We start from the raw sequence: 55,813 nt of genomic DNA, 5'->3' as shown, positions 1-55,813 counted from the left end.
GGACAAGGGCAAGAAATTCACCGCCGCCGAATTCGACGCGTGGATGAAGAGCCGTGGCGTGCGCGTGGCGACGGGTAAGGCGCCGACCCCGGCGCCGACGGTGGTCCCCGCCGCGGCCGCGGTGCCCGCTGCCGCAGCTGCGGGTGCGACGGGCGTCGTCGCCGAGTAACGCGCCGTCAGTTCGTGGAGCGTCGGCGCTTCGCGAACAGGTAGTGTCCGACGAGCCACTCGTTGCCGTCGCGATAGCCGAACAGCTCCGCACACGCCATCCAGAACATCCGCCAGCGCTGCGCCCAGCGCGCCGCGTCGGCCTCGCCGTAGGCCTGCGCCAGCACGGTGCGCACCTCGTCCGCATTGCGGTCCTGGTTCGCGAGCCAGTGGTTGGATGTCTTTTCGTAATGCGTGCCCGCCAGGCGCCACTGCTCCTGCAGGACCAGATCGTCCTGGAAATGCAGCAGCGTATCGGCCGACGGCATCAATCCGCCGGTGAAGAAGTGCCGGCCCATCCAGTTGTCCTCGCCCTGCGTTTCGAACGGATACATCAGCTCGCGATGGCAGAAGATGTGCACGAAAAGGCGCCCGTCGTCGGCCAGCCAGCCGGCGATGTTGCGCAGCAGGCCGCGGTAGTTGCGCATGTGTTCGAACATCTCGATCGACACGCAGCGGTCGAACGTGCCGTCGAGCTGCAGCGCATTGACGTCGCAGGTGACGATCTCGACGTTGCCCAGCCCGCGCGCCTGTGCCTGCTGCAGGATGTGCTGGCGCTGGCTGTGTGAATTCGATACCCCGGTGATGCGCGCATTGGGAAAGCGCTCGGCCATCCACAGCGTGAGCGAGCCCCAGCCGCAGCCGAGCTCGAGGATGCGCTGGCCGTCGGCGAGCCCGGCGCGCGTTTCGTACAGTGCCAGCATCGCGTCCTCGGCCTGGTCCAGCGTCTCGTCGCCGCGCGGGTAGTACGCGCTCGAGTACTTCAAGCGCCTGCCCAGGCATAGCTCGAAGAAGCGCGCCGGCACCTCGTAGTGCTGGCGGTTCGCCGCCGCCGTCTCGATCGCGAGCGGACTGCGCCGCAAGGTGTCGAGCAGCGTGCGGAAGCGCTCCCAGGCCGCCACCGCGTCGGCCGCGTGCTCCTCGCGCAGGCGCTGCGCGCAGAGCCTGCGGATGCCCAGGCGCAGCAGGGAGTCGGGGATCAGGCCGCGTTCGCTCAGGTCGATCAGTGACATGGGTCCGGGGTTCGCTCAGGTCAGCGGGTGGATGGGATCGGGCGCGCCCTTCTTGGGGAACCACGGGATGAACACCGACGTCTCGCGTTGGTAGCGGCGGTAGTCGTCCCCGCGCGAACGCAGCGACTGGGCCTCGACGAACGGAATGCCGGTGAGCCAGACGAGCGAGAACAGCATCGCGGCAGGACCGAACAGCGACAGCCACCAGTTCGGCGCGCCGATCGCGAGCGCCACGTACGCGAACCAGTGCGTCCACTCGAAAAAGTAGTTCGGATGGCGCGAATAGCGCCACAGGCCGGAGCGACAGGTTCTGCCTCGGTTGGCGGGGTCCGTACGCCAGGCCGCGAGCTGGCGGTCGGCGATGCTCTCGCCGCCCAGGCTCACGAGCCAGATCGCGACGGCCAGCCCGATGTTGAACGCATGCGTCTGAGGATTCGACGCCACCACCGCGAACGGCACCGAGAAAAACATCACCAGCAGCGCCTGCGCCATGAACATGCCGAAGAACTTGCGCTGATCGTCGTTCCAATGCTCGCGCAGATACGCGTAGCGGCCGTCCTCGGGCTCGTGCGATACGCGCCGATACAGGTGCGAGGCCAGGCGCAGGGCCCACAGGCCGGCCAGTGCCGCGAGCGCGATGCGCGGCGCGGTTGCGCCGTGCCCGACCACGGCATAGAACACCGCGGCGCCGCCGACGAGCGAGGCCCACACCACGTCGACGAAGCCGGCGTTGCGCGTCTTCGTCTGGCGCCACCAGGCGATGGTCATCACCGCGACGGCGACGGCGAACAGGATCGTGGCGGCATGCAGGATGGTCATCGAGGTGTCCCGGGAAGAGGTGCCAGCCGTCGCGCGGCGACCAGCAGCAGCGGGGTGACCAGGCTCCAGGCGACGGCCAGCGCGAGCAGGGCCGGTCCGGGGCGCGCGCCCAGGTCGACCGCGTCCCACGCACGCTCCGCGATGGCGTAGGCGAGCGGCCCGCCGCAGGCGCCGAGGAGGGTGCCCAGCAGCAGTCGCGGCTTGAGCGCGGCGAGCGAATGATTGAGCGTGAGCGCGAACCCGGCCCAGAGCGCGACGATCCACAGCGGCGCGAACTGCGTCGACGGAACCGGCGACGCGAACCGCATCAGCCCGGTGCCGGCCCAGATCGAATCGACGACGAAGCCCACCGCCATCGCCCCCACGCACAGCAGCACGTCAGCACGTCGATGCCGGCTCAACGGAAGCTGCCAGGCCGCGAACAGCACGAACGCGACCGGCCCCGCCCACCACCAGCCGCGCGCGGCGCCGCCCACGGCCGCGATCCAGACCAGCTGGTACGAGAGCGCATTGGGCAGCCAGTGCCTCATCCGGCGAGATCCGGAAGGTACGAGGGCCGGCGGCAGCGCGGGCGCGTGAGCAGCATCTGCACGTTGCCGATGGAGCGTTCGCGGAAGCCGCCCTCGCAGTAGCACAGGTAGAACTCCCACATCCGCACGAACCGCTCGGGATAGCCGAGCGCCAGCACCGCATCGCGCTGTGCGAGGAAACGCGTGCGCCAGTGCTGCAGCGTGAGGGCATAGCTCGGGCCGATGTCCTCCAGGTGAAACAGGCGCAGGTCGGTCTTCGCCAGCGCGCCCTGCATCGCGCTCACCGACGGGATGAAGCTGCCGGGGAAGATGTGGCGCTTGATGAAGTCGACCGAATCGCGCGCCTGCACGTAGCGGTGGTCTTCGATGGTGATGGCCTGGATCAGCGCCATGCCGTCGGGTTTGAGCAGGTGCTGGCAGGTGCGGAAATACGTGTCGAGGTATTGGTGGCCGATGGCCTCGATCATCTCGATCGAGACGAGCTTGTCGTACTGGCCCTGCAGATCGCGGTAGTCCTGCAACAGCACCGTGACGCGCTCGGCCAGTCCGGCGGCGGCGACGCGTTCGCGCGCGCGCAGGAACTGCTCCTCCGAAATGGTCGTGGTGGTGACGCGGCAGCCACGCTGTGCGGCGTGCAGCGCAAAGCCGCCCCAGCCGCTCCCGATCTCGATCACGTGGTCGTCCGGCCCGAGCGCGAGCTTGTCGCAGATGCGGTCGAGCTTGCGGCGCGAGGCCGATTCCAGCGTGTCGTCGCTGCGCGCGAAGATCGCGGACGAATACATCATGTTGTCGTCGAGGAACAGCTCGAACAGCGCGTTGCCCAGGTCGTAGTGCGCGGAGATGTTGCGGCGGCTGCCGCGGCGCGTGTTGCGTCCGAGCGCGTGCAGGGCGCGCATCGCGACGCCGCCCAGGCGCGCGAATCCGCTTTCCATCGCGTCGAGCAGATCGCGGTTGCGCACGAGGATACGCACCAGCGCCACCAGGTCGTCGCAGTCCCACAGTCCGTCCATGTAGGCCTCGCCCGCGCCGACGCTGCCGTTGCGTGCCACCGCGCGGTAGAAGCCGGGATCGCGGATGCGCAGGGTGGCGTGCAGCGTGTCGTGCGGGTGCGCGGCCGGCGTCCCGAGCCGCACGTCGCCGAGGGCATCGATCAGGGTCACGTCGCAGTCGCGCAGCGCGCCCAGCTGCGCGATCAGGCGCGCGCGCAGCCAGCGATCGATGGCGCCCGGTTGCGACGGCGCGGTGGCGTCCAGCGGGAACCGGTCGCGGTCGAGCGGCGAGCGGGAGCGTGCAAGGTCGTTCATGGACGGGGTGTGTCCGCAAGGGTGGGATGGTTGTGCACCGGCACGCGCTTGAGCCACAGTCGCAGCGCCTGCCAGTGGATCGCGGCGACCACCTGCAGGGTCATCAGCGGATACCGCAGCAGGCAGCGCGCGAGCTGGGCGCCGGTCAGCGGCCGGCGTTCGAGCACGAGCGTGGCGTCGAACTCGGGCACGCCGGCCGCCAGCACCTCCATGTGCACGCGCAGGTCGCGGCCCGGCGGCTGCAGGCGCCAGCGATAGTCGCGCTGCATCGCCATGAACGGCGAGACATGGAAACGCTTGGCGAACCCCCACTCGAAGGCGCTCGCGTGCGGCACCGCGTCGCGCAGCGGCAGCACGTAACTGTGGCGTTCCTTCCACGGGGTGTTGGTGATTTCGGCCACGATGCTGTCGAGCGTGACGCCGTCGGCGGCGTAGCAGTAGTAGAAGCTCACCGGATTGAAGCAGTGGCCGAAGTAGCGCAGGTGGGTCAGCAGGTGGATGGGGCCGTCGGGGCTGCGGCCGGTGGCCTGCGCGACGCGCGCGCGCACGGCGGTGTCGAGCGGCACGTCGGGGTCGCCGAGATAGTCGCTGCGCCGGAACTGGGCCAGGTTGCGCCGACCGACCGACCAGAACCAGCGGCCGCGGAAGAGCGTGTCGAGTTCGGCCAGATCGATGCAGAGCATGAACAGCTGGTACTCGAACGCGTGCGCGCGCGGCGCGTGGCGCCGGTGCCGGACGCGGCCGGCGTAGATTGCGCTGCGCGGCGTGCCGCGCGCTGGCGGCTGCGTCGTGTCGGCGGCGCGCTGCGCGGTCATTGCCACGTGACGCCAAGTCTGGCGGCGCTGTGCACCGCGCTGCGCAGGCCGTCCTCGTGGAAGCCCCAGCCCCAGTAGGCACCGCAGTACGACACCCCGTTGACCCCGTCGATCTCGTCGCGCCGGCGTTGCGCGCGGACGCTGCGCTGCGTGTAGACCGGGTGCGTGTAGTCCATGCGTGCGATGACGCGGTCCGGATCGATGTCGGCGCTGCGGTTGAGCGTCACCACGAACGCGTCCGGCGCATCGATGGATTGCAGCAGGTTCATGCAGTAGCTCACCGTGCACCGGTCCTCCGCGCGCGCCGGCACGTGTGCGTTCCAGGCCGCCCATGCGCGGCGGTTGCGCGGCAGCAGGCGGGCGTCGGTGTGCAGCACGGTGGCGTTGGACTGGTAGGTCATCGCGCCGAGCACGTCGCGTTCGGCGTCGCTCGCGTCGTCGAGCAGCGCGAGTGCCTGGTCGCTGTGGCACGCGAGCACGACGTGGTCGAAGGTTTCGATGCCGCCGCCGGACCGCAGCGCCACGCCGCGGTCGACGCGCCGCACCGCGTGCACGGCGTCGTCCAGGCGCACCTGCACCCTCCAAGTCGCCGCGAGCGCGCGCACGTAGCTGCTCGATCCGCCGCACACCACGCGCCACTGCGGCCGACCCCCGGTCTGCAGCATGTGGTGGTTGGCCATGAACTGCACCAGATAACGCGCCGGGAACTGCAGGATTGCCGCGGACGGCGACGACCACAGCGCCGATGCCATCGGCACCAGGTGATCGTGCACGAACATCGGCGAGTAGTGGCCGGCTTCCAGATAGTCGCCGAGCGTCGGGCCGTCGTCGTCGGCCTCCAGCAGCGTCGGCGCCTCGCGATAGAAGCGCGTGAGGTCGCGAAGCATCCGCCAGAACGCGGGCGACACGAGGTTGCGCTTCTGGCAGAACAGCCCGCCGAGCGTGCCGGCGTTGTACTCCAGCCCGCTGCGCGCGTTGTGCACCGAAAAGCTCATCGTCGTCGGTTGCGACCGCACGCCCAGTTGCGCGAACAGACGCGTCAGCAGCGGATAGTTCTGCGGGTTGAACACGATGAAGCCCGAATCGACGGCATAGGTTCCGCTCTCGCGCTCCACGCGATGGGTATGGGTGTGGCCGCCGAGTCGCGACTGCGACTCGAACAGCACCACCTCATGCTGGCGCGAGAGCAGCCACGCGGCGCCCAGTCCCGCGATGCCCGATCCGACCACGGCGATGCGCATCCGCGTGCCTCAGCCGGGCCGACGCAGGTTGGCCGGCACCGGCCTGAGGTCCCACACCAGTCCCAGCCACGCCATCGCGCGCAGCAGGTAGTAGGTCGCATCGACCTCCCACCAGCGGAAACCCTGCCTCGCCGACCCGGGAAAATGATGGTGGTTGTTGTGCCAGCCTTCGCCGAGCGTGATCAGCGCCAGCATCCAGTTGTTGCGGCTGTTGTCCGCGGTCGGATACCGGCGCGATCCCCAGCGGTGCGCCAGCGAATTGATCGTCACCGTGGCGTGGAACAGCACGACGGTGGAGACGAAGAAGCCCCACACCAGCAGCTGCGGCCCGCTGGTGCCGAGCTGCGGATGCTCGCGTTCGAGCCAGCCCCCGAGCAGGAACAGCCCGGCGGCAAGCGCGATCGGCACGAAAATATCGAACCGGTCGAGCCAGCGCAGCTCGGGATAGCGGGCCAGATCGCGCACGCGCTCAAGATCCGTGCGGTAGCCGCGTGCGGTGAGGAACCAGCCCATGTGGCTCCAGAAGAAACCGCGCGTGACCGGCGAATGCATGTCCTGCTCGGTGTCGGCGTGGCGATGGTGGTGGCGGTGGTGCGCGGCCCACCACAGCGGCCCGCGCTGCACGCTCATCGCGCCGAGCAGCGCGAACAGCAGCTGCATCGCACGCGAGGTCTTGAACGCCTTGTGCGAGAAATAGCGGTGATAGAAGCCGGTGATCGCGAACATGCGGATCACGTACAGGCCGAACGCCACCGCGAGCGCAACCCAGGATACCCCGACCACGAACACGCCCAGGCATGCCACATGCATCGCGACGAAGGGCAGCACGCGCAGCCAGTCTACCCGGTCGGGTGCGCCGTCCGCGGGCACGTGCGCCGCGTCCGCGGTATCGAACCAGCGCAACAGGGCCAGCGCCGCACGGCGCGCGGCGGAGTCGGTGCGGGGGGCATGGTGCGTGGTCATGGCTGTCATTACGCACGGCGGGAGAGGAATGGATTCAGACGAACTCGACACACGTGGCCTTTCGCGGACCGCTTCGGCATGCTGTGCCGATGCCGGCCCTCCCGCCCCGACCCGTCCGCCACGGCCTCGCCCGCGTGCTGTCCAAGCGCGGGCTGTGCTCGCGGCGCGAGGCCGCGTTGTGGATCGTCGCCGGCCGAGTCCGGGTGGACGGGCGCATGGTATGCGACCCGGAGCATCCCACCGATGCCGCCCACGCCAGCATCCGCATCGACGGCGTCGCCGTCGCTGCGGCGTCCCGCGTCTACCTTGCGCTGAACAAGCCGCGTGGCCTGGTCACCACCGCGCGTGACGAGCAGGGCCGCGACACGGTCTATCGCTGCCTGGACGGTACTCAGTTCGGCTGGCTCGCGCCGGTCGGGCGACTCGACCGCGCGAGCGAAGGGTTGCTGCTGTTCAGCAACGATCCTGCGTGGGCAGCGGCGATCGCGTCGCCGGACACCGGGCCGGACAAGACCTATCACGTGCAGATCGACCGCATTCCGGATGCCACGCTGCTGCGCCGGCTCGAAACCGGCGTGCCCGATCCGGACGGCGGTGCGCCGCTGCGCGCGAAATCCGTCACCTTGCTGCGCGCCGGCGAGAAGAATGCGTGGCTTGCCGTGGTGCTGGACGAGGGCCGCAACCGCCAGATCCGCCGGCTGCTGGCGGCGGTAGACATCGGCGTGTTGCGGCTGATCCGCGTCGCGATCGGTCCGCTGGTGCTCGGCGAGCTTGCGAAAGGCGCGTGGCGCGAGCTGACGGCCGACGAAGCGACCGCGCTCGCGCCGTTGTCGGTCAGCCCTTCAGCACGCCCAGCGCGCGGCCGACCTTGACGAAGGCCGCGATCGCGCGGTCCAGGTGTTCGCGCGTGTGCGCCGCGGACATCTGCGTGCGGATGCGGGCCTGGCCTTTCGGCACCACCGGGAAGAAGAAGCCGATCGCGTAGATGCCTTCGTCGAGCAGCGCGGCGGCGAACTTCTGTGCGAGTTCGGCGTCGTAGAGCATCACGGGGCTGATCGGATGCTCGCCGGGTTTGATGTCGAAACCGGCCGCGGTCATCTGCTCACGGAAGTATTTCGTGTTCTCGACCAGTTGCGCGCGCAGGTCATCGGCGCCGGCGAGCATGTCGAACACTTCGATGCCAGCGGCCACCACGTGCGGCGGCAGCGAGTTGGAGAACAGGTAGGGGCGCGAACGCTGGCGCAGCAGTTCGATCACTTCGCGCTTCGCCGTGGTGAAGCCGCCGAGCGCGCCGCCCAGCGCCTTGCCCAGCGTGCCGGTGAAGATGTCGATGTCCGCCAGCACGCCGCGCGCTTCGGCCGAGCCGCGGCCGGTGGCGCCGAGGAAGCCGGTGGCGTGGCATTCGTCGATGTGCACCAGCGCGTCGTACTGTTTGGCGAGGCGCGTGATCCGGTCGAGCGGCGCGATGAAGCCATCCATCGAGAACGCACCGTCGGTGGTGATGAGGATGGTGCGTGCGCCGTCGGCGCGGGCCTGCTTGAGCTGGGTTTCCAGATCGGCCATGTCGCAGTTGGCGTAGCGGTAGCGCCTGGCCTTGCACAGGCGCACGCCGTCGATGATCGAGGCGTGGTTGAGCGCGTCGGAGATCACCGCGTCCTGCTCGCCGAGCAAGGGTTCGAACAGGCCGCCGTTGGCGTCGAAGCAGGCGGCGTAGAGGATGGTGTCTTCGGTGCCGAAGAAGTCCGCGATTTTCGCTTCGAGTTGTTTGTGCAGGTCCTGCGTGCCGCAGATGAAACGCACCGAGGCCATGCCGAAGCCGTGCGAATCGAGCGCGTCCTTCGCGGCCTGGATGACGCGGGGGTGGTCGGCAAGGCCGAGGTAGTTGTTGGCGCAGAAATTCAGCACGGTGCGGCCGTCGGCGAGTGTGATTTCGGCCGACTGCGGGCTGGTGATGATGCGTTCGGACTTGAACAGGCCCTGGGCGCGGATGGCGTCGAGTTCGTCGGCGTAGCGGGCGAGGGTCGTGGTGGACATGACGGTTCCGGGCGGCGGGAAGACGCGCATTTTAGCGGCAGCCGGGATCGCGAAGCCTCTCTGATCGTCGACCACGTTCCAGCCGCCATCCCGGCAAGCGACATTGGCATGCGGGGAACTCCGGCATTTCCTCAACGTCGTCCCGGCGAACGCCGGGACCCAGTGACGTTTGTTGGTTCTTTGGCAAGGCCGATCAATCGAACAACGCCACTGGGTACCGGCTTTTGCCGGGACGACGGGTCGGAGGTTTTCGCCGGATCGAGTCGACGCGTCGGTCGTGCGTCAGGGCGTCGCTTGCGCCACGCGTGCCGGATCCGCAGGCGAGGGCGCGTAGCCCGGCGCGCCCGGATACGGCAGATGCGGCACGAGACTGAAGCCGCGTTCGGTCAGTTCGTGTTGTGCACGCAGGCTGATCGCCCCGGTGACGAGGGCGGTACGTTTGGCGCCGCGCACGCCGTCGGCGTCGAAGAAGTCCTGTATCTCCTTCGTCCACGCGAGATGATCGACCGGCAGCGGCAGCAGCAATTCGCCGTCCGGCGCGCGGAAGGCGAGCGTGGCGCCGATCGGAACGAGGTCTCCACCGTGGGCGGCATCGCCGAGGTGCTGGTTGAGCAGTGCGATCGCGTTGACGACGAAGCGCGCCTCCTGCTCCGTGCCCGCCATCAGCGCGGTTTCGAGCAGCGCATTGCAGCCGCTGGCCGGCTGCAGATCGCGCATCTGTTCGACCAGCGCGGTCTGCCGCGCGCCACCGAACGGGCCGTGGCGCAGGAAGCGCCGCAGCAGGGTCTCGTCCGTACACCACATCGAGATGCGGCCACGGTTGCGCGCGCGCAGGTCGACCGGATCGAGCTGCCACACCGCGTCGTTCACGCGGCCCGCATCGCCCAGCGCCCCCGTGACCGTGCCGCCGAGCTGTCCCAGCGCGAGCCCACCGATCTGCCCGCCGCCGACCGCACTCCACGCCAGCGCATCGAGTCGCGGCGCGATCAGCGGATTGCTCGTGCCCGGATCGATGCCGAGCGTCCGTGCCCACGCGCGACGGGCGCGGCCGAAGCTCAGTTCACCCCTCGCAAGGCTGCCGAGCTCCTTGCGCGGCTTGTCGTACCACGATTTCCGCGGTGCATCGCCCACCCGCGTCGCGGTCATCGGGCCGTCGGCGTTGCGGTAGGGGTTGCCTTCCTGGCCGATGCGCTGCCAGGCCTTGTCGCCGAGCTTGCTCGCGCGTTCGGCGAGCTGACGCCACTTGCGACCGAAATAGCGCGCCACGCCCTGCGGCAGGCCTTTTGCCGTCGCGACCGGATGCCGCACGACCTGCCACAGCGCGCTGCCGCCGTCCTTCGCGGTGTCGACGGCGGACTGCGCCAGCACACGCGACACCGAGGCATCGTGGATGGCCTCGACCGCCGGCATCTCCGCGACGCGCACCGCGAGCATCTCGACGCTTTCGGCGGGGATCTCGCCGTAGCCCGTGCGAACGACAAAGCGCGCCTGGTAGCCGAGCACCTGCGCCTTCGGTGCGACGGTGTAGCCGGGGCCGCTCAGCAGCGACGGTTGCACGAGTTCGGCGGCGTCGAGTTCGGGTTCGGGTTCGAAGGTGGCTGTGGGGGCGGCGGATGCCGCGGTGTCGGGTGCTGCCTGCGTAGCTGTCACGCACAACTGGGCGAGAAGCGTTGCAGTCATCAGCAGTGCCGCGGGCGGGACGCGGCACGGCTGCGCCCTGCCGCACGATGCCGCGCCGCGCCGCCCAGGCGACAGAACCCCATGCTCGTCATTCCCGCGAACGCGGGAATCCAGTGACCCTTCTTGGTCTTGACGTTGCAACGGGCACAAAAGCAAAGCAAGGTCACTGGATTCCCGCGTTCGCGGGAATGACGGTGACGGAGAACGGATGGCACGTAGCGATCTAACGTTCCGCACGTTCGGAATGAAGAACCGCAGCAACATCAGTTCCAGCTGCAGACGACCTTCCCGCAGATCCCCGCATCCATCAGCTCGAATCCCTTCTGGAAATCGTCGATGTGGATCTGGTGCGTGAGTACCTTCTGCAGCGGGAATCCGGTGAGCACCATCTGCGTCATCTTGTACCAGGTCTCGTACATGCGCCGGCCATAGATGCCGTGCAGCACCAGGCCCTTGAAGATCACCTTGTCCCAGTCGATGCCGGCGCCCTTGGGCATGATGCCGAGCATCGCGATGCGACCGCCGTGGTACATGCAGTCGAGCATGTCGCCGAAGGCGCGCGGGTTGCCGCTCATCTCGAGGCCCACGTCGAAGCCTTCGATGTGCAGGTCCTTCACCACGTCCTTGAGCGACTGCTTGGCCACGTTCACCACGCGTGTGGCGCCCATGTCGGCGGCGAGTTTGAGGCGGTAGTCGTTGACGTCGGTGACGACGACATTGCGCGCGCCGATGTGCTTGCAGATGCCCGCGGCGATGATGCCGATCGGGCCGGCGCCGGTGATCAGCACGTCCTCGCCGATCACGTCGAACTCCAATGCGCAGTGCGCGGCGTTGCCGTACGGGTCGAAGAACGCGGCCAGTTCGCTCGGGATCTGGTCCGGGATCGGCCACAGGTTGCTCGCCGGCATCGAGATGTATTCGGCGAAGGCGCCGTGGCGGTTCACGCCGATGCCGACGGTGTTCGGGCACAGGTGCTGACGCCCGGCGCGGCAGTTGCGGCAGTGGCCGCAGACGATGTGGCCTTCGGCCGAGACGCGGTCGCCGATTTTGTAGCCGGTGACGCCCGGGCCCATCTCGACGATGCGACCGACGAATTCGTGCCCGATGACGAGGCCCGGCTGGATCGTGCGCTGGCTCCACTCGTCCCACTTGTAGATGTGCAGGTCGGTGCCGCAGATCGCGGTCTTTTCCAGCCGGATCAGCACATCGTTGGGGCCGACTTCGGGCATCGGAACCTGTTCCATCCAGATGCCGGGGCCGGCCTCGCGTTTGACCAGTGCCTTCATCGTCTGCTGCTGCGCCATGGCGTGCGTCCGACCCTGAGCGAAAAGAAGCGGAATTATACGCCGTGCACCGTCGCCGCCGCGGCGGGCGGGGCGCGGTGGCCGGGATCGGCGATGCCGCCGTTCGGCGTGCCTTCAGCCGGATGCCAGGCGCGGCACGGCGCGTTAGACTCGACGGTTCCATTCATGTTGTCGCAGGGATCGCCATGCGCCCGATGTTCCGCCACGTGTTTTTCGCAGCGACGCTCGTCGCGGCCCACGCCCAGGCGGGCGAGGGCATGTGGGTCCCGCAGCAGTTGCCGGAGATCGCCGGTCCGCTCAAGGCCGCCGGCCTCAAACTCTCGCCCGAGCAGCTGGCCGACCTCACCGGCGACCCGATGGGCGCCGTGGTCGCGCTCGGCGGCTGCACCGCGAGCTTCGTCTCTCCCGATGGCCTGGTCATCACCAACCACCACTGCGCCTACGGCGCGATCCAGCTCAATTCGACGCCCGACAACAACCTGATGGTCGACGGCTTCAATCCGGCGCAGCGCAGCGACGAACTCAGCGCCGGTCCGAATGCGCGCATCTACGTGCTCGATTCCATCCGTGATGTCACCGACGCCGCCAAAGCCGCGATCGAATCGGCCGGCGACGACGCCCTCGCACGCACCATGGCGTTGGAAACCTTCGACAAGGCGCAGGTAGCCGAGTGCGAGGCCGGCGGCGGTTACCGCTGCCGCCTGTACAGCTTTTTCGGCGGCAACACCTATCGCCTGTTCCGCAACCTCGAGATCCGCGACGTGCGCCTTGCGTACGCGCCTCCGGGCGGCATCGGCAACTACGGCGGCGAGATCGACAACTGGATGTGGCCGCGCCACACCGGCGATTTCTCGATCTACCGCGCCTATGTCGGCCGCGACGGCAAGCCGGCGGCATATTCGAAGGACAACGTGCCGTTCAAGCCAAAACACTTCCTCAAGTTCGCCGACCAGCCGCTCGGTGCCGGCGATTTCGTGATGGTCGCGGGCTACCCCGGCAGCACCAACCGCTACGCGCTCGCGAGCGAGTTCGAAAACACCGCGAACTGGTACTACCCCACGCTCGGCAAGCACTACAAGAACCTGATCGACCTCGTGGCGAGGGCCGGCGCGTCGAATCCCGACATCACGGTGAAGTACGCAAGCCAGGTCGCCGGCTGGGAAAACGCCAGCAAGAATTACGACGGCCAGCTCGAAGGCTTTGCACGCATCGACGCCGCCGGCCAGAAGCAACGCGACGAAGCGGCCGTGCTCGACTGGCTGCGCGCCAAGGGCGGCGATGCGCAGCAGGAACTCGCCGCGCACGCAAAACTGATCGAGCTGGGCGATCGCAGCCGCGCCACGCGCGAGCGCGACATGGTGTTGGGCTTCGTCAACAACACCGGCGTCATCGGCGCGGCGATCACGCTGTACCGCACCGCGATCGAACGCGAGAAGCCGGATGCCGAACGCGAACCGGGTTACCAGCAGCGCGACTACCCCACCATCGAAGGCGCGCAGAAGCAGATGGAGCGCCGGTATCTGGCCGCGATGGACCGCCAGCTGCAGGATTACGCGCTGACGCAGTACGTAAAGCTGCCGGCGAACCAGCGCGTCGCGGCGCTCGACGAATGGCTGGGCGGCAGCGACCGCGCCGCGATCGATCGCGCGCTGGAGCGTCTGTCGACGACGAAACTCGGCAGCACCGACGAGCGCCTCAAATGGTTCGCCGCCGACCGCAAGGCCTTCGAAACCAGCGACGATCCGGCGATCCAGTACGCGGTCGCGCTCATGCCGACGCTGCTCAAGTTCGAGGAGGAACGCAAGACACTCGCCGGCGAAGCGCTGCTGGCGCGTCCGGTCTACCTGCAGGCGATGTCCGACTACAAGAAGAGCCAGGGCGAGTTCGTGTATCCGGACGCCAATCTCTCGCTGCGCATCACCTTCGGCAACGTCAAGGGTTACGTGCCGCGCGACGGCGTCGAATACACCCCGTTCACCACGCTCGAAGGCCTCGCGGTGAAAGCCACCGGCAAGGACCCGTTCGACGCGCCGCAGGCGCTGCTCGATGCGGTGAAGGAAAAGCGCTACGGCGGCCTCGACGACCCGCGCATCGGTTCGGTGCCGGTGAACTACCTCTCCGACCTCGACATCACCGGCGGCAACTCCGGTTCGCCGGTGCTCGACGCGCACGGCAAGCTGATCGGTCTCGCTTTCGACGGCAACTGGGAATCGGTGAGCTCGAACTGGGTGTTCGACGAATCGATGACGCGCATGATCGCGGTCGACGGCCGCTACGTGCGCTGGGTGATGCAGGAGGTCTATCCTTCGCCGCGCCTGCTGCGTGAACTGGGCGTGTCCGGCCCGCAGGCGCGCTGACACGCGGGAGGGCGCGGGTGCGTTAGCGCCCGCACCTCCACTGACATGTTCCGGAAGCGCAGCGCATGAATCTCGCCGAGTGGCTCGAACACCAGCAGCGCCAGCACCCGCGCGAGATCGCGATGGGGCTGGAGCGTGTCGCGGCCGTGGCGAAGGCGCTGGGGCTGCGCAAGCCGGCGGCGCGGGTGATCACCGTGGCCGGCACCAACGGCAAGGGCTCGACGGTGGCGTTCATCGAGGCCATCGCGCGGGCGTCCGGGGCGAAGGTCGGTGCATACACGTCGCCGCACCTGCTGCGTTACAACGAGCGGGTGCGCATCGATGGCATCGATGCGACGGATGCACAGCTGATCGCCGCCTTCGAGCGCATCGAGGCCGCGCGCGGTGACACGCCGTTGACGTATTTCGAGTACGGCACGCTGGCGGCGCTGCTGCTGTTTTCCGAGGCCGGACTCGACCTCGCGGTGCTGGAAGTGGGCCTCGGCGGACGGCTGGACGCGGTGAACATCGTCGACGCCGATGTCGCCGTCATCACCACCGTGGCCATCGACCATGCTGAGCTGCTCGGCGCCGACCGCGAAACCATCGCGCTGGAGAAGGCCGGCATCGTGCGTGCGGGCAAACCCGCCGTCGTCGGCGAACTCGACCCGCCGGACAACCTGCTGCGCCAGATCGACCGCGTCGGCGCCTTCGCCATCCGTGCCGGCAAGCAGTACCGCTTCGGCGACCGCCTCGGCGGCAAGTGGTTCTGGCAGGACGACACGCTCAAGCTCGAACTCAAGAAACCCGGCCTCATCGCACCGGCGCAGACCGCCAACGCCGCCGCCGCGATCGCGGCGCTGCGTGCCGTCGTGCCCGCACTGCCACTCACCGAAGATCACATCGCCAGCGGCGTCGCCGCGGCCACCGTGCCCGGCCGCATGCAGCGCATCGGCGGCCCCATCGACATCGTGCTGGACGTGGCGCACAACCCGCAGGCCGCGCAGCAGCTCGCACGCTGGCTGATGACGCACCGCGCCGCCGGCGCCACGCAGGCCGTGTTCGCCGCGCTCTCGGACAAGGACATTCCGAATCTCGTCGGCGCGCTGATGGGGCAGGTCGACGTGTGGCGCCTGGCCGGCCTGCCCGATGCGGGGGGCCGTGCGCAGGATGTCGACACGCTGTCGCGAAAGGTCTCCGGCCTGCTCTCGCGCACGCCCAGCAGTCGCCACGCGACCGTGGCCGAGGCGCTGGATGCCGCGCGCAGGCACGCGCATGCAGGCGACCGCATCATCGTGTTCGGCTCGTTCCACACCGTGGCGCAGGCCCTGCACGCGCTGAACGCGATGCCTGCCTGAACCCGGTGTCGCCGCGCGGCGCGGCTATACTTGCGGCGGTCTTGCCGGAACCTCCATGGATGCTGCAATGAAACCACGCCTCATCGGCGCCGCCGTCCTGATCGCCCTGGCCGTCATCTTCCTGCCGATGCTGGTCGACGGTCCCGAGCCGCAGGGCGGCACGGCCACCGTTCCGCTCGATATTCCCACGCCGCCGGAGCGCAATTTCGAAACCCGCGAGTTGCCGCTGACGCCGCCGGCCGCGCCATCGCCGGCGGACGATCCGAACCGCGTCGCGACCGTGGACGTGCCGCATACGCCGGTGCAGGACGCGGCGCCCGAGACCGCACCTTCCGCGACCGAGACGGCGCCCGCCGGCTCGCCGCCGGCCACGCCGCCGCCGGCCGCCGCACCCGCTGCCTCCACGGCGCCGGCTGCCTCCACCGCACCCGCTCCTGCTGCAACCGCGCCTGCGTCCGGCGCGGACGGGCGCTATGCGGTGAACCTCGGCAGCTACGCCAACCTCGACAATGCCCGCGCGCTCGTCGCCTCGATGAAGGCCGCCGGTCTGCCGGCCTACGCCGACGACGTGCAATCGGGCGGCAAGCCGGCGCTGCGGGTTCGTCTGGGGCCGTACGCGCAGCGCAGCGAAGCCGAGTCCGCGCGACTTTCGGCGCTGGCGGTGCGCAAGGACCTGCCGTCGGGCGTGGTCGCGCTCGACGGGGACGCGAACTCCGCCGCCGCCGCGCCGGCACGACCGGCGCCGGCGTCGGGCTTCGCGGTGCAGATCGGCGCGCTCAAGTCCGAGGCCGACGCCAACGCGCTGCGCGATCGCGCGCGCGGGGCCGGTTTTGCCTCGTACGTCGAACGTGTCGAGACCGATGCCGGCGCGCTGTGGCGCGTGCGCATCGGGCCGGAGCTGCAGCGCGCCAATGCCGAGGCGCGCAAGGCGGAAGTGAAGGCCAGGCTGCAGATCGAAGGCAACGTCGTCACGCACCCGTAGTTCCGCTGCGCCGCCTCCGTGCTGACCTGGGTCGACATCGTCCTGCTCGCGATCCTCGGCCTGTCGGCCCTGGTCGGGCTGTGGCGCGGCTTTGTCGTGGAAGTGATGTCGCTGGCGGTGTGGGCGGCGGCGTTCTGGCTCGCGTTCGCGTTCGGCGACGACGTCGCCGCGCTGTTCGAACAGGCGGTGCAATCGCCGTCGGCGCGCCTGTTTCTCGGGTACGCGGTGCTGTTCATCGGTGCGCTGATCGTCGGCGGACTGGCGACGTGGCTGATGGGCAAGCTGGTCCAGTCGACCGGTCTTTCGGGCACCGACCGTCTCCTGGGCCTGGGCTTCGGCCTGCTGCGCGGTGCGGCGTTATGCTGCGTGCTGGTGTTGCTGTTCGGGTTCACGCCGATGCCGCAGGATGCCTGGTGGCGCGAATCGCGCGTGCTGCCGGGCTTCCAGAGCGGGGCGGAGTGGCTGCGCGGCTGGCTGCCGGCCGCAGTGGCCGAACGCGTGCGCTTCGATCCTGCCGTGGCCGCGCAATCGCTCCTGCCCGCGCTGCAGCCGGGCGCGCCCGAGGTCGAGAACGACGATTCGCCGCCGCCTCCCGATCCGGGCGAAAATAGCCGGGATTGATGCGGCCCCACTTTCGCTGGGGTCGCATCGCCTCCATCTGCTCGTCGCGCCCGGCAGCCGCCGCGCCCCCACGTTCGACAAGGCTCACTCCATGTGCGGAATCATCGGCATCGTCGGCACCAGCGAAGTGGCGGCCGCGCTCTACGACGGCCTCACCGTGCTCCAGCACCGCGGACAGGACGCCGCCGGCATCGCCACCGTCGACGGCGCGAAGCTGCGCGTGCACAAGGGCAACGGACTGGTGAAGGACGTGTTCGACGAGCCGAAGATGCAGTTGCTCGCCGGGCGCGTCGGCATCGGCCACTGCCGCTACCCGACCGCGGGCTCGGAAGGCTCCGACGAAGCGCAGCCGTTCTATGTGAATTCGCCGTACGGCATCGCGCTCGCGCACAACGGCAACCTCGTGAATACCGATACGCTGCGGCGCGAGGTGTTCGAGCAGGACCGCCGCAACGTCAACACCCAATCCGATTCCGAAGTGCTGCTCAACGTGATGGCGCACGAACTGGGCGGGCAGGGCGCGCTGACGCCGGACGCGATGTTCCGCGCGATCGAAGGCGTGCATCGGCGTTGTCGCGGCGGCTACGCCATCGTCAGCGTGGTGCTGGGCCTGGGGCTGGTCGCGTTTCGCGATCCGCACGGCATCCGCCCGCTGGTGCTCGGCCGGCGCGACACCGAGGCCGGCCCCGAGTACGCGGTGGTGTCGGAAAGCGTCGCGCTCGATCTGCTCGGCTTCACCCGCCTGCGCGACGTGGCGCCGGGCGAGGCCATCGTCGTCACCACGCGCGGCGAGATGCACGCCAAGCAGTGCGCCGAGCCCGCGGTGCACGCGCCGTGCATCTTCGAATACGTCTATTTCGCGCGGCCCGATTCGATGATCGAGAACGTGTCCGTGCACAAGGCGCGCATGCGCATGGGCGTGAAACTCGGCGAGAAGATCCTGCGACTGGCGCCCGACCACGACATCGACACGGTGATCCCGATCCCCGATTCCTCGCGCGACGCCGCGCTGGAGGTGGCCAACGTGCTCGGCGTGAAGTATCGCGAGGGCTTCATCAAGAACCGCTACGTCGGCCGCACCTTCATCATGCCGGGGCAGAGCGAGCGCGTGAAATCCGTACGGCGCAAGCTGAACGCGATCCCGCTCGAATTCCGCAATCGCGTGGTGCTGCTGGTGGACGATTCCATCGTGCGCGGCACCACGTCGCAGCAGATCGTGCAGATGGCGCGCGATGCCGGCGCCAAGAAGGTCTACCTCGCCTCCGCCGCGCCACCGGTGCGATATCCGAACGTGTACGGCATCGACATGCCGGCCGCATCGGAACTGGTCGCACACGGACGCAGCGACGAAGAAGTGCAGGCCGTGCTCGGCTGCGACTGGCTGATCTACCAGGACCTCGCCGATCTCGAGTGGGCGGTTGCCGAGGGCAACGACGCGCTGACGCGCTTCGACTCCTCGTGCTTCGACGGCAGCTACGTGACCGGCGTCGCGGATGGATATCTGGAAGGCCTGCAGCAGACACGCTCGGACGAATCCAAGCGCCAGCGCCGCGCCGCAGGGTGAACGTGGCGCGCGCGCCGGGTGCCGTTTGTCGCCTTTCGCGCACGACGTGCATGCAGCGCAGGCCCGGGCCGCTACACTGCCGCGCATGCCATTGACGGGTGCGACGAGTCGCGGGGGGCGCGACGACAATCCGATGCTGTCCTGCGCCCCGTTCGTCGCGGGCGCGAACGTTCGCGACGTGGCGCGCCGTTGCCTGCTCGAGGCCGACCCGGCCCGCAAGCTGGCGGCGACGCGCGCCGCGGCGCAGGCGCTGTCCGACGGCATGCTGCAGACCGGTGCCGACATCGTCGTGCCGGTCGACGCGGACACGAACGTCGGGCGCCCCGACCGGCCCGCCCTCGTGCCGCCGCGTGCGCTGCCGCGGCGCGGGCTCGGAACGGACGAAGGCCGGGCCGCGTTCGTGCACGCCATCGCGCACATCGAATTCAACGCGATCAATCTTGCCTGGGATGCGGTGTGGCGCTTCGGCGGCATGCCGGACGCCTTCTATGCAGACTGGGCGCGCGTGGCCGACGACGAGGCACGGCATTTCGCGCTGCTCGATGCGCGGCTGGCGGAACTGGGATTCGCCTACGGCGATTTCGACGCGCACGACGGCCTGTGGGACATGGCGCGCAAGACCGCGCACTCGTGCCTGGAACGCATGGCGCTGGTGCCGCGCGTGCTGGAGGCGCGTGGACTGGACGTGACGCCGGCGATGATCGCGCGCCTGCGCGGCGTCGGCGACACCCGCACGATCGCGATTCTGGACACGATCCTGCGCGAGGAGGTGGCACACGTCGCTGCCGGTTCGCGCTGGTTCCGCTGGTGCTGCGCGCGCGACGGCGTCGATCCGGGGCACACGTTCGATACGCTGATCGTGCGGCATGCCCGCGCCGCGGTGCGCAAACCCTTCAATCTCGACGCACGCGCCGCCGCCGGCTTCGACAGCGATGAACTCGCTGCGCTCGATCGTCTGGCGGAGGCGTGCGACACATGACGGCGATCCGGCGCTGGATCGGCGGCGCAGCGGCCGTCGTCGGCACGCTGGCGCTGCTGCTCGCGTTTGCCGCTCCGCGTCTGCAGGCGCCGTTCGTCGCTGCCGAGCGCTTGGATTTCGCGCCGCAGGCGTGGGCCTCGTCGTCCGGTCGCATCGTGCCCGTCGCTGACGGCATCCGCATCGAGACCGACGCGCCGCCCGGCAATGTGGTGGTGTCGCGCGACGATCTCGCGCTGCCGGCCGACCGACTGCGTTACCTGCATTACCGCGCCGACGCCGTCGCGCCCGACGCGCGCCTGCTCCTGCTGTGGAACGGCGACGGCGGCATGCAGCGGCGCCTGCTGCCGCGCGTGGCCGGGCGCGGCACCGTCGATCTCGCCGCGTCGGACGGCTGGCGCGGCACCATCGCGACGCTGACGCTGGCGGTCGTTCCGGTCGACTATCTCGCGGCCGAGGCGGTGCCGACGCAGGCGTTCGTGCTGCGCCACGTCGAGCTGCGCTCCGACAACTGGATGTCGGCGATGTCGGCGCTGCTGACCGACTGGCTCGCGCCGCGCCCGTGGTCGGGCACGTCGATCAATACCACCGGCGGAGAATTCGGCGTGCACGGTGCGTCGGCGACGGCGTTCGTGGCGTGCTGGATCGCCTGGATGCTGCTCGTGGCACGTGCGAGCGGCGGCCGCGCGCGGTTGCGGCGCGCATGGCCGGCGGTGGTGGCGATCGGCGTCGGCGTGCTCGCGCTCGACACAGGGCGCGATCTCCTCGACCGGACGCGCGCCGTGCGCAGCGCGGAGGCGCGCATCGCGCATCGCGCCGTGCCGCCGCTCGGCGCCGACCCGGCGCTGGTGGCCGAAGCGGCGCAGCTGCGCGCGGTGCTGGGCGCGCGCGATCGGGTCGTGGTGCACGGCGATCCGTTCCAGCGCGACTACACCGTCTATCTGCTGCGCGAGCGCGACGTGGCGCAATTGCTCGATCTGCGCGGATTCGCCACACGCGCCACGCTGAACGATGCGGTGCTTGTCGTGGCCGGCGGCGACGGCAGCGAGTTTCACCCGGATGCCGCCACCGTGCAGCTCGACGACCGACCGCGCGCCGCGATCCCGCTGTGGCGCGGCGAGCGCCTCGCCGCCTACCGCCTGGGGTCGGCCGGGGTGGCGAAGTGAACGTCTCGGCGGCACTGCTGGCACTGCTGCTGCCGTGGGCGGCGGGCGGACTGCTGTGCCGCCTGCTGTTCGGTGCGCGTCCGGCGCCGGGACGGGCGTGCATCGCCGTCGGTGCGGGATTTCTTGTCGGGTGCACGGCCTGGGGCATGGCCCTGCGCTGGTATCCCGAGCGCGGCACGACCGAGGATCTGTTCGCGGCCACGGCGGGGTGGCTGGCCGGAATCGTGCTGCTCGGCGGCCTTGCGCTGTTGCTGATGCAGCGCCGTCGTTCGCAGGACGTGCCCGACTCCGGCGAGCCCCCGCACGCGCTCGACGCGGCGGCAACGCGACGCCGCCGGACGGCGTGGGCGGTGGCGCTGCTGGTCGCGGCCTTCGGCGTGCTGATCGTGCTGCAGTCGGTGGCGCTGCCCGCACTCGCCTGGGACGCGTGGAACGCGTGGTTCGCGAAAGCGAAAGGCTGGTATTTCGCCGGGCACCTGGTGCCGCCGTTGCCGCCGCGGGCGTGGCTTGCGGCCACGCCCGGCAGCGGCATCGCGGTGCTGGCGGCGCATTATCCGGACACCTTGCCGCGGCTGGCGGTGTGGATGGCCAGTGCCTCCGGCGGCTGGCACGAACCGGCGGTGCATCTACTCTGGCCCGGTGCCTGGCTGGCGCTGGGGCTGGCGTTGTTCGGCCTGCAGCGGCGTGCGGGCGTGGACGTGCTGCCCGCCGTCACGGTCGCGGGTTTCGTATTGACCCTGCCGCTGGTGCTCGCGCACGCGACGCTCGCCGGCTACGCCGATCTGTGGGTGGCCGCGATGCTGCTCGTGGCGACAGCGCAGGCCGAACAGTGGCTGCGGACCCGACGCTGGCAGGACGCCGCGCTTGCGCTGCTCGCCGCTGCGCTGCTGCCCGCGCTCAAGCACGAGGGCGCGATCTGGTTCGCCTGCTTGGGCGCGGCCGTGCTGCTCGCGCAGTTGCCGCGGCGCGGGCGCTGGATCGCGCTGGCCGCGGCGCTGGCGGTGTTCGCGATCAGCCTGCCGTTCGGCGGCCTGTCGTTGCCGCTGCCCGGCCTGGGCTGGGTCACGCTGGGCTGGGGCGTGGCCGTGGTTCCGGGTCTGGGCACGCTCGATCTGCACTGGCGCGCGGTGACGGGCCCGGTGCTCGAATCGCTGTTCCTGCGCGAGAACTGGAACCTGCTCTGGTACGCGGCGCCGCTGGTCTTGTGGTTCGGTCGCGGCGCGTTGCGGCAGCCCTCGGTCGCGGCGCTCGGCTGGTTCTTCGCGTTCGGATTCGCGTTCCTGTTCGTGCTGTTCTTCTTCACCGACGCGTCGCGCTGGGCGCAGAACCTCACCAGCCTCAACCGCATCGTGCTGCAGATGGTGCCGGCCCTGGTGTTCTGGCTCAGCCTGCTGTGGCGTGACCGGAACACACCGAGCGATACACCGCGTCCATCGCCGCACTGACCGCGCCGATGCGGTACTCGCGCTCCCAGCGCAGACGTCCGCTGGTGCCCAGACGCTCCCGCAACGCGGCCGACTCGGCCAGCGTGCGGATCGCGTCGGCCAGTGCCCCCGCATCGCCAGGCGCAACGCGCAGCGCGTTGTCCGGCCCGGCCACCGTGCCGACGCCCGATCCGGGGATATCGGAGGCAACGATCGGCTTGCCGGCCCGCATCGCCTCCAGCAGCACCATGCCGAAGGCCTCGGCGCGATCGAGCGACGGCAGGCAGAACACATCGCATGCACGGTAGGCGGCTTCGAGCGCCGCATCGTCGAGGTGACCGGCGAGCCGCACCCGTGCCTGCAATCCGAGCGCCTGCACCGTTGCCTGCAGGCCAGCGGCCCCGTCGCCGGCACCGACGAGCAGCAGGCTTGCGTCCGGTACGTCCGACAGTGCCCGCAGCAGGATCTCGAAGCCCTTGTAGTAGCTCAGCCGTCCGACCGCGAGCAGGCGCAGCCCTGCGCCCGGCCACGCGGGCGCGATGCCGGGCGCGGGCGCGTCGCCCATCCCCAGCGGCACCACGGCCACGCGTCGCGCGTGCGACCGCAGCGGCACGCTCGCCTGCGCGTACGCGTGCGATGTCGCCACCGCCACGTCCGCGCGTTCGACCAGCCGGCGCTCGAACTGCCGGTACAGCGGATAGCCGAGCCGCAGCGCGATCTGCCCGCTGTCTGCCGGGATGTCGGCGTGCCAGTGCAGCACCCACGGCACGCGCCGTGCGCGGCGCGAGGCGAGCAGCCAGAAGGCCGACACGTTCGGGACATGAACGTGCAACAGGTCCGGCCGGAACTCATCCATCAATCGGCGAAAATGTACCGCCCATCCGGGGCTGACCGGTGCGAACAGGAGCTGGCCGTGGCACGGCACGGCATGCACCTCGACACCGTCGGCGTCGACGCGGCGTGTCGGCGTGGCGACGCCCGGACTGGCATGCACCAGCGCCGCCACGGCGTGGCCGGCGGACCGCTGCGCCGCCGCGAGCTCGGCGACGAAACGCTCGATCCCGCCGGCATGCGGCGGATAGAACTTGCCCAGATGCAGGATGCGCAACGCGCCCGGTGCCTTCAGACCGCGGCGCGGCGGATCGGAGCGGCGGACGCGTCGACGGCCGGCGACACCGGGTCGCGGGCCGCCTGCGCGGCCGCGTCGCGCACGTCGAGCTCCATCCGCAGCGTCTTCAGTTCGAGTTCGAGGATGGCGACCTTCTGCAACAGTCGCCGCAGGCGACGCTCGCGCAGCGTCGCGTCGATGTCGGCCGCGGCGAGCTTGAGCACGATGGCCGCGAGCGCGCCCAGCACCAGCAGCATCGGCGGATAGTGCACGCCGAGCTTCGCACCCACCCAATCGATCACGCCCGGGAAAAAGCCGATCAACAGCGCGCCGATCGCCACGGCCAGCCACCACAGCGCGTAGCCGCCGTGCATGCGGTCGCGCCGCACCAGCCACAGGATGCCGACCGCGATCGCCACGCCCAGCACCGCGGAGGTAAAGCCGGCCGTCATGCGTGCGTGTCCTGCGCGCCGCGCCGGCGCGGTGTGGCGCCGCCGCGCGCCAGCGACAGCACCGTGGTGTGGGCCATGTAGCGCGCCACCGTCAGCCACGACGAAAACACGCGGGATTTGCCGTCGCGGCGCGGATGCATCGTGACCGGAACCTCATGCACGGAGAGGCCGTATCTTCGCAGAAGCAGCAGCACGCCGACATCCTGGTAGTCGAGCATCGTCGCCTCGGCCGAGGCCAAAAGGCGGATCGCGCGGCGGTTGTACACGCGCAGGCCGGAGGTCAGATCCTCCACCTTCAGCCCGGTCAGCGCCCGGAACCAGCGCCAGGCCAGGCGCTTGGCCGGGCTCAGGCGCTCGGCAAACGTGCCGATCACCACGTCCGCGCCGCTGTCCGCGTGCAGCGTCTGCAGCGTCGGGATGCAGGCCGGATCGTGCTGGCCATCGCCATCCATGCTGATCACCTGCCCGAATCCGTGCCGCATCGCATAGCGGAAGCCGGTCTGCGTGGCGCCCCAGGCGCCGATCTGCTGCGACAGCTCCAGCACGCAGGCGCCGGCCTCGCGCGCCAGCACCGCGGTGTCGTCCGTGCTGGCGTCGGAAACCACCAGCACCGCCCGCCCGTCGCGCCCCGGTTCGCAGCGCTGCACGATGTCGGCGATGGCACGCGCTTCGTTGTAGGCTGGGATCACCACCAGCGCCCGGAACCGGGCCTCGGACATCGGCACGCGGCGCGTGACCTTTTTTTCGTGAGGGCTGCGTATTGTAGACAGGGCCGAGCTGCGTCGACCCGAAAGTTCCGGCAATTCCGGGCCTCTCCGGGGGCTGTTTGCGAAGCGTTCAGACTGTGCTACTGTCTGCCCGTTCGCAGGGGCTTGCTGGCTAGGACCCAATCGGCATCAACACTCGCAAGTAGAGAGGACGATCATGAAAGTTACTTCCAGGAAGCTCCTGGCTGCGGCACTCCTCGCAGCCATCCCGATGAGCAGCGCGTTCGCCTGCACCACCGCGAACTGGGAAAGCGTCGAGAACGGCGGTGGCTCGGTCACCGGTGCCCCGACGGCCGGCGATCCGGGCGATGGCGTTGCGCGTTACAGCGGCGAATGCGGTCTGGCCGGCGCCGGTGGCGCAGCCAACTTCGTCACCAACAACGCGCCGGACGGCGAAAGCGTCTATCGCGCACGTTTCTACGTGCACACCGGCACGACCGGCACCACGACCGTCTTCCAGGCCACCGATGCCGACGATAACGGCGGCGCGGTCGTCCTCGGCGTCGATTACGACGCGGCGGCGGGCGAGTTCGTGTTCGAACAGAATGGCGCGGCCGCGGGCGAAGTCGCCGGCATCGTTGCCAACAAGTGGTACTCCATCGAGCTCGCGTACGAAGCCGGCACCTCGTTCTCGGCCGAAGTCGCCGGCAACCAGACGTTCACGGGCAGCATCCCGGCGGGCGCCGCAGGTGCAGGCACGATCGAATCGCACTCGCTCGGCGTGATCGCTGGCGGCGCCGGCACCGTTCGCGTCGATGCGTTCGAGTCGACGCGCTCGGCGGATACCCCGATTGGTCGTCTGTGCCGTGGTGATGTGAATGGCACCGAGCCGATCAACGTGTTTGACCGCACCGCGGTGACAAACGAGATTGTCAACGGCACGCTCGCTGCAGGTCAGCCTGACTGCACCGAAGACGGCGCGATCAACGTGTTCGATCGTACCTGTGTCACCAACCTGATTCTCGACGGCGGCGCTTGCCCGTAATCGACTGAGCACTGGAGAAAGTCATGTCTAAGCTTATTCTTGCTATCGGTGCAGGCGCGGTCCTCGCCATGGTTTCGACGAGTGCGTTCTCGGACGAACTGCTTGTTACCTCGGGCAGCGCGAAGGGTCGCTCGTCGCACGCGCTCGACTTTTCGACCAACGGTGAAGCCGTCGGCTTCCAGTTCAATATCCGCCTTCCGGAAGGAATTTCCCCGGAACAGGTTAATGTGAAGTCTTGCGTTGCCGAATTGCCGAAGTCGCATTCTGGTCAGTGCCGCGTCAACAAGAATGAAATCGTCGGTCTCGTTTTCAGCGATTCCAATGAAAAACTGCCGGCCGGTCTGGTCTCGGTCGGTCGTATTTCGTTCGATGGGAATGTGCAGAAAGGTCTTGAGATCTCGCAGTTCCTGGTGTCCGACGCCAATGCAAACCCGATCCGTGCGACCACGAAGGTCGTTGGGAACGGAAGCGACCTGGCGAAGCCTGGTCAGGAACGAGTTAAATAACTTTTTGTTTACGGAGTGACGTCAGATGAAGAATGTAAACAGGCTGTTCGGCAAGACTAGCCTCGCGTTGGCTATCGGCTTTGCCGCGATTGGTTCGGTGTCGGCGGCGACCATCTCGGTCGGCGATGGTGCTGGCCTCGTCGGCGGCGGTGGTACCACACCGGCCCAGATTGCCGTGACCTATGTGGGCGATGGCGTCACTGTGGGTTACCAGGCCACGCTCAGCTACGACACCGCGAATCTCGATGTCGTTTCTCAGAATGTTGACGGTGGTATCTGCGGCGTGAACGATGGCGCGGGAACTATCACGATCATCGACGGCACGCCGGACAGCTCGGTGTTGGGCGACAAGGTCACTTGCAACCTGACGTTCACGCTCGATGCCGGTGTTGCCGATGGCGACGTGTTCACGCTCGACTTGAACAACGCGCTTTATTCCGACGCAGACGCTAACCCGAGTCCGGGCCCGCATACAGAAAATGATGGTGAGATCACCGTTTCCGACGCGCCGCCGGATATCATCCTGGCCTTCAATCCGGATCCGAACGTCGTGTTCCCGGGCGGTACGTCGGGTACCAATACCGTTGCCGACATCGACGTGACCGTCGGTTCGGGCACGGTCGGTACCGGCACGATCGACAACTGCGTGCTGGGCGGCGCCAATCCGGGTGCGTTCCAGATCCTCAACGGCACGGCTGTCGTTCCGCCGGCAGACACGATCGACCTCCAGGTGACGCTTGCCAACTCGGCGCTCAGCGCCACGCTGACCTGCGATCTGGATGACGCGAGTGCTGCGACGCAGAAGGTGTTCAACCTGTCGGCTCCGGCCGGCACGCCGGTTCCGGCCCCCGAGTTCACCTCGACCCCGGCTCCGGGTTCGGCGTTGACCTGCAACGGTGCCCCGGGTTCGGTGCAGAACACGTCGGTCACGATCACGAACGCTGGCGATCTGGCCCTGACGTTCAACTGCTCGGTCTCCGGTGATCCGGCATTCTCGCTGGCGTCGGGTGGCGTGGGTAACCTCGCCGGTGGTGCGAGCCAGGCTGTTAACGTCGAGTGCACGGTTCCGGCGGAAGACGCGCCGGCCGCGGTCGGCTCGCTCGACTGCACGACCAACGATCCCGCGTTCTCCGCAGTCGACTATCCGCTGTCGTCGGTAGCTGCCACGGCGCCGCCGCCGATCGCGCAGCCGAACGTGGTGCCGGCCAGCTCGATGTGGTCGCAGCTGTCCCTGATCGGCCTGCTGGCCGCGCTGGGTCTGCTGGTGGTGGGCATCCGCCGCAAGTAAGCTTCGCGTGACATGATGTATTGAAAGGGGCGCTTCGGCGCCCCTTTCTTTTTGCCTCACTCGGCTCTTCTCCATTTGTTGGCGGATGACGACCTCAAGCGCGGAGTGAGGAGAGCGACAGGGCGGGGCACGTATGTGCCGCATCGATTCGCGGCTTTCCGGTGCCGAACCACTCGCACCACGGGTTCCTGCCGCAAGGGATTTTCCCGCCGCAACGACAAGTGCCGGGCTGGCCGCCCGCTTGCACATGACGGTCGGCAGCTCCCCTGCGGGCGCGTGTTGCGTGTGAACAGGGAAAGTATGTGGTTTGCGCCGAGGCAACCGCCGGACTCGTCTGCGCGATGGCCGGTACGCGCGAACGCGGCATTCCGGAAGAATCCGGCGTCAGCGATGCACACGCATATCCCCGCCGTCATTCAAACGAATTGGTCCGAACGAGAATGGGCGTCCGCGTCGGGCGTCACCGTGCATCTGCGAGATTCGGTCTGACCCAAACCGACTTCGATGAAGTCGCTCGCTCTCAGCCCAGACGCGACAACGCCACCTCGCCGGACCGCTCCCAGCGCAGCACGCTGCCCTGTTCGTACCAGTCGCCGAGCACGATGCGTTGGCGAGGCATGCCGTCGAGGGTCGTGTCGTGGACGGCCGGTCGATGCGTGTGGCCGTGCACCATGCGCCGTGCGCCGAAGCGGCGGAACGCGTCGTCGACGGCGGTCTGCGTCGCGTCGCCGGTCTCGAGCGCCATCGATGCCTGCCGGGACGCGCTCGTGCTCCGGGCCTGCAGCGCGAAGGCGCGGCGCTCGGCGAGCGACCGCGCAAGCAGCGCGTGTTGCCACGCGGGGTCGCGCACTTGGCGGCGGACGGCCAGATAATCGGTGTCGTCGGTGCACAGCAGGTCGCCGTGCAGCAGCAGCACGGCCTCGCCGTACAGCGACACGACGCACGGATCGGGCAGCAGCGCGAATCCCGCCTGTTCGGCATAGTCGCGTCCCAGCAGAAAATCCCGGTTGCCGCGGATGAACGACACCGGCACGCCGTGCGCTGCGACCGTTCGCAGACTGCGTGCGACCTCGCGCGCCAGTGGCGCATCGTCGTCGTCGCCGATCCACACTTCGAACAGGTCGCCCAGCACGAACAGCGCGTCCACGTGCGCCGCTTCGTGTGCCAGGAAGTCCACGAACAGCGCCGTGATGTCCGGACGGTCGGCGTCCAGGTGCAGATCGGAGATGAAGAGCGTGGTCATGCCGCCGGTGCGTTGCGGATCAGGCCGCAAGCATAACGACTCGTCTGCCCGGATGCGGTGTGCGCACTGACCCGGCAGGCCGGCGCGTGACGCGATCGTGCGCGCGGACGCTGCGCGCGGCACCGCGACGCTCTCGCGCAGCGACATCGAGCACACGGCGCAGAATTTGCGGATGCGGATGCGGATGCGGATGCGGATGCGGCTGCGCCGTCGCGCCTTGTCGCGCATAGGCTGGGGACGCCCGTCGGCCGCGCAGCCCGTGGGCCGCGCAACGGCGACCCGCTGCTTAGTCCGGCGCGTCGCGGAACGAGACGAGGCTGTCGGCAATGTGGCGGCGGATGACGAGCTGCGCCAGCAGCGTCCGATCCGGACGAAAGATGCGGCCGAGCTCGCCGACGTCGATGCGCAGGCTGCCGGTCGCATGGTAGTCGAGCGTGTTGTAGCCGACGGAGCCGGTTTCGCCGAACTCCGGACTTGCGGTAATGCGCAGGTTCAGCGGCCGGTTGCGGTCGATGAGCAGGGTCTGCAGGCGGTCGCAATTGATCTTGATCGCGCGGAACGACGAAAACACCTGGTTGATCTGGACGCTTGCGATGATGTCGTTCTGGATCTTCGCGGTGACGGCTGCGTCTTCGTCGCGATCGTCCGCGGTGCGGGCGAAGGCTTCGATGAAATAGTCCGGGACCATCGCTCCGTGGTTGTCGTCGACGCGGAACACGGTGTTCTGGTAGCCGTGCGTGTACGGCGTCGCCGCCTCCTCGCGCCGATGCTCGGCGTTGATGCGCGACAACTCGGCCAGATGGGCATCGAAGCCGGCGTCGTCCACGGTCAGCGCGGCCGCGATGAGTGTGGGCGTGACGGGGTTGGCGAAGTTGCCGTCCTTGCGCGCGATGGTGCTGTGATTCTCGCGCGGGATGCGGCAGAACGCCGTCGCGCCGTTCGGGGACAGGATCTCGAGCGTCGGTGCCTCGGGCGTGGTCGCGAAATCGAAGCGCATGTAGGACGGGTCGAGGTTGGCCGTGGACACCAGCACCGTCCCGTCCGATCCGGGTGTGTTGGCCGCGGCCGCGATACCCGAGTAGCCCTTCGTGCCGACGAGCACGGTCGCCAGCACCCGGTCGCGGCCGTACCAGCGCTGCTTCGGATCGAAGCGGTCGGTGCGCGCCAGATCCCAGGTGAAGGCGCTGGCCATCTCCAGCCCGCGCAGGATCTGGCGGCCGGTGTGGAACAGGCGTTTGGCCTTGTAGCCTTTCACCACGCGCCCGAGGAAGCTCAGGCCCTTGTGCGCGTGGGGCGAGCCGAAGTTCGCCGGCGCCAGCATGAGCAGGCGGTGGATCGGATTGGTGTCGGGCCTGAAGAACCGCGTCATCCAGTAGCGCGCGACGAGCGCGCCGGTGCTGTGCACGACGAGGTCCACCGAGCGCGCACCGGTGGGCAGCTTGGCTTCGCGCCAAGCGCGCTGCATGGCGACGACGATGTCGTCGAAGGTGACGTCGTCGTCCATGCTGACGTAGTCGCCGAGGAAGATGCGCCGGACCTGCGAGCGCAGGCCCAGTTCGGCCAGCGTGCGCGCGAGCGGTTCGAACGAGGTCGAGGCATCGCTCCAGCCGTGCAGGATGACGATCATGGCCTGGCTCCGTTGCGCTGTCGCATGTCGAGCTCTCCTCGCGCCAGGATGCACGGTAGCGTGCGCACGGCGACGCCGGCAACCGCGCGCCGCCCGAGCTTGTGCCATGCAGTTGCCATGATTCCGTCGAGCGCGCTCCGCACGGCCGTCGGCCCGGCCTTCGTCCGTTCGTGTCACCTCGCATCGCAAGCGCGATTGCCGATTCCGGAACAACGGCGACGTGCCACGGTTCGGCGGACGCCTGCCGCACTACCGCCGCTGACCGCGTGCGACGGCCGGATCCGGCGAGTACACAAGGCGGCGTCGCGCGATGCTGGCGCCTTCGTCATTGCCGGAGCGTCCGATGCCCGCCGATTCCACAGCGTCTTTCCGCCTTGTTCCGCTCGATGCGGACCAGTTCGCCGCACTGCATGCGCTCAGCGACGCGCAGCTGGCCGAACGCGGCATGCAACGTCGCGTGGCCGAGGTTTCGCCCGGCTATCCGTGCCGCGTGAGCCTCGCCGACGCCGAGCCCGGCGAGCGCGTGCTGTTGTTGCACTACGCCCACCACACCGTCGACGGGCCGTACCGCGCGTCCGGCCCGATCTTCGTGAGCGAGCGTGCGGTCGCCGCAACCCCGCAGCCGGGCGAGATTCCCGAGGCGATCCGGCGCCGTCCGCTGTCGCTGCGCGCGTACGACGCACATGGCTGCATGCACGCGGCCGAAGTGTGCGATGGCGCGGACGCGGCGCGGGCCATCGAGCGGCTGTTTGCGGATCGGCGCATCGCCTACCTGCATCTGCACAACGCCAGGCCCGGGTGTTATGCCTGCCGCGTGGAGCGCGCGGAAAGCGCGGAAAGCGCGGAAAGCGCGGAAAGCGCGGCGCGCTGACGCGCATGCTTCATTGCGGTGCGACGATCTCGTAGCCGCGTTCGCGCAACGGCGCGAGATAGCCGTCCTCGGCGAGCAGGCGCGCGATCGGCAGCACTGCGAACGTGCGGGTGTGGGACCGCAGCGCCGCTTCGGCGCTGGCGAGCCAGGCCGCCTGCACGCGTTGCGGGAGATCGCGCATGCCGTTCTTTTCCGCCACGCTCGCCGCGAGGATGGCCTCGCGGCAGGCGGCGTTCTGGTCAGGAAACGGCAGTGCGCGCAGTGCTTCGATGTTGCCGTCGGCCCAGGCATTGGCGCGTGCCTTCATCGCGCCGAGGTCGGTTTCCAGCCGCTCGAGCGTGCGCGCGAAACATTGAGTGTCGTCCAGGCCGTTGGCGGTGAATTCGGCGATCGCTTCGCGCGGCGCCGCGATCGTCACCTGCACGTCGGATTCGACGATCGGGATGCCGTTCTTTTTCGCGATCCTGCGCACCACCGGCCAGACCACGTCCTTCTGGCGCAACCCGACATCTTCGATCGCCTCCTCATACAACGCAGCGGCGGCGAAGATCGGTCGCCAGCGTTCCACCTTGCTGCGGCGCGGCATGTACTTGCGCTTGAGCGCGTCCCAGCGGGCATGCAGCTCGGGCGGCAGCACGGCCTCGAGTGTCCCGTCGTCCGGGATCCGGCGCGCGGCGAACAGCGACGGCAGCAGGAACAGCCCGCGCACCGGGCCCACGCCCGCGTCGAAATCCACGCCCGGCATCGCGAGCACCTGCTGCGACGCCGCCACGGCCTGCTCGACCGGTTCGGAATACCAGTCCATGCGTCGCGGCAGCGGCGAGAGGGTGCCGAGAATCCAGAGCACGTGGTCGCCGCGGCGGACCTGCCACAGGCCGGGTCCGGATTGCGTGCCGCTGACCAGCACCGTGTCCAGCACGACCGGTTCCTCCGCTGCGGCGCCCGTGTTCAGCGAGACCAACAGGCACGACAGCAGCAGCGCGGCACGACGAAACAACATGCGGGAACACTCGCAGGACGGCGAAGCGCAGCATACGCAATCGCGGGCCGGCGATGTGTGAAGCAGAGGCAATCCGCCGCGCGGTTCCGATGTGCCGACACGGCGGGCGCGGGCGGCAGGCACGGCGCCGGGTGCGTTCGCGCACGCAGGCAGCGTGGCGGAACCTTCGACGGTGGCGGGGCCGGATCAGGGTCCGAACAGGTCCCCTGCATGTGCGAGCCCGTCGCGCGCGGTGAAGTTGCCGAGGCCGACACCGACGAGGCGATAACGCGTGCTGTCCGGCAGCGCGACGCGCGCGCGCAGGTCCAGCGCCACACGGGTGAACTGGTCGAGGTTCGCCAGCGGCTGCGGCGGCGTCAGGCTGCGGGTGAGGATGCGGAACTCGCGCGTCTTGAGCTTGAGCACCACGGTGCGGCCGACGCGTTCGGTTTCCTTCTGCGCCGCGGCCCAGGTCTTTGCGGCCAGCTGCGCGATCGCCTCGTCGAGCCCGGCCAGCGGCAGGTCGACCGCGAAGGTGTCCTCGGACGAGATCGATTGCGTCGGGCGCTCGGAGACCACGCGGCGTTCGTCGATGCCGCGCGACAGTTCGTGCAGGCGCTGCCCGTAGCTGCCGAACGCCTGCTGCAGCACGCGTGCGTCGACGCCGCGCAGATCGCCGACGCTGGCGATGCCGAGCGCGGCGAGTCGCGCCTGCGTGACCTTGCCCACTCCCGGCAGCCGGCCCACCGGCAGCGGTGCGAGAAACGCGTCGACCTGGTGCGGCCGGATCACGAACTGGCCGTCGGGCTTGCGCCAGTCCGACGCGATCTTGGCGAGGAACTTGTTCGGCGCGATGCCGGCCGACGCGGTGAGCCGTGTTTCCTCGCGGATCGCGCTGCGGATGGCGCTGGCCGACGCGGTGGCCGTGGCAAGGCCGCTCAGGTCGCGGGTGACGTCGAGGTAGGCCTCGTCCAGCGACAACGGCTCGATCAGCGCGGTGTGGCGGCGGAAGATCGCGTGCAGCTGGCGCGTCACCTCGCGATACCGCGGGAAATCCGGCGGCACGAACACCGCATCCGGGCAGAGCCGTTCCGCCGTCAGCGCCGGCATTGCAGAACGCACGCCGAAGGTGCGGGCTTCGTACGAGGCCGCGCACACCACCGAACGCCGGCCTTTCCACGCCACCACCACGGGGCGGCCGCGCAGCGCGGGGTCGTCGCGCTGCTCGACCGAGGCGTAGAACGCGTCCATGTCGATGTGAACAATCTTGCGCATGTGCCTTGGATCGACGCCGTTCCGTTATTCTCGCGCGCCCGGGTGCCACACGAGGCAACCTCGGGGTGCGACTTTCATCGGCAAATGGCAGGATGTCCATGACGAATTCGTGCATCAGGCCGTCTGCTCCCGGAAAAACGCCTTGACCAAGCCCCCCAAGTTCCTCGCCGTCGTCGGTGCGACCGAAGAAACCATCGCGCATTTGCGCCTGCTGCTGCGCATGGGCGGGACGCGGCTGCAACACGACTGGACCTGGGGTGGCGAGCACGAGGCGGATTTCATCGTGGTCGAACCCGGCAGCCTTGCCGCCGATGCCACCCAGACGCGCTGTCAGGCCGGCGGCATTCCGTTCGCCGTGCTGGCCGAGCCCGATGCCCTGGTGGTGCAGGGCATGGTCCTGCGGCGGCCGTTGAAGCTCGACCAGATCGTGGCGGTGTTCAACGCCGCCGGAGCGTCGAGCACGGCGGCGGCGCCGGTGCAATCGTTCGGCGACGATTTCTACACGCGGCAGATCGAGGAGACCATCCCCACCGGTCGCAGCGACGCCGACGTCTGGGACGCAGCCGAACCGGCCGCTGCGAGCGCACCGGTGGTGCGCGAGGCGCCGGTGCAGGATCTCGACCACATGCTGTACGGCGATCCGCTCGCCGAGCCGGTGGAACTGGGTCCCCTCGTCGGGGACGATACGCAGGTGGACGAAACCGAAGGGCGCACGGCGCGCAGCGACCATCGCCGCGACGATGCACGCGAGCGCATGGCCGCGAGCCTGGTGGGCGTGTCGACCGTCGATGCCGACCCGATCCCGCGTCCGTCCGGTGCCGCCGTCGGCGGCACCGCGGCGCGCAGGCTCAAGGACGATGCGCCGCGTCCGCTGCTCGATTTCCTGCAGGAAGACGCCGTGGCCAGCCCCGTGCAGCTGCGTCTGGACGAGGCGCCGGCGATCACGCTTGATCCGCTGCGCCGGCAGTTCCACGCCGCGGGCCAGCTGGGCGAACTGGCGCCGTACGTCGAACACGGCATTCCGGCCGATCGCGTTGCCGGCGTGGCCGGTGTCGAACTCGCCCGCGTGCGCCTCACCGAACCTGCGCGCGGTTACGACGAGCTGCGCTGGCTGACCGCGCTGCTGCGTTCGGGCGGCACGCTGCACTCGCGCCTGGATCCCGGCGGCACCTACCTCGTGCGCGAGCCGCTGCTGCTGGATCCGGACTTCTACCGGCACGGGCCGATCACGGCCGCGATGAAGGTGCCGACGCGCCTGCACGAGATCGCGCGCATGAGCGGCGCCTCGATGGTGGACGTGTTCGACGTGGTCAACGCCTACGACAGCATCGGCCGCCTGGAATGGTCGCCGCGCCCGCCGCGCGCGGCGCCGGAGCCGGAAAAGGCCCCGGCGTCGGCCCTGTCGCGTCTGAAGTGGCCGTTCGGACGCAAGTGATGCCCGCGCCGCAGCGCGCGCTCACACCCGGCGCTTGTCCTTGAGCATCGTGCCGGTGCACTCGGCGGCGCCGCAGCGGCACGCCCACAGCTGCTTGAGCCGCCGCGTGTGCGGCACCTCCAGCACGATGCCGTAATCGTAGGTAAGTTCCTCGCCCGGCGCGATCGCGCGCAGGGTCTTGATGAACACGCGATCCTTCTTCTCGTCGCCGTTGCGATCGACCACCACTTCGGATTCGCAGTTCGGATCGCAGCTGTGGTTGAGCCAGCGCGCGATGTTGCCGCCCTCGTTCGCGTCGACGATGTATTTGTCGTTGAGCGTGAAGAGGAAGGTGTGGCCCGAATCGAGCGTGCCGTCGTACTTGCGGTCCGCCTGTGCGTGCGTGATGCGCTTGCCGCGGTATTCGACCACGCGTGCGCCGGCGGGGAGGGCGGCGACGGCAAACACGCCATTGCCGTGGATGGCGGAGTTGCGGCGAACGATCTTGCGGGGCATGCGGTTCCGGGCGCGGGCTGGCGGGCGACGCAAAACTGTAGCAGGGCCGGGCCGCGTCGTGGCGCGTGGCGGGTGCACGAACGCGTCGCCGCATCCGTCACCAGGATTTGCGAATTCTGACGTCGTGCGCCACGCCGGCCGCGTGATCGGGGCGTACACTCGAAGGCTATGACGCCCCCCATTCGTGCCGCCGCCCGCTTCCTGCTGCTGGTGGCGGCCTATGTGGCCGCGGCGGGCGTCGCGCTGTTCTACGTCGATTCGCCGAACGACATCACGCTGATCTGGCCGTCCACCGGCATCGCGTACGGCGCGCTGCTGGTGTTCGGCCTGCGCTGGTGGCCGTTCGCCGCGGTGGCGGTGCTGCTCACGCATCTGCTGCTGGCACCGGCGCCGTGGCTGTTCGTGCCGTATTCGATCGCGAGCAACGTGCTCGGCGGGCTGCTCGGGGCCGGATATGTCCGGCGATTCCATCCGCATGCGCTGGGGCGGTTGTCGCTCGGCACCGGCTGGGTGCTGATGGCCGGCGGCGCGATCATGGCGGTGACCAGCGCCGTGATCGGCAGCGCCGGCATGGTGCACGCGGGCATGGTGGCGCCGGACCTCGCGGTGCAGGCGGCGCTGCGCTGGCTGATGGGCGACCTGTTCGGGATCATCGCCGTGACCCCGGCGATGCTGCTGCTGGCGCTGCCCGCGCCCCGCATCCTGCATGGCGAATCCTCGTTCCGCTACGGCGGCGTGGGCGAAAAGACCCTGCTGGCAGCGAGCCTCGGCGGCGGCCTGGCGGTGGTGCTGTGGGCCGGCGATTCGGGCAACGGCTACGCGCTGGCGCTGACCAGCCTGCCGCTCGCGGCGCTGATCCTGTCGGCGGTGCGGTTCGAGCCGGTCTTCACCGCGGTGGCCAACGCCGCGATGTCGATGCTGCTGGCGACGGTGGCGGGCCTGGGCCTCGCCGGCTTCACGCCGCCGGCCACGCTCGGCGATTCGGCACTGCTCACGCTGTTCATGTGCGTCATCGCGCTGATCCCGCAGCTGCTGTCGGTCACCATCTTCGAGAACCGCCTCGCGTCGTCGCGGCTGATCCGCCGTGCCACCACCGACCCGCTCACCGGCGTGGCCAATCGCACCGCGTTCGAGGCGCACGTGCGCGGCCTCGTGCAGGCCGGTCCCGGCGAGCCGATGGCGCTGGCGTACATCGACATGGACCGCTTCCGCATCGTCAACGATACCCTCGGGCACGCCGTCGGCGACAGTCTCATCGCCGCGGTGAGCGGCGTGCTCGAATCGCGCCTGGCGCCGGGCGATGTACTCGCGCGCGTCGGCGGCGACGCGTTCGCGGTGCTGCTGCGCCATTGCGACGTGGCGTCCGCGCTGCAGCGCACCCACGATCTGCGCGATGCGGTGGCGGCCTACCGGTTCGTGTCCGATGCGCACGTGAGCACGAGCACCGTCAGCATCGGCGTGGTCCCGTTCCGCGCCGACGACGTGGAGTTCAGCACCCTGCTCGCACAGGCCGACACCGCGTGCTTTGCGGCGAAGGAGCGCGGCGGCAACCGCGTGGTGGCGCTGGAGCCCGGCCGTCAGGGCGAGGTGCACGAGCGCTCCGAGGCGATGCGCTGGGCGCTGCGCATCGACAATGCGCTCGAACACGACCACTTCCGCCTGTTCTGCCAGACCATCGCGCCGCTGCGCGCGGTGCCGGGCGAGCAGCGCCATTTCGAGATCCTGCTGCGCATGCGCGATCCGGACTCGGGAGACCTGCTGCTGCCGGGCCAGTTCGTGCCGGCGGCGGAGCGCTTCGGCCTCGGAGTGCGACTGGACCGGCACGTGATCGATCGCACGCTGCGCTGGTTCGAGCGCCATCCGGACAGCGCCGCCAACGTCAGCCTGTGCGCGATCAACCTCACCGCCGCGTCGATCGAGGACGAGGCCTTCCTGCCGTTCCTGCAGGCGCGCCTGCAGCGCAGCGTGCTGCCGGCGCACAGGCTGTGTTTCGAGCTGACCGAAACCAGCGCACTGCGCGACCTGGCGCGCGCGCAGGCACTGATCCAGTCGGTGCGGGCGCTCGGCTGCCGCTTCGCGCTCGACGATTTCGGCACCGGGTTCTGCTCGTTCGGGTACCTGCGTTCGCTGGATGTCGATTTCTTCAAGATCGACGGCAGCTTCGTCAAGGATGTCGCAACCTCGACGCTGTCGTACGCAATCGTGCGCTCGATCGCCGACATCGGCCGCGTGATGCGCAAGCAGACCATCGCCGAGTGCGCGGAGAGCGAATCGGTGCGGCAGCGGCTGGGCGATCTGGGCGTGGACTACGCCCAGGGGTATGCGATTTCCGCGCCCGAGCCGATCGAGCGCTACTTCGGCACGTCGCGGCGCGCGGCCGTGGGCTGACGGGCCCGCGGCCGCGCATCCGCGACACGCGCGGCCGAACCGCGCGCGAAGCCTGCCCGCGCTACTTTTCGGCGCTGGCCGGCAGCAGCGAGTAGGTCACGCCGACGGCATCGCGCAGCACCAGCCGATCGCCCGCGCGGGTCACCGTGAGCGGTCCGCCGAGCACCGAGAACCAGCCGCGTTCGATCTCGCCGCGTTCGTCCTGGCAACCGATCTTGGTCGCGCCGACCGGACCCACCGTCAGCGTGTTGCCGGCGAGGGTGTATGTGGCCTGGTAGCGGTTGCAGCCGCCCGAACCGCTGATCCGATCGGCGGCAAATGCGAGCGTCACCGTGCCGCTCGCACCGCCCTTCATCATCGGGCCGGCGGACGCGCCCGCCAGCGTCCAGGCGCTGTCGGCAAGCGCAAGTGGCGTGTTGTCGTCCTCGGGTGCGGCTGCGCAGGCGGTCATGGCAAGCGACGAGGCGAGCAGCGCAAGGCGAGCGAGGGACGCGCGCATCACTTCTTCTTCGACACGAGGGCCCAGAGCACCAGCAGGATGATCGCGCCGACCACCGCGCCGATGAAGCCTGCCGTCTCGCCCGGCTGGTACCAGCCCAGCGCCTGTCCGGCGTAGGTGGCGAGCAGCGAGCCGCCGATGCCGAGCACGATGGTCATGATCCAGCCCATCGCGTCCTTGCCGGGTTTGAGAAAACGCGCGACGAGGCCGACGACGAAGCCGATGAGGATGGTGCCGATGATGCCCATGCGTAGCTCCTGTGTTCGGGTGGTGACGAAGATCTGTTCAAGCGGAAGAGCCCCCCTTCCGCCTTCGGCACCCCGGATCGGGTCCGGGGCAGGCTCTTCCCCCGCTGCGCGGGAGAAGGGAAAAGCTCGGCATCGTCTCGCGCTGCGCGGGAGACGCGACGAATAACCTCAGCAGCAGCCGTGATCGCCGAAGCGGGTGTCTCCGGCCGCGACGCCCACGCCCTGGGTCAGGCCCTTGACGCTTGCATCGTAGTGTTCGGCAATGACGCGCGCCACCGCGGCGGTGACGCGCTTGCCGGTGGGGATGTGCAGGAATTCGTTCGGCCCGTGCGCGTTCGAGTGCGGTCCGAGCACGCCGGTGATCATGAACTGCGCGCCGGGAAATTTTTCGCCGAGCATGCCCATGAACGGAATCGTGCCGCCTTCGCCCATGAACATCGCGTCCTGGCCGAAGAATTCCTTCGACGCATGGCCGATGGCATGTTCCAGCCACGCAGACATTGCAGGCGCGTTCCAGCCGGTGGACGATTTCTCCACCGAGAATTCCACACGCGCACCGTTCGGCGGATTCTCTGTCAGCAGCTTCGTCAGGATCTTGCCGGCGCGGTCGCCGTCGAGCGTGGGCGGCAGGCGCAGCGACAGCTTCACCGCGGTGTGCGGACGCAGCACGTTGCCGGCGTTGGACAACGGCGGCATGCCGTCCACGCCGGTCACCGACAGCGCCGGACGCCAGGTGCGGTTGAGCACGAGTTCGGTGAGATCGTCCGCCATCGGCGTCATGCCGGGCAGGAAGGGGAATTTGTCGTAGATCGCAGTGTCGAGCACCTGCGCGGCGCGGCGCGCCTGGGCAAGCCGGCCCTCGGGCACCTCGACGAAGAGCTCCTCGACCAGGATCCTGCCGGTGACCTCGTCCTCCAGCCGCGACAGCAACTGCCGCAGGAGGCGGAAGCTCGAGGGCACCACGCCCGAGGCGTCGCCCGAGTGCACGCCCTCGCTCAGCACGCTCACCTTGAGGTTGCCGCCGGCCAGCCCGCGCAGCGAGGTGGTGCACCACAGCTGGTCGTAGTTGCCGCAGCCCGAATCCAGGCACACCACCAGGCTGGGCTTGCCGATGCGTGCGGCCAGGTGATCGACGTAGTGCGGCAGGTCGTAGCTGCCCGATTCCTCGCAGGCCTCGATCATCACCACGCAACGGCAATGCGGCACGCCTTGCGCCTTCAGTGCCTGGATGGCCGCGAGCGAGCCGAACATCGCGTAGCCATCGTCGGCGCCGCCGCGGCCGTAGAGCTTGTCGCCCTTGATCACCGGTTTCCACGGGCCCAGATCGTCCGACCAGCCGGTCATCTCCGGCTGCTTGTCGAGGTGGCCGTAGAGCAGCACGCAGTCGTCGCTCGCGGGGTCCGTGCCCGGCACCTCGATGTAGATCAGCGGCGTGCGGCCTTCGAGCCGGACCACTTCCACCGTCATGCCGTCGATCGCCTGCGCGCGCGCCCAGCGCTCCATCAGCTTGACCGCATCGTCCATGTAGCCGTGCTTGACCCAGTCGGCATCGAACATCGGCGACTTGTTCGGGATGCGGATGTACTCGACGAGCTGCGGAACGATGTCGTCGTCCCATTTCTCGGCGACGAAGCGATCGGTCTTGGCGGTATCCATGCGGGGGCTCCGTGAAGTCAGACCGCCGATTCTACGCCCCTGCCCGCGGCCGGGCAGCGAATGCGCCGCTTTCGCACCGCGGCGGGCGGTTTTCGCAGGCGCGCGCCGGCGCTTTCGCGGGCGATTTCGCGAAATGCGCCCTGACGCATCGGGCCTGCGTACGCGAAGACTGTGTTCACCGCCCGGCATGAGGCCGGGCGGCAGGAAACACACACACAAGGAGAGTCACCGATGAACACGTTGCGCATCATGCTCGGCTCGCTGCTGCTGTCGCTGGTCCTCGCCCTGCCGGCGATGGCGGCCGATACGGTGGACATCAACACGGCCGACGCGGCCACGCTGGCCGCCGTGCTCGACGGCGTGGGCGACGCGAAGGCCCAGGCCATCGTCGCCTACCGCGAGGAGAACGGCCCGTTCCAGAGCGTCGACCAGCTTGCCGAAGTGAAGGGGATCGGCCTCAAGACGCTCGAGAAGAACCGCGACCGGATCGCGCCGATCGGCGCCGATGCCCCGGCGGCGGCGCCGGCGGCTGCAAAGTCGCAGTAACCGCAGCGTGCTTCGCGCCCGGCGGGAGGCCGGGCGCGAACCTGTGCGCCGCGCGCGTACCGGCCTCGTCTAGACTGCGGCGCTTCGTCACCGGCCGCCGCACGCATGTTCCTGTCACGCTATCGCATCGACGCATCGACCATCGCAGGCGCCGGCCGCGGCGTCTTTCTCGACGAGCCGGTGGCGCGCGGCCGCATCGTCGTGGCGCCCGACGCCATCCCGCGCGTGTACCGCTGGGACGAACTGCTCGCGCTGCCCGACCAGGACGCGGCCCTCGCCGCCAGCGCGCGCTGGTTCGAGGACCGCTTCACCTCGTTTCCGGAATGGCCCGACGAGTGCTGCATCAACCACGCGTTCGAACCGACCGGCCTGCTGCACCTGGGATTCGTGTTTGCCGCGCGCGATCTTGCCGCAGGCGACGAACTCACCATCGACTACCGGCACCTGCTCGCCGAAGGCCAGGAAGAGAGTTTCCGCGACGGCGTCAGCGGCGAGCCCATCGTCGGTTGGAGCTGGCAGGAAAGCCTGGCGCGTTCCACGCGTGCACTGGCCGCGCTGCAGGGGCTGTGACCGTGCGCATCACCCGGCTGCCGGCGCACGACTACCGGCGCATGCGCTGGAAGAACGACCGGGGCTGGACCCGGGAGATCCTGCGCGTGCCGGACCGCGACGACTACGACTGGCGCGTTTCCATCGCCGAGATCGACGCGGACTGCGACTTTTCCGCATTTCCGGGCTGCGACCGCGTGCTGGTGCTCGTGCGCGGCAACGGCATGCGGCTGCGCTTCGAGGACGGGCGCGAGGTCGCGCTCAATCCGCCGCACGGGTCCATCGCCTTTCGCGGCGAGGACGCGGCCACCTGCACGCTCGCCGACGGCCCGACGCACGACTTCAACCTCATCTGGCGGCGCGGTCGCGTCGCGGCCGAACTCCTGCACCGTCCGCTCGTTGGCCCGATGGTGTTCCTGCCCGAGCGCGGCGTGCAGTGGCTGGTGCACGTGCTCGCCGGCCGCGCGCGGGTGAAGGATCGTCCCGACATCGAGGCGCTGGACCTCGGCGACAGCCTGCACATCGACAACGACGGCCGGGGCGAACGCCTGATTCTCGACGGCGGCGGCGAGCTGCTGCTCGCGCGCCTGCGTCCCGCCTGAGCCTGCGCGGCATCGCGTCTACGGCTGGGCGTCGGATTCCGCGCGGCGCGCCGCCTTCACCGCCTGGCCGTCCACCGGACGGATCTCGGCGATGCGGCAACGTTGATTGTCGAACAGCACCGCATCGAAACGCGCGTGCACGCGCTGCTGTGTCGACGTCAGCGCGATAGTGTTGGCGAAATCGAGACCGGTGCAGGGACGCTGCACATGCAGCAGGTAGGCGTCGCGGGGATTGGTCCACACCACCAGGTCGGCCTCGCCGAGCACCTCCCAGCGGTCGAGGTTCCAGAAGTGGAAGTCCTTGACCGGTGCGCCGGCGAAGGCGCGGTATCGCTCCAGCTGCGCCGCCTCGCGCTCGCGCGGTCCACCGCCCGGACCGGATGTCGCGCAGGCGGCGAGCGACAACAGCGACGCGACGAGGATGGCTCGAATCGGCATGGTGACCATGGGGCACTCCTGGAATGGGACGACGGTACGACGCGCTCGGGTGCACGTCGAGCCCGGATGCGGTCAGGACGCCGCCTGCGCCCCGCGCGTCGCGCCGGACGGGCGCCGCATTGCCGCACTGTTCAGCGCATCGATCGACGGCGAGTCCACGCCGGCCGCGAGCGACCACCGGGCGCGACCTTGACGCCTTGCCGCGAAACGGATTTAATAACGGGCTCCCCGCTGCATGGCGGGGCTGCGGGCCGGATTGCAGCAGGTCCCGTGGCCGAGTAGCTCAGTTGGTAGAGCAGGGGATTGAAAATCCCCGTGTCGGCGGTTCGATTCCGTCCTCGGCCACCATCGTCCGTGCCTTTCCCCAAGCCAAAGCGAACCCGTCGCGCCGTGCAGCGGCCGCGGATCAGCCGCGCGCGTGCAGTTCCCAGCGCTGCCAGCGCAGCATCGCATGTGCGCACGCGCTGCCGAGCAGCACGATCAGGGCGCTGTAGTACGACCACAGCAGCAACAGCACGAGCGTGCTTGCACCGCCGTAGGCGTCGGCCGAGGTGGTCGTGCCCAGATAGGCGCCGAGCGCCCATTTTCCAGCCTCGAACAGCAGTGCCGTGACCAGGCCGCCCCACAGCGCGCCGCGCCACGGCGGCGTTGCGTCCGGCACGAAGCGGTACAACGCCGCGAACGCGGCCGCCAGCACCAGCACCGTGATCGCCTCGTTGATCACCATCCACACCGTGCCCTCGCGCGTGAGCAAGAGCGCGAGCACCGCGCTCAGGACCAGGGCCACGATCAGCAGGAAGCCGATCGCGGCCAGCATGCCGAGCGAGAACACGCGGCTGCGCAGCCACGCGACGACGGCGTTGCGCGGTGGCGGATCGACATGCCAGACGCGGTTGATCGCCGCCTGCAGCTGCGCGAACGCCGTGGTGGCCGAGACCAGCAGTGCGCCGAGTGCGACGAGTCCGCCGGTGGTGAAGCCGTAGACCGACGCGTCGGCGTTGTCGACCACCACCTGCGCGGCCGACGCCACCTGCGCGCCGAGCGCCAGGCGCAACTGGTCGATCAGCACGTCTTCCTGGCCCGGATTCAGGCCGCCGAGGATCCACAGTGCCAGCACGATGACCGGTGCGAACGACAGCGAGGTGTAGAACGCGATCGACGCCGCCAGCGTCAGCGGATCGCTGTCCCAGAAGGCGCGCGCCTCGTCGGCGAGCAGGCGCAGGGCCGGGCGGGGTGTCGGGTCGGTCGCGATCGGTGCTGGCATGGGGGTCTCCGGCCGGCAGCCTCCGGCGCAGGTGGCGGTCGTCGGCGCCGGGGTCCCGCTGCGCGGCGCCCTCGCTTCGCACCGGCATGGGAGCAGCAAATCCCGCGCTCGGCAGGCGGCCGTCAGGCAGCCTGCAAGCAGGTCGCCCCGCTGTCGTGCACGATGGCGGACGAGTTGCGCAGCATCGCCTCCGCGTGCAGGCGCGCGAGCCGATCGATCGCGCGCATGTCGGCCAGCGCGATGCAGTCACGCACGCGCCCGAGCAGGCGCCCGTCGGCCAGCCAGACCTCCACGCGCTCCACGATCAGCAGCCGCGAATCCTCGCGCCAGCGGGCGTGCGCCGTCCAGCGTCCGGCGTGCCATGTGCCGCGTCGCGAGATCCGTGTCTTCATTCGTGTCCTCCATGGCGTGGGATGCGGTGCGGTGCCTGATGGAGCAAATCCCGTACCAGTGGCCGCCGGCGCGGTGCGTCCTCCGGGCCACGCGACAATCGGGCTATCATTCCGCGCTCGACCATACGCATCGGAATGGCCCATGGCGCGTCGTCTCGTTCTGTCTGTGTCCTGTCTGCTGCTCTGCGGTCTGCTGCTGTCGGCCTGCGGCGGCGGCGGGCCGCGTAAACGCGTGTTTCCGCCGGCTGCCAGCGTGCAGGAACTGACGGTGTTGCCGGATGGAACGTGGTCGCTGGCCGTGCGCCTGCAGAATTTCAGCAACGTGTCGCAGCGTTTTGCGTCGATCGATGCGGCGTTGCGCATCGGCGGTCACGAGGCCGGTGCGATCCGCGGGACGCCGGATCTGACGGTCGGCCCCGAGTCGGTGGAAATCGTCGTCGTCACGCTCGCGCCGTCGCCGGACGCCACGGCAGCGGTGCGCGCCGCGCTCGATGCACGCCGCAGCGTGCGCTACGCGCTGGCCGGCGACATCGCCAGCAGCGAGCCCGACCGCCGCCGCGACGATTTCATCCACGAGAGCCAGCTCACGCCCGTGCCCGGCCTGTCCGGCGTGCTGCGCTGAGCGTCCCTGTCCATGCGAGGAACGCGTCACCGATGAACAACTACACCGCTCCGCTGCGCGACATCCGTTTCGCACTTCACGACGTGCTCGGCGCCGAGGCGCTGTTCGCATCGCTGCCCGGCGGCGATGTCGCCAATCGCGAACTGATCGACGCGGTGCTCGAGGAAGGCGCGAAATTCACCGAGCAGGTGCTCGCGCCCCTGAACCAGAGCGGCGACCGCGAGGGCTGCACCTTCGACAAGGACAGCGGCGAGGTGCGCACGCCCGCAGGCTTCAAGGCGGCGTTTGCACACTACGTCGACGGCGGCTGGGCCGGACTCACCGCGCCCGAAGCGTACGGCGGCCAGCACCTGCCCGAGACCCTCGGCGCCGCGCTCAAGGAAATGATCGACGCGGCGAACCTGGGCTGGGGCAACTACCCGCTGTTGTCGCACGGGGCCACCGAGGCGCTCAAGCACCACGGCGAGGAGTGGCAGCGCGAGGTGTTCCTGCGCCCCATCGTCGAAGGCCGCTGGACCGGCACCATGTGCCTGACCGAACCGCACTGCGGTTCAGACCTCGGGCTGCTCAAGACACGGGCGGTGCCGCGCGACGACGGCACGCACGCGATCGAAGGCACCAAGATCTTCATCACCGCCGGCGAGCACGATCTCACCGACAACATCGTGCACCTGGTGCTGGCGCGCCTGCCGGACGCACCGCCGGGCACGAAGGGCATCTCGCTGTTCATCGTGCCGAAGTTCAAGGTGGCGCGCGACGGCGCCGTCGGCGAGCGCAATGCGGTGCGCTGCGGCAGCATCGAACACAAGATGGGCATCCACGGTTCGTCGACCTGCGTGATGCATTTCGACGGCGCCGCCGGATATCTCATCGGACAGCCGAACCGCGGCCTCGCGGCGATGTTCACCATGATGAACACCGCGCGCCTCGCGGTCGGCATCCAGGGCTTGGGGCTCATCGACCGGGCGCTGCAGAACGCCGTGGCGTATGCGCGCGACCGCCTGCAGGGTCGCTCGCTGGGCGGCGCGAAGCAGCCGGACAAGCCGGCCGATCCGCTGATCGTCCACGCCGACATCCGCCGCATGCTGCTCACGTGCAAGGCCTTTGCCGAAGGCGGTCGCGCGCTCGCGCTGCACGCCGCCTCGCTGGTCGACGTGATCGAACGCAGCACGGACGCCGAGCGGAAGAAGCACGCCGACGAGCTGCTGTCGTTCCTCACGCCGATCGTGAAGGCCTGCCTCACCGAGTGGTCGATCGAGGCCACCTACCACGCGCTGCAGTGTTTCGGCGGACACGGCTACATCGCCGAATGGGGCATGGAGCAGCTCGCGCGCGACGCGCGCATCACCACGATCTACGAGGGCACCACCGGCATCCAGGCGCTGGATCTGCTCGGCCGCAAGACGATCCAGACCCAGGGCGTGGGCCTGAAGCACTTCCTCGGCATGATCGTGGAGTTCTGCACGCAGGAGACGATGAACGCCGAACTGGCCGAGTTCGTCGCGCCGCTCGCGAAGGCGGCGCAGGACTGGCAGCAGCTGACGCTGGAGATCGGCCGGCGCACGATGGGCGATGCCGAGGAAGTGGGCGCGGCGGCCGTCGACTATCTGTTCTATTCCGGCTACGTGACGCTGGCCTTCTGGTGGGCGAAAAGCGTGGCCGCGGCCGACCGCAGCAACGCGTCGGCGGCGTTCCGTCAGGCCAAGCGCGACACGGCGCGGTTCTATTTCCAGCGCATCCTGCCGCGAACGCTGTCGCACGCGGCGGCGATCCGCAGCGGTCCGGCCACGCTGCTGGCGATCGACGAGGAGGCGTTCGTCGGCGGCTGAGGTGCGGGTGTCGGCGGCGTGGATGCGCGGCTGCGAAGTCGCCCCCTTCCGGCTGCCGCCACCTTCCCCCGCTGCGCGGGAGAAGGATCTCTTCGTTGGGCGGCATCGAACGACGTACGCTGCAGGGTGTGCGGGCGTGAAGACTGTGCATGTGTCCATGCTCCCAGGCGTCGAGGTCGAGGTCGAGGCGGCGAGGCATGGAGAGGTGTGGAGGCGCGCAGGAGACATCATCCTGCGACGAGATCCCATCCCGAATCCTTCTCCCGCGCAGCGGGGGAAGGTGGCGGCAGCCGGAAGGGGGTGGCGTCCCGGCCACACCACCACAAAAAGCCAACCCTCGCGCGCTAACCGCCAGTTGCCTTTGCCCCACACCCCGGCATAATCGCCCGAGGCCTCCCCGGGTTTCACCCCACCGCGATGCACATCCAAGCCGGCGACACCGAGCTTCTGGTCCGCGCTGCCAACGCCGACGATGACACCTTCATCCTCGGACTGATCGAACGCTTCGTGGACTTCGAACTGCCGAAATGGCGCCGCCGCAACGTGGTGACCGAAGGATTGCGCCGCGAACTGCTGCGGCACCTGGAAGAACAGCCGCCCGGCAGCTTCATGTTCGTGGCCGAGGACGACACCAGCGGCGAACGCATCGCCTTCCTGCACCTGCAGACGGTCACCGACAGCTTTACCGGGCACCAGAACTGCCACGTCTCGGACATCGCGGTGGCGCGCGGTCGCGACGGCCAGGGCATCGGCCGGGCGCTGCTCGCGTACGCCGAACGGTTCGCCAAGGAGCATCGCTGCGAACGGGTGCAGCTGCACGTGTTCCCGGGCAACGAACGCGCCCGCGGTTTCTACGAGAAGGCCGGCTACGGCATCGACGTGCTGCGCATGGTCAAGCCGCTGTAACACCGCGCTGGGACCCTTGCGGCAGGGCCGCCGCCCGCCGCACGCCACCCACGCGGCCGCGAATGGTTTATGCTCGGGGTACCCATGCTTGCGTCCACTCCGTCGAGTCGCAGTCACGCTCCCGCCACCGGCGACGCCGGCATCGTTTCCATCGGCGGCACCACGGCCTTGCCCCGGGTTCTCTCGCTCGATTCGCGTGGCCGCATCCTCGACTGGATGTCGTGGCAGGACGCTGCCTGCCTGTACGTGCGCGACGCCGTCGCATGGACGCTCGGCGACCCGTGCATCACCCTGCACGGCGGCATGAACCGCCTGACCGGCGCGCAGAGCACGCTGGAGCTGCATCCCATCGTCGCCTCCACCGGCCATGCCCGGCCGGGCGCGGTGGAGCCGGCACCGGCGCTCACCAACGCCGCGCTGTTCGCGCGCGACGGCCATCTATGCCTGTACTGCGGCGAACAGTTCGGCCGCTACCAGCTCACCCGCGACCACGTGCAGCCGGTGTCGCGCGGCGGACGCGACGTGTGGGAGAACGTCGTGGCCGCCTGCCTGCACTGCAACGTGCGCAAGGGCGGCCGCACCCCGCTGCAGGCCGGCATGCCGCTGCTCGCGGTGCCGTACCGGCCGAGCTGGGTCGAGCACCTGATCCTGTCCAACCGCAACATCCTCGCCGATCAGATGGAATTCCTCCGCAGCCACCTGCCACGCAAACCGCGCCGGCCGCTGCTGGAGCGGGCGCAGGGTTGATTCCCGCCGGAAAGTCCTTGCCTGCCCCCGGCACGAGGGCTGAATCCATCATTTTGGCCCGCACAGGACGCACGGGCTGGATTGCAGGCCTGATCCGTGACTGGGGTGGTTCGCGTAGGTCTCCGCATTAGGTCGGCCTGTGCCCGGCCATCTCGGAGGGTGCCGTGCGTCGAATCCTGCTCTCGTCTCTGCTCTTCGCATGTCCGGCACTTGCATGCGCCGGTCCGCCCGCCGGGCAGATCGACCCGACGTTCTGGAGCTCCGACGGAGGGGTGGAAGGCCTGCAGCTGGAGGGCTTCGATATCGGCGGCGATCTCGAGGACCGCGCCGGCGGGATGGCGGTCGATGGCTTGGGCCGATTTCTCGTCGTCGGCATGGTAGAAGATTCGGCCGACCGCTGCCTCGGTGTCATGCGATTCACAGCCAGCGGGCAGCTGGACAAGAACGGCTTCGGGTTCGACACCAATGCCATCCCGCGAGGCAAGATATGTCACACGACGCCGATGGTCCTGGAGCCGGCGTTTCCGGACATGAACGTCTTCCCGCTGACGAGTGGTTTTCTCGTCAGCGGTATCGGGCAGGGAGGAAACCCCTTCGTCTGCCGGTTCGCCGGCGACGGCGATCTGATCGCCGGTTTCGGCTCGAGCGGTTGCGTCATTCTCGGGAACATCGATGTGGGCGTCTCCTGGCCGGCGCCGGATGTCATCGTCGCGGACGGCTCGGTGCTCGTCGTGGCGAACGACAGGTCGGGCGGGATGTCCACGCCGGTCCTGTCGCGGCTTGCTCTGTCCGATGGCGCACTGCAGCCATTCGGTCAAGATGGTTTCGTCTCGTTGCTTGGGATTGCCGCCGACGCATTTGTCTGGGACACGCTTCTGACCCCGGACGGCGACCTCATCATCGTGGGCAACATCGTTATCGAACCGAACGACACCGACGCATTCATTGCCCGCTTCGATTTGGACAGCAGCGCGCCTGACCCGAACTTCAGCGGCGATGGCATGGTGCGTTTCAAATTCAACCAGGTCGAGTTGGGGCAAGAGTATCTGCAGGCCGTCACGATGACTGCAGACGGCGACATCCTTGCCGCAGGGCTCGCGGAACTCCCGGGTGCGATGGGGCTGGCCTTGCTCCGGGTCGACGCGATGACGGGCACCCTGTCACCTTCGTTCAACGGCGGAGTACCCAAACTCTATGACCCCTGCGCCGCGATCGGCGGATGTTCGCCAAGCGTCAAGGACATCCTCGCCGATGACGCGCAGATCGTTGTGGTCGCTGGTGGCCCCACCGCGGCGCCGATTGTCGCCCGTCTGAAGGCAATCGGTGACGTCGACACGGAGTTCGGCGATCAGGGTACGGTGGTCCTCGAACCTGTTTCCCGGATCGCCGGTGCCGTCCTGCAGGAAGGTCGCATCGTCGTCGCAGGCACGGCACCGCGGACGACGACCGTGCTCATCGGCAACGTACTCAGCCAGATCGAACATCTCGATTTCGGCCTGCTGCGATTGAGCGATGGCCGGCTGTTCAAGGACCATTTCGAAGCGATCACGCCGTAGGTTCCGGCCGCTGACGATCATCGGCGACCATCCACCAGGCGACTGCGCCAACGTCTGCGTTCTAGCCGCGTCGGTTGCATACGTCTAGGCACCATGCCGGCCGTTAACGCCCGGCCGTTGCGGAGATTGCCGTGCGCCGTCTGCTGCGGTCATCGATGTTGCTGGCCTGTCCGCGGTTGCGCTGGCGGATCCGCGCGGGGGCCAGATCGATCCCATGTTCGGCGCTGTCGATGCCGGCGTCTTGGGCCGGCAGCTTCGACTGGGATGGACTTGCGGGCGTTCGGCTGGACGCCGCAACTGGTATGCCGATACCCGGATTCAACCGCGGCGTGACGAAATTCTACGATCCGTGCGCTGCCGTGGACGGTGGCAGCGCCATCCAGCTCGTGCCGGAGATGTCGCAACCCCGGATCACACCGTTCTTGCCGGTGAGGCCCGCGGCACGATGTAACCCCACGCGCCTCTGCGCAGGCATTGCGATCGACACCTCGTTCGCAGACCCAGTCCTTGCGCGGTTCGATCTCGCATACCAGTCCACCGGCATGGTTCTGCAGGACGATCGCATCGCGCTCGCCGGCATAGTGCGGCTGACCCGGACCGTCCTCATCGACGGAATTCCACGCAGATCCAGCGCGATGAGTTCCCGGTGCTGGGCCTGAGCGGCGGGCGGCTGTTCGAGAACCATGTCGAAGCGATCGCGCCGTAGCCACGGGGACTCGACCACAACCGGTTCCGACAGCCAGCGGAGGCAAGCGCACGGAGCCGATCATGGCGCTGACAGCACGCGACACCACTGCAGTGGCTCGGCGAGGAGGTTACTGGACACGGGCGTGCAGTCGTCTCCGCGTCGCAGGCGGAGCTGATGCAGCGAAGTCTCGCTGCGCTCGCGCTCGGAGGGGGTAAACAGGACGAACACGTCGTCGCCGCTGCGTTGCGCGGCCGCGATGCGCTCGCGCATGCGGCGCAGGTATGGCGTGTCGGCGCCGGGGCCGACGAGGTAGCCGTCGATACGCAGGAAGGCGATCTGCGGAGGGAAGGCAGGAATCACGAATGCCATCGGTTCGACGCCTGTCATCAGTGCGAGCGTGTGGTCCGGTCGTGCGATCGGCGGCACTTGCACGTCCACCATGCGTGACGCGAACGCCGGGCGCGGGTCGTGCGGGAGCGGCGTCAACGCCAGAACGCCAAGCAGCGCGAGCACGCACGCTGCGGCGCGTACGCCGCGCGGCAGCGGGATCGCGCCGATGGCCGCGACGATGAGCCACGGCGCCAGCATTTCCAGCGGCACGAGGTAGCGGTAGATCGCGAACACCGCGAGCCAGCTCGCATAGCCGACCGCGGCAAACCAGAACGCGATGCGCATTGCATCGGGTGCAACGAAGGCTGCTTCGACGTCGAACGTCGCGTCGAAGACGGGTGAATTGGCGACCGGCCGGTCAGCGGCCGGCGCATCGACGGTCTTCGCATTCGACGCCTGCGTACCGGCAAGCGCGGAATCCGAAGCGAGCCGGACGCGGCGCCCGCGCCACCACAGCGCGAGCGCACCGAGCGGCACGAGCGCGTAGGCGAACGCGATACGCCAGTCGGTCAGCGGGCCGTCGGCGGAGACGCGCCAGTCGAGCGAGGCGCGGAACGGGAACAGCAGCGCGTCGGTCAGGGTCGCGGGCAGGAAGCGCGTGTCGCGGTAGCTCGCATCCAGGATCAGCGTGCTGCCGATGATGTCGTTGAAGTACGGGAACACGGGGTTCCCGGTTTCGCGCCACAGCACGAAGAACCACCAGCCCGTGGCCAGCGCGAACGCGACGAACGCCGCGCCGCCGCACAGCAGCAGCGCGCGCAGGCGCCCACGCCAGCCGAACGCGGCAGTAACGGCCGCGGCGAGGATCGCGAGTCCGAACGGCGCGGTGGGCAGTTTCAGCCCCACCGCTGCGCCGACGAGCGCGCCGGCGAGACACAGTGTGCGCGCGCCGCCGCCGCAGGCCAGGCTTTCGCGCTCGCGCAGCAGCAGCCACAGCGCGCCCAGCACCGCCACGCTCGTCACGTTGTCGTAGTGCGGACTGCCGGTGAGCGTGAGCGCGTAGCCGCCGGTGATGCCGAGCAGGGCAAGCAGCGCCGCCACGGTGCGGCGCGCGGGATCGGGCAGCGTCAGCGTGTCGCGTCCGATCAGATAGAGCACGCTGAAGTTCAGTCCCTGCACCAGGCCAAGACCCAGCGCCGCCGCCCATCCGGGGACATGCGATGCGACGAACCACAGCGGCAGATCGATCAGCGGGTTGTAGAACGTGGCGTGGTGCGCGACCGCCATGTCGAACCCCATGCGCCCGTGCAGCAGCGCGTAGGCGTTGTACCAGTGGTAGTTGCGCAAATCCCACGAGGTGGACTGTCCCAGCCACAGCGCGAGCGCGCCGACGGCGAGCGGTCCGAGCAGGAACAGGGCCGCATCCAGGCGTGGTGCGGCGACACGGGGCCCCGTGGCACGCTGCGGTGCGTCGACACGGGGCGGGACGGCATTCGGCATCGGTGGGGTTCGCGCGCGGATCGATGCGTCACGTTAGCCGAACGCGGCGGCTACGTGTCTTTCGACGCCGTCGGCATCCCGCGCGTGCACGGCAAATCGCGCAACGTGTCTCGTCCCGGCGAAGGCGCACTGCTGTCCGGCAACATCATGAGCCCACATGTCCCGTCGTCCCGGCGAAAGCCGGGACCCAGCGACGTTGCCCGGTTTGCTCGTGGCTTCAAGAAAAACATAAAACGTCGCTGGATCCCGGCTTTCGCCGGGACGACGAGGAACGGGACTCATGTTGTGATCCGGGCGCATCGGGACCTGTTGCGGCAGGATGTGTTCCACCGACAGCAGCACGCGTTCGAGGAAATCGCAATCGCGAGCAGCCGACCCTCGACCGTCCGATCTGCGGCACACTCGTCGCATTGCCGGCGTCAGGAGCCACCATGCATCGCAATCCGAAATCCCTCGTCGCGCGCTTCGCAGGAGTCACCGTGCTGGCGACGGCGGCACTGACGGCCGCCGCGAGCGCCGCAAGCGATTCGCCGAATCCGGCGCTCGCCATCAGCGCCGATGCATTGTCCGAGCATGTGCGCATCCTCGCGTCCGACGCATTCGAAGGCCGCGCGCCCGGGACGCCGGGCGAAGAGAAAACCGTCGCCTACCTGATCGAGCAGTTCCGCAAGGCCGGCCTCGAACCCGGCGGCACGGACGGTGGCTGGACCCAGGCCGTGCCGCTGGTACGCTCCCAGCTGCGCGGTCCGGCAACGGTAACGCTGCGACAGGGCGGCGACACGCGCACGCTGCGCAACGGCGAGGACCTCACCGTGCAGACGCTGCGGCCGGTGGATCGCGTCGCGCTCGACGACGCGCCGCTGGTGTTCGTCGGCTACGGCATCACCGCGCCGGAGCTGGACTGGGACGATTATAAGGGCGTCGACCTGCGCGGCAGGATCGCCGTGGTCCTGGTCAACGACCCGGATTTCGAAACGCCGCAGCCCGGCCGTTTCGATGGCCGCGCCATCACCTACTACGGCCGCTGGACCTACAAGTACGAGGAGGCCGCGCGCCGCGGCGCGGCCGGCGTGCTGATCGTGCACGAGACCGCGCCCGCCGCGTACGGCTGGGCCACGGTGCAAAGTTCCGGGCTCTCGCCGCTGTTCGACATCGAACGCGCAGACGCGGACGCGGCCCATGTGCCGATGCGCGGCTGGATGCAGCGCGCACTCGCGCAGTCGCTGTTCGAGGCCGCAGGGCTCGATTTCGAGGCGCAGAAACAGCGCGCGCAGCGGCCGGACTTCACGCCGGTGGTGCTGGACGACGCATCGCTGTCGATCGCGTTCGAGGTGCAGCGCGAGTCCATCGTCTCGCGCAACGTGATCGCGAAGATTCCCGGCGGCACGCGCCCGGACGAAAGCGTGGTCTTCTCCGCGCACTGGGATGCTTACGGCGTGGCGCCGCCGGAACAGCAGACCGACGGCGATCGCATCCGCCACGGCGCCATCGACAACGCGACCGGCGTGGCGGCCGTGCTGGAACTGGCGCGCGTGTTTGCGGCGGGCCCGAGGCCGCAGCGTTCGCTGCTGTTCGTCGCGCTCACGGCCGAGGAAAAGGGTCTGCTCGGTGCGATGCACTACGCCGCGCATCCGCTCGCACCGCTCGAAACGACGGCCGCGGTGTTCAATATCGAGATGCTCAGCCCGGACGGGCCGACACGCGACATCGCCTCGTGGGGCAAGGGCGGCGTGTCGCTCGAACGCGATCTGGCCAACGCCGCCACCGCGCGCGGCCGCAGCTACTCGCCCGATCCGAATCTGGAAGCCGGCTTCTTCTACCGTGCCGACCACTTCGCGTTCGCGCGCGTGGGCGTGCCGGCCATCACCGTGGGCGCGGGGCTCGATCGCATCGATGGAGGCGTGGCCGCCGGCCGCGCGAAACGCGACGCCTACTTCGCCAGCGCCTACCACCAGCCCGGCGACCGCTGGAATGCGGACTGGGACCTGCGCGGCGCGGCCCAGGACGTGACCCTGCTGCACGACCTCGGCGCCGACCTCGCCAACAGCACACGCTGGCCGGCGTGGGATGCCGGCTCGCCGTTCGGCGCCGTGCACGCGCGCAGCGACGAGGCGCGGCGCTGACAGCGCTGGAAACGTTTGCAGCCGCACGCCGCCTGCTGCGCGAGGCTGCCGGCCTGCTACATTTGCGCCACTTCCACCTGCGAGACGCTTCATGGCCAAGCAACGCCGCGCGCGCGCGCCCGTCCGATCCGCCACCGTCGATGCGCCCGAGGCGCGCCGCGTCGCGGTCGCACCCGAATGGATCGTCGTGGCGCTGGCGGCATTCGGACTGCTGCTGACCGGCTACCTCACCGCCGTCGCGTGGTGGGGCACGAGCCCCGCGCTGTGCACCGAAGGCTCGGGCTGCGATCTGGTCCAGCACAGCCGCTGGTCGACCCTGCTCGGGCTGCCGATGGCGCTGTGGGGCTTCGGCCTGTATCTGCTGATCGGGCTGGTGGCGCTGCAGCGCAACGGCCGGCTGCGGCGCTGGCGGCGGCTGTGGACGCTGTCGCTGGTGGGTGTGCTCATCAGCCTCTATCTCACCGTGGCCGGCCTCGCCGCGCTCGACGCGGTGTGCGTGTGGTGCCTGCTGTCGTTCGCGACGCTGGTGGCGATCTTCGTGGTGGTGGTGCTGCGGCGGCCGTCGTCCGCGCCCGGCACCCCGTGGCAGCGCTGGCTGATCCACCACGCCATCGTGCTGCTGCCGTTCGTCGGCGTGCTGCACGCCTGGCAGAGCGGTCTGCTCGAACCGCCGGAAAACCCGCGCCTGCAGGCGCTCGCGATCCATCTGGAGCAGTCGGGCGCGAAGTTCTACGGCGCGTTCTGGTGTCCGAATTGCCAGTCGCAGAAGGACGAATTCGGTGCCTCGGCCAATCGCCTGCCGTACGTCGAATGCAGCCCGAACGGGCGCAACGGCGGCGTGGCCTTCGAGTGTTCGAGTGCCGCCGTCACTGCGTTCCCGACCTGGGACATTCGCGGCCAGCGCTTTACCAGCGTATTGTCGCCGGAGGAGCTGGCACGGCATTCGCGCTTTGCCTGGAATGCACCGCGATGGACCGCGTCCGGGGACGAAGCGCCGCGTTGAGGCGACTTCGTGACGTGTGTCACACAAACGCTGTGGCCAGATGGCGATAACGCGAACCGAGTCAGGGATTTTCTCCTGATCCTCCTGCACAGTCGGCACCGGGGATTCTGGTGGGACATGTTGTGATGGCTGACGGTATGGCAGAGCCGGACCGCTCTGCGGACGTGCTCGGTGTCGCGTTGCGGCACGGCTTGCGCCTGTCCGGCGATCGGCTGACGATCGTGGAGACGGGCCTGGATTTCAGGGTGGCGCTGGCGCAGGACCAGGACGGTGTGGACTGGGTGTTGCGCCTGCCGCGCCGTCCCGGCGTGATGCAGCACACCGCGCGCGAGCAGCGCCTGCTGCGCCTGATCGCCACCCGCGTGCCGTTCGCGGTGCCGGACTGGAAGATCCGCAGCGACGAGCTCATCGCGTATCCGTGCCTGCCGGGGCAGCAGGCGGTCACGCTCGATCCGCAGACGCTGAAGCCGCGCTGGCATTTCGAGCGCGACAGCGCGCGCTACCGGCAGTCCTTCGCCGCGGCGCTGGCGGCGCTGCACGGCGTCGACGCCGAGGCCGT

53 protein-coding genes and 1 tRNA gene (2 of these 54 running past the window's edge) are annotated in these 55,813 nt (G+C 69.1%); 29 read left to right on the top strand and 25 right to left on the bottom strand.

Annotation, left to right across the window (positions count from 1 at the left end):
• On the top strand, nt 1-169 hold the 3' portion of the coding sequence (locus HNQ52_RS04345; RefSeq protein WP_183959860.1) for a hypothetical protein. 305 nt of this gene lie to the left of the window's left edge; only the last 169 of its 474 coding nucleotides appear in the window; the start codon falls outside the window, past its left edge; it ends in the stop codon at nt 167-169.
• Nucleotides 170-176: 7 nt separating this feature from the next.
• On the opposite strand, the gene HNQ52_RS04340 is transcribed toward HNQ52_RS04345, so the two are convergent.
• Genes HNQ52_RS04340 through HNQ52_RS04310 form a run of 7 tightly spaced genes read right to left on the bottom strand, consistent with a single transcriptional unit; the run spans nt 177 to nt 6,892 of the window.
• Nucleotides 177-1,220 carry an SAM-dependent methyltransferase gene (locus HNQ52_RS04340; RefSeq protein WP_183959859.1) on the bottom strand — a complete coding sequence of 348 codons (1,044 nt, stop codon included), beginning with the start codon at nt 1,218-1,220 and terminating at the stop codon, nt 177-179.
• Nucleotides 1,221-1,235: 15 nt separating this feature from the next.
• Entirely contained in the window at nt 1,236-2,039 is an 804-nt protein-coding gene (locus tag HNQ52_RS04335; RefSeq protein ID WP_183959858.1) for a DUF1295 domain-containing protein, read from the bottom strand.
• Nucleotides 2,036-2,569: a DUF2878 domain-containing protein gene (locus HNQ52_RS04330; protein WP_183959857.1), complete on the bottom strand. Its 534-nt coding sequence runs from the start codon at nt 2,567-2,569 to the stop codon at nt 2,036-2,038. Before HNQ52_RS04330 ends, HNQ52_RS04335 begins: the two co-directional genes overlap by 4 nt.
• On the bottom strand, nt 2,566-3,873 hold the full coding sequence (locus HNQ52_RS04325) for an SAM-dependent methyltransferase (RefSeq protein ID WP_183959856.1): 1,308 nt from the start codon (nt 3,871-3,873) through the stop codon (nt 2,566-2,568). Before HNQ52_RS04325 ends, HNQ52_RS04330 begins: the two co-directional genes overlap by 4 nt.
• Nucleotides 3,870-4,688 (bottom strand): DUF1365 domain-containing protein, encoded by an 819-nt coding sequence (locus HNQ52_RS04320; RefSeq protein ID WP_183959855.1) that lies wholly within the window; start codon nt 4,686-4,688, stop codon nt 3,870-3,872. Before HNQ52_RS04320 ends, HNQ52_RS04325 begins: the two co-directional genes overlap by 4 nt.
• Nucleotides 4,685-5,929, bottom strand: coding sequence for an NAD(P)/FAD-dependent oxidoreductase (locus HNQ52_RS04315; RefSeq protein WP_183959854.1), 1,245 nt, complete (start codon nt 5,927-5,929; stop codon nt 4,685-4,687). Before HNQ52_RS04315 ends, HNQ52_RS04320 begins: the two co-directional genes overlap by 4 nt.
• A gap of 9 nt (nt 5,930-5,938) precedes the next feature.
• The gene (locus tag HNQ52_RS04310; protein WP_183959853.1) at nt 5,939-6,892 is read right to left on the bottom strand and encodes an acyl-CoA desaturase; all 954 of its coding nucleotides are present in this window, start codon (nt 6,890-6,892) and stop codon (nt 5,939-5,941) included.
• Between the two features lie 89 nt (nt 6,893-6,981).
• Between HNQ52_RS04310 and HNQ52_RS04305 the strand changes: the two genes are divergently transcribed.
• A complete protein-coding gene (locus tag HNQ52_RS04305) occupies nt 6,982-7,764 on the top strand; it encodes a pseudouridine synthase (protein ID WP_183959852.1) in 783 nt (260 codons plus the stop codon).
• Here HNQ52_RS04305 and kbl read toward each other — a convergent pair.
• From kbl to tdh, 3 genes are all read right to left on the bottom strand, one after another.
• Complete coding sequence (gene kbl / locus HNQ52_RS04300; protein ID WP_183959851.1) at nt 7,727-8,926, bottom strand: glycine C-acetyltransferase; 1,200 nt, start codon at nt 8,924-8,926, stop codon at nt 7,727-7,729. The two genes, HNQ52_RS04305 and kbl, sit on opposite strands and share 38 nt — an antisense overlap.
• 282 nt (nt 8,927-9,208) lie before the next feature.
• Entirely contained in the window at nt 9,209-10,606 is a 1,398-nt protein-coding gene (locus tag HNQ52_RS04295; protein WP_183959850.1) for a hypothetical protein, read from the bottom strand.
• Between the two features lie 263 nt (nt 10,607-10,869).
• Nucleotides 10,870-11,892: an L-threonine 3-dehydrogenase gene (tdh, locus tag HNQ52_RS04290; protein WP_183959961.1), complete on the bottom strand. Its 1,023-nt coding sequence runs from the start codon at nt 11,890-11,892 to the stop codon at nt 10,870-10,872.
• Between the two features lie 203 nt (nt 11,893-12,095).
• Here tdh and HNQ52_RS04285 point away from each other — a divergent pair, with 203 nt between their 5' ends.
• From HNQ52_RS04285 to HNQ52_RS04250, 8 genes are all read left to right on the top strand, one after another.
• Nucleotides 12,096-14,267 (top strand): S46 family peptidase, encoded by a 2,172-nt coding sequence (locus tag HNQ52_RS04285; RefSeq protein ID WP_183959849.1) that lies wholly within the window; start codon nt 12,096-12,098, stop codon nt 14,265-14,267.
• Between the two features lie 65 nt (nt 14,268-14,332).
• Nucleotides 14,333-15,604: a bifunctional tetrahydrofolate synthase/dihydrofolate synthase gene (gene folC / locus HNQ52_RS04280; RefSeq protein WP_183959848.1), complete on the top strand. Its 1,272-nt coding sequence runs from the start codon at nt 14,333-14,335 to the stop codon at nt 15,602-15,604.
• A 67-nt stretch (nt 15,605-15,671) separates the two neighbouring features.
• Nucleotides 15,672-16,586 carry an SPOR domain-containing protein gene (locus tag HNQ52_RS04275; RefSeq protein WP_246387489.1) on the top strand — a complete coding sequence of 305 codons (915 nt, stop codon included), beginning with the start codon at nt 15,672-15,674 and terminating at the stop codon, nt 16,584-16,586.
• Nucleotides 16,587-16,604: 18 nt separating this feature from the next.
• Complete coding sequence (locus HNQ52_RS04270) at nt 16,605-17,207, top strand: CvpA family protein (protein WP_183959846.1); 603 nt, start codon at nt 16,605-16,607, stop codon at nt 17,205-17,207.
• A gap of 91 nt (nt 17,208-17,298) precedes the next feature.
• The gene (gene purF / locus HNQ52_RS04265; RefSeq protein WP_183959845.1) at nt 17,299-18,771 is read left to right on the top strand and encodes an amidophosphoribosyltransferase; all 1,473 of its coding nucleotides are present in this window, start codon (nt 17,299-17,301) and stop codon (nt 18,769-18,771) included.
• Nucleotides 18,772-18,904: 133 nt separating this feature from the next.
• Entirely contained in the window at nt 18,905-19,750 is an 846-nt protein-coding gene (locus HNQ52_RS04260; RefSeq protein ID WP_183959844.1) for a ferritin-like domain-containing protein, read from the top strand.
• The gene (locus HNQ52_RS04255; RefSeq protein WP_183959843.1) at nt 19,747-20,913 is read left to right on the top strand and encodes a hypothetical protein; all 1,167 of its coding nucleotides are present in this window, start codon (nt 19,747-19,749) and stop codon (nt 20,911-20,913) included. Before HNQ52_RS04260 ends, HNQ52_RS04255 begins: the two co-directional genes overlap by 4 nt.
• Complete coding sequence (locus HNQ52_RS04250) at nt 20,910-22,358, top strand: hypothetical protein (protein ID WP_183959842.1); 1,449 nt, start codon at nt 20,910-20,912, stop codon at nt 22,356-22,358. The genes HNQ52_RS04255 and HNQ52_RS04250 overlap by 4 nt, the downstream gene beginning before the upstream one ends.
• Here the strand turns inward: HNQ52_RS04250 and HNQ52_RS04245 are convergent.
• The 3 genes from HNQ52_RS04245 to HNQ52_RS04235 are packed head-to-tail and all read right to left on the bottom strand — an operon-like array spanning nt 22,297 to nt 24,616.
• Entirely contained in the window at nt 22,297-23,445 is a 1,149-nt protein-coding gene (locus HNQ52_RS04245; protein WP_183959841.1) for a glycosyltransferase, read from the bottom strand. The two genes, HNQ52_RS04250 and HNQ52_RS04245, sit on opposite strands and share 62 nt — an antisense overlap.
• A 14-nt stretch (nt 23,446-23,459) precedes the next feature.
• Entirely contained in the window at nt 23,460-23,897 is a 438-nt protein-coding gene (locus tag HNQ52_RS04240; protein ID WP_183959840.1) for a DUF2304 domain-containing protein, read from the bottom strand.
• Nucleotides 23,894-24,616: a glycosyltransferase family 2 protein gene (locus HNQ52_RS04235; protein WP_183959839.1), complete on the bottom strand. Its 723-nt coding sequence runs from the start codon at nt 24,614-24,616 to the stop codon at nt 23,894-23,896. Before HNQ52_RS04235 ends, HNQ52_RS04240 begins: the two co-directional genes overlap by 4 nt.
• Nucleotides 24,617-24,875: 259 nt before the next feature.
• On the opposite strand from HNQ52_RS04235, the gene HNQ52_RS04230 reads away from it, so the two are divergent.
• The 3 genes from HNQ52_RS04230 to HNQ52_RS04220 are packed head-to-tail and all read left to right on the top strand — an operon-like array spanning nt 24,876 to nt 27,443.
• Complete coding sequence (locus HNQ52_RS04230; RefSeq protein WP_183959838.1) at nt 24,876-25,649, top strand: hypothetical protein; 774 nt, start codon at nt 24,876-24,878, stop codon at nt 25,647-25,649.
• Between the two features lie 23 nt (nt 25,650-25,672).
• Nucleotides 25,673-26,155 carry a hypothetical protein gene (locus HNQ52_RS04225; RefSeq protein ID WP_183959837.1) on the top strand — a complete coding sequence of 161 codons (483 nt, stop codon included), beginning with the start codon at nt 25,673-25,675 and terminating at the stop codon, nt 26,153-26,155.
• 25 nt (nt 26,156-26,180) lie between these two features.
• Nucleotides 26,181-27,443: a hypothetical protein gene (locus HNQ52_RS04220; protein WP_183959836.1), complete on the top strand. Its 1,263-nt coding sequence runs from the start codon at nt 26,181-26,183 to the stop codon at nt 27,441-27,443.
• Between the two features lie 520 nt (nt 27,444-27,963).
• Here HNQ52_RS04220 and lpxH read toward each other — a convergent pair.
• Together lpxH and HNQ52_RS04210 are read right to left on the bottom strand one after the other, a co-directional pair.
• Complete coding sequence (gene lpxH / locus HNQ52_RS04215; protein ID WP_183959835.1) at nt 27,964-28,686, bottom strand: UDP-2,3-diacylglucosamine diphosphatase; 723 nt, start codon at nt 28,684-28,686, stop codon at nt 27,964-27,966.
• Between the two features lie 286 nt (nt 28,687-28,972).
• Nucleotides 28,973-30,313, bottom strand: a complete 1,341-nt coding sequence (locus HNQ52_RS04210) for an esterase/lipase family protein (RefSeq protein ID WP_183959834.1) — start codon at nt 30,311-30,313, stop codon at nt 28,973-28,975.
• Between the two features lie 343 nt (nt 30,314-30,656).
• Between HNQ52_RS04210 and HNQ52_RS04205 the strand changes: the two genes are divergently transcribed.
• Nucleotides 30,657-31,184 carry a DUF1203 domain-containing protein gene (locus HNQ52_RS04205; RefSeq protein ID WP_183959833.1) on the top strand — a complete coding sequence of 176 codons (528 nt, stop codon included), beginning with the start codon at nt 30,657-30,659 and terminating at the stop codon, nt 31,182-31,184.
• Between the two features lie 10 nt (nt 31,185-31,194).
• Here the strand turns inward: HNQ52_RS04205 and HNQ52_RS04200 are convergent, their stop codons facing one another.
• Together HNQ52_RS04200 and dinB are read right to left on the bottom strand one after the other, a co-directional pair.
• Nucleotides 31,195-32,184 carry a TraB/GumN family protein gene (locus tag HNQ52_RS04200; RefSeq protein WP_183959832.1) on the bottom strand — a complete coding sequence of 330 codons (990 nt, stop codon included), beginning with the start codon at nt 32,182-32,184 and terminating at the stop codon, nt 31,195-31,197.
• Between the two features lie 186 nt (nt 32,185-32,370).
• The gene (gene dinB / locus HNQ52_RS04195) at nt 32,371-33,438 is read right to left on the bottom strand and encodes a DNA polymerase IV (protein ID WP_183959831.1); all 1,068 of its coding nucleotides are present in this window, start codon (nt 33,436-33,438) and stop codon (nt 32,371-32,373) included.
• A gap of 142 nt (nt 33,439-33,580) precedes the next feature.
• Between dinB and HNQ52_RS04190 the strand changes: the two genes are divergently transcribed.
• A complete protein-coding gene (locus HNQ52_RS04190) occupies nt 33,581-34,873 on the top strand; it encodes a hypothetical protein (RefSeq protein WP_183959830.1) in 1,293 nt (430 codons plus the stop codon).
• 21 nt (nt 34,874-34,894) lie between these two features.
• Here the strand turns inward: HNQ52_RS04190 and HNQ52_RS04185 are convergent, their stop codons facing one another.
• Entirely contained in the window at nt 34,895-35,368 is a 474-nt protein-coding gene (locus HNQ52_RS04185; RefSeq protein ID WP_183959829.1) for an SET domain-containing protein, read from the bottom strand.
• Between the two features lie 168 nt (nt 35,369-35,536).
• Between HNQ52_RS04185 and HNQ52_RS04180 the strand changes: the two genes are divergently transcribed.
• Nucleotides 35,537-37,756: a putative bifunctional diguanylate cyclase/phosphodiesterase gene (locus HNQ52_RS04180; protein ID WP_183959828.1), complete on the top strand. Its 2,220-nt coding sequence runs from the start codon at nt 35,537-35,539 to the stop codon at nt 37,754-37,756.
• 61 nt (nt 37,757-37,817) lie between these two features.
• Here HNQ52_RS04180 and HNQ52_RS04175 read toward each other — a convergent pair whose 3' ends face one another.
• The 3 genes from HNQ52_RS04175 to HNQ52_RS04165 form a co-directional block, all read right to left on the bottom strand.
• On the bottom strand, nt 37,818-38,255 hold the full coding sequence (locus HNQ52_RS04175) for an META domain-containing protein (protein ID WP_183959827.1): 438 nt from the start codon (nt 38,253-38,255) through the stop codon (nt 37,818-37,820).
• Nucleotides 38,255-38,503 carry a GlsB/YeaQ/YmgE family stress response membrane protein gene (locus HNQ52_RS04170; protein ID WP_183959826.1) on the bottom strand — a complete coding sequence of 83 codons (249 nt, stop codon included), beginning with the start codon at nt 38,501-38,503 and terminating at the stop codon, nt 38,255-38,257. Before HNQ52_RS04170 ends, HNQ52_RS04175 begins: the two co-directional genes overlap by 1 nt.
• Before the next feature lie 168 nt (nt 38,504-38,671).
• Nucleotides 38,672-40,159, bottom strand: a complete 1,488-nt coding sequence (locus HNQ52_RS04165) for a M20 family metallopeptidase (RefSeq protein WP_183959825.1) — start codon at nt 40,157-40,159, stop codon at nt 38,672-38,674.
• 231 nt (nt 40,160-40,390) lie between these two features.
• Here HNQ52_RS04165 and HNQ52_RS04160 point away from each other — a divergent pair, with 231 nt between their 5' ends.
• From HNQ52_RS04160 to HNQ52_RS04150, 3 genes are all read left to right on the top strand, one after another.
• Entirely contained in the window at nt 40,391-40,705 is a 315-nt protein-coding gene (locus HNQ52_RS04160) for a ComEA family DNA-binding protein (RefSeq protein ID WP_183959824.1), read from the top strand.
• A gap of 105 nt (nt 40,706-40,810) precedes the next feature.
• Nucleotides 40,811-41,275 (top strand): SET domain-containing protein, encoded by a 465-nt coding sequence (locus HNQ52_RS04155; RefSeq protein WP_183959823.1) that lies wholly within the window; start codon nt 40,811-40,813, stop codon nt 41,273-41,275.
• 2 nt (nt 41,276-41,277) lie between these two features.
• Nucleotides 41,278-41,856 carry a HutD/Ves family protein gene (locus tag HNQ52_RS04150; RefSeq protein WP_425486450.1) on the top strand — a complete coding sequence of 193 codons (579 nt, stop codon included), beginning with the start codon at nt 41,278-41,280 and terminating at the stop codon, nt 41,854-41,856.
• Between the two features lie 18 nt (nt 41,857-41,874).
• Here the strand turns inward: HNQ52_RS04150 and HNQ52_RS04145 are convergent, their stop codons facing one another.
• Nucleotides 41,875-42,303, bottom strand: a complete 429-nt coding sequence (locus tag HNQ52_RS04145; RefSeq protein ID WP_183959822.1) for a DUF6491 family protein — start codon at nt 42,301-42,303, stop codon at nt 41,875-41,877.
• A gap of 263 nt (nt 42,304-42,566) precedes the next feature.
• Between HNQ52_RS04145 and HNQ52_RS04140 the strand changes: the two genes are divergently transcribed.
• A tRNA-Phe gene (locus HNQ52_RS04140) sits at nt 42,567-42,642 on the top strand.
• Nucleotides 42,643-42,700: 58 nt separating this feature from the next.
• On the opposite strand, the gene HNQ52_RS04135 is transcribed toward HNQ52_RS04140, so the two are convergent.
• Nucleotides 42,701-43,558 carry a YihY/virulence factor BrkB family protein gene (locus HNQ52_RS04135; protein WP_183959821.1) on the bottom strand — a complete coding sequence of 286 codons (858 nt, stop codon included), beginning with the start codon at nt 43,556-43,558 and terminating at the stop codon, nt 42,701-42,703.
• A gap of 122 nt (nt 43,559-43,680) precedes the next feature.
• Complete coding sequence (locus HNQ52_RS04130; protein WP_183959820.1) at nt 43,681-43,950, bottom strand: hypothetical protein; 270 nt, start codon at nt 43,948-43,950, stop codon at nt 43,681-43,683.
• 142 nt (nt 43,951-44,092) lie between these two features.
• On the opposite strand from HNQ52_RS04130, the gene HNQ52_RS04125 reads away from it, so the two are divergent.
• The 6 genes from HNQ52_RS04125 to HNQ52_RS04100 all read left to right on the top strand — a co-directional run bounded on the left by HNQ52_RS04125 (nt 44,093) and on the right by HNQ52_RS04100 (nt 50,269).
• Nucleotides 44,093-44,572: a hypothetical protein gene (locus tag HNQ52_RS04125; RefSeq protein WP_183959819.1), complete on the top strand. Its 480-nt coding sequence runs from the start codon at nt 44,093-44,095 to the stop codon at nt 44,570-44,572.
• Between the two features lie 32 nt (nt 44,573-44,604).
• Nucleotides 44,605-46,401 carry an acyl-CoA dehydrogenase C-terminal domain-containing protein gene (locus tag HNQ52_RS04120; RefSeq protein WP_183959818.1) on the top strand — a complete coding sequence of 599 codons (1,797 nt, stop codon included), beginning with the start codon at nt 44,605-44,607 and terminating at the stop codon, nt 46,399-46,401.
• A gap of 417 nt (nt 46,402-46,818) precedes the next feature.
• The gene (locus tag HNQ52_RS04115) at nt 46,819-47,307 is read left to right on the top strand and encodes a GNAT family N-acetyltransferase (RefSeq protein WP_183959817.1); all 489 of its coding nucleotides are present in this window, start codon (nt 46,819-46,821) and stop codon (nt 47,305-47,307) included.
• An 84-nt stretch (nt 47,308-47,391) separates the two neighbouring features.
• Nucleotides 47,392-48,054 carry an HNH endonuclease gene (locus HNQ52_RS04110; protein WP_183959816.1) on the top strand — a complete coding sequence of 221 codons (663 nt, stop codon included), beginning with the start codon at nt 47,392-47,394 and terminating at the stop codon, nt 48,052-48,054.
• A gap of 164 nt (nt 48,055-48,218) precedes the next feature.
• A complete protein-coding gene (locus HNQ52_RS04105) occupies nt 48,219-49,610 on the top strand; it encodes a hypothetical protein (RefSeq protein WP_183959815.1) in 1,392 nt (463 codons plus the stop codon).
• A gap of 131 nt (nt 49,611-49,741) precedes the next feature.
• Entirely contained in the window at nt 49,742-50,269 is a 528-nt protein-coding gene (locus tag HNQ52_RS04100) for a hypothetical protein (protein WP_183959814.1), read from the top strand.
• Between the two features lie 107 nt (nt 50,270-50,376).
• On the opposite strand, the gene HNQ52_RS04095 is transcribed toward HNQ52_RS04100, so the two are convergent.
• Nucleotides 50,377-52,128 (bottom strand): hypothetical protein, encoded by a 1,752-nt coding sequence (locus tag HNQ52_RS04095; protein WP_183959813.1) that lies wholly within the window; start codon nt 52,126-52,128, stop codon nt 50,377-50,379.
• 431 nt (nt 52,129-52,559) lie between these two features.
• Between HNQ52_RS04095 and HNQ52_RS04090 the strand changes: the two genes are divergently transcribed.
• The 3 genes from HNQ52_RS04090 to HNQ52_RS04080 all read left to right on the top strand — a co-directional run.
• Nucleotides 52,560-54,251 (top strand): M28 family peptidase, encoded by a 1,692-nt coding sequence (locus HNQ52_RS04090; protein WP_183959812.1) that lies wholly within the window; start codon nt 52,560-52,562, stop codon nt 54,249-54,251.
• Nucleotides 54,252-54,342: 91 nt separating this feature from the next.
• A complete protein-coding gene (locus HNQ52_RS04085) occupies nt 54,343-55,254 on the top strand; it encodes a vitamin K epoxide reductase family protein (protein WP_183959811.1) in 912 nt (303 codons plus the stop codon).
• Nucleotides 55,255-55,391: 137 nt separating this feature from the next.
• A protein-coding gene (locus tag HNQ52_RS04080) for a macrolide 2'-phosphotransferase (RefSeq protein ID WP_183959810.1) crosses the window boundary here: on the top strand, nt 55,392-55,813 show its beginning. The gene runs 472 nt beyond the window's last position; the window shows 422 of its 894 coding nt (coding positions 1-422); its start codon is at nt 55,392-55,394; its stop codon lies beyond the right edge, outside the window.

The sequence above is a fragment of the Chiayiivirga flava genome (assembly GCF_014202825.1).
GTDB classification, from domain to species: Bacteria; Pseudomonadota; Gammaproteobacteria; order Xanthomonadales; family Xanthomonadaceae; genus Chiayiivirga; species Chiayiivirga flava.
This window is presented reverse-complemented; position numbering and strand designations above follow the sequence as displayed.

Bases quoted from the DNA above. Each gene is read 5' to 3' on its own strand.
- HNQ52_RS04095 (WP_183959813.1), bottom strand. From the start codon at position 52,128: ATGCCGAATGCCGTCCCGCCCCGTGTCGACGCACCGCAGCGTGCCACG.
- HNQ52_RS04145 (WP_183959822.1), bottom strand. From the start codon at position 42,303: ATGGTCACCATGCCGATTCGAGCCATCCTCGTCGCGTCGCTGTTGTCG.
- HNQ52_RS04335 (WP_183959858.1), bottom strand. From the start codon at position 2,039: ATGACCATCCTGCATGCCGCCACGATCCTGTTCGCCGTCGCCGTCGCG.
- dinB (WP_183959831.1), bottom strand. From the start codon at position 33,438: ATGCGCAAGATTGTTCACATCGACATGGACGCGTTCTACGCCTCGGTC.
- HNQ52_RS04210 (WP_183959834.1), bottom strand. From the start codon at position 30,313: ATGATCGTCATCCTGCACGGCTGGAGCGATGCCTCGACCTCGTTCGAA.
- HNQ52_RS04135 (WP_183959821.1), bottom strand. From the start codon at position 43,558: ATGCCAGCACCGATCGCGACCGACCCGACACCCCGCCCGGCCCTGCGC.
- HNQ52_RS04200 (WP_183959832.1), bottom strand. From the start codon at position 32,184: ATGTTGTTTCGTCGTGCCGCGCTGCTGCTGTCGTGCCTGTTGGTCTCG.
- HNQ52_RS04310 (WP_183959853.1), bottom strand. From the start codon at position 6,892: ATGACCACGCACCATGCCCCCCGCACCGACTCCGCCGCGCGCCGTGCG.
- HNQ52_RS04180 (WP_183959828.1), top strand. From the start codon at position 35,537: ATGACGCCCCCCATTCGTGCCGCCGCCCGCTTCCTGCTGCTGGTGGCG.
- HNQ52_RS04315 (WP_183959854.1), bottom strand. From the start codon at position 5,929: ATGCGCATCGCCGTGGTCGGATCGGGCATCGCGGGACTGGGCGCCGCG.
- HNQ52_RS04240 (WP_183959840.1), bottom strand. From the start codon at position 23,897: ATGACGGCCGGCTTTACCTCCGCGGTGCTGGGCGTGGCGATCGCGGTC.
- HNQ52_RS04205 (WP_183959833.1), top strand. From the start codon at position 30,657: ATGCCCGCCGATTCCACAGCGTCTTTCCGCCTTGTTCCGCTCGATGCG.
- HNQ52_RS04285 (WP_183959849.1), top strand. From the start codon at position 12,096: ATGCGCCCGATGTTCCGCCACGTGTTTTTCGCAGCGACGCTCGTCGCG.
- HNQ52_RS04130 (WP_183959820.1), bottom strand. From the start codon at position 43,950: ATGAAGACACGGATCTCGCGACGCGGCACATGGCACGCCGGACGCTGG.
- HNQ52_RS04320 (WP_183959855.1), bottom strand. From the start codon at position 4,688: ATGACCGCGCAGCGCGCCGCCGACACGACGCAGCCGCCAGCGCGCGGC.
- purF (WP_183959845.1), top strand. From the start codon at position 17,299: ATGTGCGGAATCATCGGCATCGTCGGCACCAGCGAAGTGGCGGCCGCG.
- HNQ52_RS04175 (WP_183959827.1), bottom strand. From the start codon at position 38,255: ATGCGCGCGTCCCTCGCTCGCCTTGCGCTGCTCGCCTCGTCGCTTGCC.
- HNQ52_RS04230 (WP_183959838.1), top strand. From the start codon at position 24,876: ATGAGCAGCGCGTTCGCCTGCACCACCGCGAACTGGGAAAGCGTCGAG.
- HNQ52_RS04260 (WP_183959844.1), top strand. From the start codon at position 18,905: ATGCTGTCCTGCGCCCCGTTCGTCGCGGGCGCGAACGTTCGCGACGTG.
- HNQ52_RS04085 (WP_183959811.1), top strand. From the start codon at position 54,343: ATGGCCAAGCAACGCCGCGCGCGCGCGCCCGTCCGATCCGCCACCGTC.
- HNQ52_RS04325 (WP_183959856.1), bottom strand. From the start codon at position 3,873: ATGAACGACCTTGCACGCTCCCGCTCGCCGCTCGACCGCGACCGGTTC.
- kbl (WP_183959851.1), bottom strand. From the start codon at position 8,926: ATGTCCACCACGACCCTCGCCCGCTACGCCGACGAACTCGACGCCATC.
- HNQ52_RS04110 (WP_183959816.1), top strand. From the start codon at position 47,392: ATGCTTGCGTCCACTCCGTCGAGTCGCAGTCACGCTCCCGCCACCGGC.
- HNQ52_RS04275 (WP_246387489.1), top strand. From the start codon at position 15,672: ATGAAACCACGCCTCATCGGCGCCGCCGTCCTGATCGCCCTGGCCGTC.
- HNQ52_RS04225 (WP_183959837.1), top strand. From the start codon at position 25,673: ATGTCTAAGCTTATTCTTGCTATCGGTGCAGGCGCGGTCCTCGCCATG.
- HNQ52_RS04185 (WP_183959829.1), bottom strand. From the start codon at position 35,368: ATGCCCCGCAAGATCGTTCGCCGCAACTCCGCCATCCACGGCAATGGC.
- HNQ52_RS04155 (WP_183959823.1), top strand. From the start codon at position 40,811: ATGTTCCTGTCACGCTATCGCATCGACGCATCGACCATCGCAGGCGCC.
- HNQ52_RS04220 (WP_183959836.1), top strand. From the start codon at position 26,181: ATGAAGAATGTAAACAGGCTGTTCGGCAAGACTAGCCTCGCGTTGGCT.
- HNQ52_RS04305 (WP_183959852.1), top strand. From the start codon at position 6,982: ATGCCGGCCCTCCCGCCCCGACCCGTCCGCCACGGCCTCGCCCGCGTG.
- HNQ52_RS04340 (WP_183959859.1), bottom strand. From the start codon at position 1,220: ATGTCACTGATCGACCTGAGCGAACGCGGCCTGATCCCCGACTCCCTG.
- HNQ52_RS04255 (WP_183959843.1), top strand. From the start codon at position 19,747: ATGACGGCGATCCGGCGCTGGATCGGCGGCGCAGCGGCCGTCGTCGGC.
- HNQ52_RS04235 (WP_183959839.1), bottom strand. From the start codon at position 24,616: ATGTCCGAGGCCCGGTTCCGGGCGCTGGTGGTGATCCCAGCCTACAAC.
- HNQ52_RS04120 (WP_183959818.1), top strand. From the start codon at position 44,605: ATGAACAACTACACCGCTCCGCTGCGCGACATCCGTTTCGCACTTCAC.
- HNQ52_RS04115 (WP_183959817.1), top strand. From the start codon at position 46,819: ATGCACATCCAAGCCGGCGACACCGAGCTTCTGGTCCGCGCTGCCAAC.
- HNQ52_RS04295 (WP_183959850.1), bottom strand. From the start codon at position 10,606: ATGACTGCAACGCTTCTCGCCCAGTTGTGCGTGACAGCTACGCAGGCA.
- HNQ52_RS04170 (WP_183959826.1), bottom strand. From the start codon at position 38,503: ATGGGCATCATCGGCACCATCCTCATCGGCTTCGTCGTCGGCCTCGTC.
- folC (WP_183959848.1), top strand. From the start codon at position 14,333: ATGAATCTCGCCGAGTGGCTCGAACACCAGCAGCGCCAGCACCCGCGC.
- HNQ52_RS04125 (WP_183959819.1), top strand. From the start codon at position 44,093: ATGGCGCGTCGTCTCGTTCTGTCTGTGTCCTGTCTGCTGCTCTGCGGT.
- HNQ52_RS04160 (WP_183959824.1), top strand. From the start codon at position 40,391: ATGAACACGTTGCGCATCATGCTCGGCTCGCTGCTGCTGTCGCTGGTC.
- HNQ52_RS04090 (WP_183959812.1), top strand. From the start codon at position 52,560: ATGCATCGCAATCCGAAATCCCTCGTCGCGCGCTTCGCAGGAGTCACC.
- tdh (WP_183959961.1), bottom strand. From the start codon at position 11,892: ATGAAGGCACTGGTCAAACGCGAGGCCGGCCCCGGCATCTGGATGGAA.
- lpxH (WP_183959835.1), bottom strand. From the start codon at position 28,686: ATGACCACGCTCTTCATCTCCGATCTGCACCTGGACGCCGACCGTCCG.
- HNQ52_RS04165 (WP_183959825.1), bottom strand. From the start codon at position 40,159: ATGGATACCGCCAAGACCGATCGCTTCGTCGCCGAGAAATGGGACGAC.
- HNQ52_RS04330 (WP_183959857.1), bottom strand. From the start codon at position 2,569: ATGAGGCACTGGCTGCCCAATGCGCTCTCGTACCAGCTGGTCTGGATC.